The organism is Acerihabitans arboris (assembly GCF_010131535.1).
In the GTDB taxonomy this organism is placed as follows: domain Bacteria; phylum Pseudomonadota; class Gammaproteobacteria; order Enterobacterales; family Enterobacteriaceae; genus Acerihabitans; species Acerihabitans arboris.
The window spans coordinates 1-57453 of the sequence record NZ_WUBS01000005.1; the positions used below are offsets into that span (position 1 = coordinate 1).

Annotated in this window: 55 protein-coding genes, 6 tRNA genes and 1 riboswitch (1 of these 62 only partly in view); of the genes, 20 read left to right on the forward strand and 41 right to left on the reverse strand. The window is 57.4% G+C overall.

From position 1 onward, the window contains the following. The coding region (tnpC, locus tag GRH90_RS07870) for an IS66 family transposase (RefSeq protein ID WP_162365401.1) at positions 1–1156 on the forward strand (1156 nt) is incomplete at its 5' end. A gap of 235 nt (positions 1157–1391) precedes the next feature. Beyond that, entirely contained in the window at positions 1392–1880 is a 489-nt protein-coding gene (locus tag GRH90_RS07875) for a hypothetical protein (protein ID WP_162365402.1), read from the forward strand. Between the two features lie 460 nt (positions 1881–2340). Here GRH90_RS07875 and GRH90_RS07880 read toward each other — a convergent pair whose 3' ends face one another. The 4 genes from GRH90_RS07880 to GRH90_RS07895 all read right to left on the reverse strand — a co-directional run bounded on the left by GRH90_RS07880 (position 2341) and on the right by GRH90_RS07895 (position 8823). Further along, the gene (locus GRH90_RS07880) at positions 2341–5433 is read right to left on the reverse strand and encodes an efflux RND transporter permease subunit (RefSeq protein ID WP_162365403.1); all 3093 of its coding nucleotides are present in this window, start codon (positions 5431–5433) and stop codon (positions 2341–2343) included. Between the two features lie 10 nt (positions 5434–5443). Then, on the reverse strand, positions 5444–6580 hold the full coding sequence (locus GRH90_RS07885; protein WP_162365404.1) for an efflux RND transporter periplasmic adaptor subunit: 1137 nt from the start codon (positions 6578–6580) through the stop codon (positions 5444–5446). A gap of 260 nt (positions 6581–6840) precedes the next feature. Beyond that, positions 6841–8301 (reverse strand): alpha/beta hydrolase, encoded by a 1461-nt coding sequence (locus GRH90_RS07890; protein WP_162365405.1) that lies wholly within the window; start codon positions 8299–8301, stop codon positions 6841–6843. Between the two features lie 54 nt (positions 8302–8355). Beyond that, positions 8356–8823 (reverse strand): outer membrane lipoprotein, encoded by a 468-nt coding sequence (locus tag GRH90_RS07895; protein ID WP_162365406.1) that lies wholly within the window; start codon positions 8821–8823, stop codon positions 8356–8358. Positions 8824–9331: 508 nt separating this feature from the next. On the opposite strand from GRH90_RS07895, the gene GRH90_RS07900 reads away from it, so the two are divergent. Continuing rightward, entirely contained in the window at positions 9332–9946 is a 615-nt protein-coding gene (locus tag GRH90_RS07900) for a TetR/AcrR family transcriptional regulator (RefSeq protein ID WP_162365407.1), read from the forward strand. Between the two features lie 13 nt (positions 9947–9959). Here the strand turns inward: GRH90_RS07900 and GRH90_RS07905 are convergent, their stop codons facing one another. From GRH90_RS07905 to GRH90_RS07915, 3 genes are all read right to left on the reverse strand, one after another. Then, positions 9960–10709: an SDR family oxidoreductase gene (locus tag GRH90_RS07905; protein ID WP_162365408.1), complete on the reverse strand. Its 750-nt coding sequence runs from the start codon at positions 10707–10709 to the stop codon at positions 9960–9962. 204 nt (positions 10710–10913) lie between these two features. Then, positions 10914–11498 carry a trypsin-like peptidase domain-containing protein gene (locus GRH90_RS07910; RefSeq protein WP_162365409.1) on the reverse strand — a complete coding sequence of 195 codons (585 nt, stop codon included), beginning with the start codon at positions 11496–11498 and terminating at the stop codon, positions 10914–10916. Between the two features lie 426 nt (positions 11499–11924). Then, positions 11925–12131: a hypothetical protein gene (locus GRH90_RS07915; RefSeq protein ID WP_162365410.1), complete on the reverse strand. Its 207-nt coding sequence runs from the start codon at positions 12129–12131 to the stop codon at positions 11925–11927. Positions 12132–12200: 69 nt separating this feature from the next. Between GRH90_RS07915 and GRH90_RS07920 the strand changes: the two genes are divergently transcribed. The 8 genes from GRH90_RS07920 (at position 12201) to cspE (GRH90_RS07955) (ending at position 19752) form a co-directional block, all read left to right on the forward strand. Beyond that, on the forward strand, positions 12201–13040 hold the full coding sequence (locus tag GRH90_RS07920) for an N-acetylmuramoyl-L-alanine amidase (RefSeq protein ID WP_162365411.1): 840 nt from the start codon (positions 12201–12203) through the stop codon (positions 13038–13040). Between the two features lie 230 nt (positions 13041–13270). Beyond that, positions 13271–13570: a hypothetical protein gene (locus GRH90_RS07925; RefSeq protein ID WP_162365412.1), complete on the forward strand. Its 300-nt coding sequence runs from the start codon at positions 13271–13273 to the stop codon at positions 13568–13570. Positions 13571–14066: 496 nt separating this feature from the next. After that, positions 14067–14279 (forward strand): transcription antiterminator/RNA stability regulator CspE, encoded by a 213-nt coding sequence (gene cspE / locus GRH90_RS07930; protein ID WP_131864725.1) that lies wholly within the window; start codon positions 14067–14069, stop codon positions 14277–14279. Positions 14280–14561: 282 nt separating this feature from the next. Next, positions 14562–15056: a hypothetical protein gene (locus GRH90_RS07935; RefSeq protein ID WP_162365413.1), complete on the forward strand. Its 495-nt coding sequence runs from the start codon at positions 14562–14564 to the stop codon at positions 15054–15056. A 329-nt stretch (positions 15057–15385) separates the two neighbouring features. After that, on the forward strand, positions 15386–16540 hold the full coding sequence (gene hpxO / locus GRH90_RS07940) for an FAD-dependent urate hydroxylase HpxO (RefSeq protein ID WP_162365414.1): 1155 nt from the start codon (positions 15386–15388) through the stop codon (positions 16538–16540). Between the two features lie 485 nt (positions 16541–17025). After that, positions 17026–17949: a kdo(2)-lipid IV(A) palmitoleoyltransferase gene (gene lpxP / locus GRH90_RS07945; protein ID WP_162365415.1), complete on the forward strand. Its 924-nt coding sequence runs from the start codon at positions 17026–17028 to the stop codon at positions 17947–17949. Positions 17950–18634: 685 nt separating this feature from the next. Beyond that, a complete protein-coding gene (locus tag GRH90_RS07950; RefSeq protein WP_162365416.1) occupies positions 18635–19402 on the forward strand; it encodes a DUF481 domain-containing protein in 768 nt (255 codons plus the stop codon). Positions 19403–19542: 140 nt separating this feature from the next. Further along, on the forward strand, positions 19543–19752 hold the full coding sequence (gene cspE, locus GRH90_RS07955; protein WP_025244663.1) for a transcription antiterminator/RNA stability regulator CspE: 210 nt from the start codon (positions 19543–19545) through the stop codon (positions 19750–19752). A 140-nt stretch (positions 19753–19892) separates the two neighbouring features. Here cspE (GRH90_RS07955) and crcB read toward each other — a convergent pair whose 3' ends face one another. Then, positions 19893–20285 (reverse strand): fluoride efflux transporter CrcB, encoded by a 393-nt coding sequence (gene crcB, locus GRH90_RS07960; protein ID WP_162365417.1) that lies wholly within the window; start codon positions 20283–20285, stop codon positions 19893–19895. A 75-nt stretch (positions 20286–20360) separates the two neighbouring features. Beyond that, a riboswitch (Fluoride riboswitch) is annotated at positions 20361–20423 on the reverse strand. Positions 20424–20439: 16 nt separating this feature from the next. Beyond that, positions 20440–21792, reverse strand: a complete 1353-nt coding sequence (locus tag GRH90_RS07965) for an aminotransferase class I/II-fold pyridoxal phosphate-dependent enzyme (RefSeq protein WP_162365418.1) — start codon at positions 21790–21792, stop codon at positions 20440–20442. Between the two features lie 143 nt (positions 21793–21935). Between GRH90_RS07965 and GRH90_RS07970 the strand changes: the two genes are divergently transcribed. The 6 genes from GRH90_RS07970 (at position 21936) to tatE (ending at position 26716) form a co-directional block, all read left to right on the forward strand. Further along, complete coding sequence (locus tag GRH90_RS07970) at positions 21936–22892, forward strand: substrate-binding domain-containing protein (RefSeq protein WP_162365419.1); 957 nt, start codon at positions 21936–21938, stop codon at positions 22890–22892. Positions 22893–22910: 18 nt separating this feature from the next. Further along, positions 22911–23705, forward strand: a complete 795-nt coding sequence (locus tag GRH90_RS07975; RefSeq protein WP_162365420.1) for a deaminated glutathione amidase — start codon at positions 22911–22913, stop codon at positions 23703–23705. Between the two features lie 58 nt (positions 23706–23763). After that, complete coding sequence (locus GRH90_RS07980; protein WP_178113081.1) at positions 23764–24651, forward strand: ABC transporter substrate-binding protein; 888 nt, start codon at positions 23764–23766, stop codon at positions 24649–24651. Then, positions 24648–25586, forward strand: coding sequence for an amino acid ABC transporter permease (locus GRH90_RS07985; protein WP_162365422.1), 939 nt, complete (start codon positions 24648–24650; stop codon positions 25584–25586). Before GRH90_RS07980 ends, GRH90_RS07985 begins: the two co-directional genes overlap by 4 nt. Then, the gene (locus GRH90_RS07990) at positions 25586–26359 is read left to right on the forward strand and encodes an amino acid ABC transporter ATP-binding protein (RefSeq protein ID WP_162365423.1); all 774 of its coding nucleotides are present in this window, start codon (positions 25586–25588) and stop codon (positions 26357–26359) included. The genes GRH90_RS07985 and GRH90_RS07990 overlap by 1 nt, the downstream gene beginning before the upstream one ends. A gap of 150 nt (positions 26360–26509) precedes the next feature. Further along, positions 26510–26716, forward strand: a complete 207-nt coding sequence (gene tatE, locus GRH90_RS07995) for a twin-arginine translocase subunit TatE (RefSeq protein WP_162365424.1) — start codon at positions 26510–26512, stop codon at positions 26714–26716. Between the two features lie 117 nt (positions 26717–26833). Here tatE and lipA read toward each other — a convergent pair whose 3' ends face one another. The 13 genes from lipA to leuS form a co-directional block, all read right to left on the reverse strand. After that, positions 26834–27799: a lipoyl synthase gene (gene lipA, locus GRH90_RS08000; RefSeq protein WP_162365425.1), complete on the reverse strand. Its 966-nt coding sequence runs from the start codon at positions 27797–27799 to the stop codon at positions 26834–26836. A 137-nt stretch (positions 27800–27936) separates the two neighbouring features. Next, entirely contained in the window at positions 27937–28620 is a 684-nt protein-coding gene (gene lipB, locus GRH90_RS08005) for a lipoyl(octanoyl) transferase LipB (RefSeq protein ID WP_162365426.1), read from the reverse strand. Between the two features lie 14 nt (positions 28621–28634). Continuing rightward, positions 28635–28898: a DUF493 family protein YbeD gene (gene ybeD / locus GRH90_RS08010; protein WP_162365427.1), complete on the reverse strand. Its 264-nt coding sequence runs from the start codon at positions 28896–28898 to the stop codon at positions 28635–28637. A 125-nt stretch (positions 28899–29023) separates the two neighbouring features. Next, positions 29024–30235 carry a D-alanyl-D-alanine carboxypeptidase DacA gene (gene dacA / locus GRH90_RS08015; protein WP_162365428.1) on the reverse strand — a complete coding sequence of 404 codons (1212 nt, stop codon included), beginning with the start codon at positions 30233–30235 and terminating at the stop codon, positions 29024–29026. 136 nt (positions 30236–30371) lie between these two features. Next, positions 30372–31526, reverse strand: coding sequence for an endolytic peptidoglycan transglycosylase RlpA (gene rlpA / locus GRH90_RS08020; protein WP_162365429.1), 1155 nt, complete (start codon positions 31524–31526; stop codon positions 30372–30374). Positions 31527–31535: 9 nt separating this feature from the next. Next, entirely contained in the window at positions 31536–32648 is a 1113-nt protein-coding gene (mrdB, locus tag GRH90_RS08025; protein ID WP_162365430.1) for a peptidoglycan glycosyltransferase MrdB, read from the reverse strand. Positions 32649–32652: 4 nt separating this feature from the next. Further along, positions 32653–34557, reverse strand: a complete 1905-nt coding sequence (gene mrdA / locus GRH90_RS08030) for a peptidoglycan DD-transpeptidase MrdA (RefSeq protein WP_162365431.1) — start codon at positions 34555–34557, stop codon at positions 32653–32655. Positions 34558–34594: 37 nt separating this feature from the next. After that, positions 34595–35065, reverse strand: coding sequence for a 23S rRNA (pseudouridine(1915)-N(3))-methyltransferase RlmH (gene rlmH / locus GRH90_RS08035; protein ID WP_162365432.1), 471 nt, complete (start codon positions 35063–35065; stop codon positions 34595–34597). Positions 35066–35068: 3 nt separating this feature from the next. Next, positions 35069–35386, reverse strand: coding sequence for a ribosome silencing factor (rsfS, locus tag GRH90_RS08040; RefSeq protein WP_162365433.1), 318 nt, complete (start codon positions 35384–35386; stop codon positions 35069–35071). A gap of 211 nt (positions 35387–35597) precedes the next feature. Further along, positions 35598–36275, reverse strand: a complete 678-nt coding sequence (gene nadD / locus GRH90_RS08045) for a nicotinate-nucleotide adenylyltransferase (RefSeq protein WP_162365434.1) — start codon at positions 36273–36275, stop codon at positions 35598–35600. Next, positions 36268–37299: a DNA polymerase III subunit delta gene (gene holA, locus GRH90_RS08050; RefSeq protein WP_162365435.1), complete on the reverse strand. Its 1032-nt coding sequence runs from the start codon at positions 37297–37299 to the stop codon at positions 36268–36270. Before holA ends, nadD begins: the two co-directional genes overlap by 8 nt. Next, complete coding sequence (lptE, locus tag GRH90_RS08055) at positions 37296–37949, reverse strand: LPS assembly lipoprotein LptE (RefSeq protein WP_162365436.1); 654 nt, start codon at positions 37947–37949, stop codon at positions 37296–37298. Before lptE ends, holA begins: the two co-directional genes overlap by 4 nt. A gap of 14 nt (positions 37950–37963) precedes the next feature. After that, the gene (gene leuS / locus GRH90_RS08060; RefSeq protein WP_162365437.1) at positions 37964–40546 is read right to left on the reverse strand and encodes a leucine--tRNA ligase; all 2583 of its coding nucleotides are present in this window, start codon (positions 40544–40546) and stop codon (positions 37964–37966) included. A gap of 291 nt (positions 40547–40837) precedes the next feature. Between leuS and GRH90_RS08065 the strand changes: the two genes are divergently transcribed. Next, positions 40838–41317, forward strand: a complete 480-nt coding sequence (locus tag GRH90_RS08065) for a zinc ribbon-containing protein (RefSeq protein WP_162365662.1) — start codon at positions 40838–40840, stop codon at positions 41315–41317. A 48-nt stretch (positions 41318–41365) separates the two neighbouring features. Here the strand turns inward: GRH90_RS08065 and GRH90_RS08070 are convergent, their stop codons facing one another. The 10 genes from GRH90_RS08070 to miaB all read right to left on the reverse strand — a co-directional run bounded on the left by GRH90_RS08070 (position 41366) and on the right by miaB (position 51421). Beyond that, positions 41366–42091 carry an amino acid ABC transporter ATP-binding protein gene (locus GRH90_RS08070; RefSeq protein ID WP_162365438.1) on the reverse strand — a complete coding sequence of 242 codons (726 nt, stop codon included), beginning with the start codon at positions 42089–42091 and terminating at the stop codon, positions 41366–41368. After that, a complete protein-coding gene (gene gltK / locus GRH90_RS08075) occupies positions 42091–42765 on the reverse strand; it encodes a glutamate/aspartate ABC transporter permease GltK (RefSeq protein WP_162365663.1) in 675 nt (224 codons plus the stop codon). Before gltK ends, GRH90_RS08070 begins: the two co-directional genes overlap by 1 nt. After that, entirely contained in the window at positions 42765–43505 is a 741-nt protein-coding gene (locus GRH90_RS08080) for an amino acid ABC transporter permease (RefSeq protein WP_162365439.1), read from the reverse strand. The genes gltK and GRH90_RS08080 overlap by 1 nt, the downstream gene beginning before the upstream one ends. A 151-nt stretch (positions 43506–43656) precedes the next feature. Continuing rightward, complete coding sequence (locus tag GRH90_RS08085) at positions 43657–44553, reverse strand: amino acid ABC transporter substrate-binding protein (protein WP_162365440.1); 897 nt, start codon at positions 44551–44553, stop codon at positions 43657–43659. Between the two features lie 354 nt (positions 44554–44907). Beyond that, positions 44908–45498, reverse strand: a complete 591-nt coding sequence (locus GRH90_RS08090; RefSeq protein ID WP_162365441.1) for an MSMEG_1061 family FMN-dependent PPOX-type flavoprotein — start codon at positions 45496–45498, stop codon at positions 44908–44910. A 237-nt stretch (positions 45499–45735) separates the two neighbouring features. After that, positions 45736–47277: an apolipoprotein N-acyltransferase gene (lnt, locus tag GRH90_RS08095; protein WP_162365442.1), complete on the reverse strand. Its 1542-nt coding sequence runs from the start codon at positions 47275–47277 to the stop codon at positions 45736–45738. Between the two features lie 7 nt (positions 47278–47284). Next, positions 47285–48163: a CNNM family magnesium/cobalt transport protein CorC gene (gene corC, locus GRH90_RS08100; protein ID WP_162365443.1), complete on the reverse strand. Its 879-nt coding sequence runs from the start codon at positions 48161–48163 to the stop codon at positions 47285–47287. 73 nt (positions 48164–48236) lie between these two features. Then, the gene (ybeY, locus tag GRH90_RS08105) at positions 48237–48707 is read right to left on the reverse strand and encodes an rRNA maturation RNase YbeY (protein ID WP_162365444.1); all 471 of its coding nucleotides are present in this window, start codon (positions 48705–48707) and stop codon (positions 48237–48239) included. Continuing rightward, entirely contained in the window at positions 48704–49795 is a 1092-nt protein-coding gene (locus tag GRH90_RS08110) for a PhoH family protein (RefSeq protein ID WP_162365445.1), read from the reverse strand. The genes ybeY and GRH90_RS08110 overlap by 4 nt, the downstream gene beginning before the upstream one ends. Before the next feature lie 201 nt (positions 49796–49996). Continuing rightward, positions 49997–51421 carry a tRNA (N6-isopentenyl adenosine(37)-C2)-methylthiotransferase MiaB gene (gene miaB / locus GRH90_RS08115; protein ID WP_162365446.1) on the reverse strand — a complete coding sequence of 475 codons (1425 nt, stop codon included), beginning with the start codon at positions 51419–51421 and terminating at the stop codon, positions 49997–49999. Positions 51422–51603: 182 nt separating this feature from the next. Here miaB and ubiF point away from each other — a divergent pair, with 182 nt between their 5' ends. After that, the gene (gene ubiF / locus GRH90_RS08120; RefSeq protein WP_162365447.1) at positions 51604–52785 is read left to right on the forward strand and encodes a 3-demethoxyubiquinol 3-hydroxylase; all 1182 of its coding nucleotides are present in this window, start codon (positions 51604–51606) and stop codon (positions 52783–52785) included. Between the two features lie 126 nt (positions 52786–52911). Here the strand turns inward: ubiF and GRH90_RS08125 are convergent, their stop codons facing one another. The 8 genes from GRH90_RS08125 to asnB form a co-directional block, all read right to left on the reverse strand. Next, positions 52912–53475, reverse strand: a complete 564-nt coding sequence (locus tag GRH90_RS08125) for a PH domain-containing protein (RefSeq protein ID WP_246235944.1) — start codon at positions 53473–53475, stop codon at positions 52912–52914. Positions 53476–53983: 508 nt separating this feature from the next. Further along, positions 53984–54057 (reverse strand) — tRNA-Gln (locus GRH90_RS08130). A 6-nt stretch (positions 54058–54063) separates the two neighbouring features. Beyond that, positions 54064–54140: transfer RNA gene (locus tag GRH90_RS08135), tRNA-Met, on the reverse strand. A gap of 59 nt (positions 54141–54199) precedes the next feature. Further along, positions 54200–54274 (reverse strand) — tRNA-Gln (locus GRH90_RS08140). An 82-nt stretch (positions 54275–54356) separates the two neighbouring features. Continuing rightward, a tRNA-Gln gene (locus GRH90_RS08145) sits at positions 54357–54431 on the reverse strand. A 20-nt stretch (positions 54432–54451) separates the two neighbouring features. Then, a tRNA-Leu gene (locus tag GRH90_RS08150) sits at positions 54452–54536 on the reverse strand. Positions 54537–54542: 6 nt separating this feature from the next. Next, positions 54543–54619: transfer RNA gene (locus tag GRH90_RS08155), tRNA-Met, on the reverse strand. A gap of 220 nt (positions 54620–54839) precedes the next feature. Then, on the reverse strand, positions 54840–56501 hold the full coding sequence (gene asnB / locus GRH90_RS08160; protein WP_162365449.1) for an asparagine synthase B: 1662 nt from the start codon (positions 56499–56501) through the stop codon (positions 54840–54842). Positions 56502–56591: 90 nt separating this feature from the next. Between asnB and GRH90_RS26510 the strand changes: the two genes are divergently transcribed. Continuing rightward, the gene (locus tag GRH90_RS26510) at positions 56592–56723 is read left to right on the forward strand and encodes a hypothetical protein (RefSeq protein WP_281352739.1); all 132 of its coding nucleotides are present in this window, start codon (positions 56592–56594) and stop codon (positions 56721–56723) included. Here the strand turns inward: GRH90_RS26510 and nagC are convergent, their stop codons facing one another. Beyond that, a protein-coding gene (nagC, locus tag GRH90_RS08165; RefSeq protein WP_162365450.1) for a DNA-binding transcriptional regulator NagC crosses the window boundary here: on the reverse strand, positions 56724–57453 show its 3' portion. It continues 494 nt past the right edge of the window; the window shows 730 of its 1224 coding nt (coding positions 495–1224); the start codon falls outside the window, past its right edge; the stop codon is at positions 56724–56726.

The following is a 57453-nucleotide window of genomic DNA, read 5'->3' on the forward strand; positions in this document are numbered from 1 at the left end:
GCCGCTGGGCGAGGATGTCAGCGAACAGCTTGAGCTTATCAAAAGCGCCTTCAAGGTGATAAAAACCCGGCGCAAAAAGAAAGCCTGCGCTCGCTGCGATGTCATCGTCCAGGCGCCGGCGCCGTCGCGTCCCATCGAGCGCGGGATCGCCGGACCGGGCCTGCTGGCGCGCGTGATGACGGCGAAATACGCCGAGCACTCGCCGCTGTATCGCCTGTCGGAAATCTTTGCCCGCCAGGGCGTAACACTGAGCCGGGCCACCCTGGCCGGTTGGGTGGGCCTGTGCAGCAACCTGCTGGCGCCGCTGGCCGACGCGGTATGCGACTATGTGATGAACACGGGTAAAGTGCACGTCGACGACACGCCGGTGGACGTGCTGCAACCGGGCAAAGGCAAGCCGAAAACTGGCCGGCTGTGGGTCTATGTGCGTGACGACCGCAATGCCGGTTCGGTGCTGCCGCCCGCGGTGTGGTTCGCCTACAGCCCGGATCGCAAGGGTGTTCACCCGCAAACGCATCTGACCGGGTTCAGCGGACTGTTGCAGGCGGATGCGTATGCGGGCTTCAATCCACTGTATGAAGAAGGCCATATCCGCGAGGTCGGCTGCATGGCCCACGCCCGGCGTAAGATCCATGACATCCATGTGCGGCATCCGTCACCGACCACCACCGAGGCCCTGCACCGGATCGGTGAACTGTATGCGATCGAAGCCGACATCCGGGGGCGTCCGGCCGAAGAACGACAACAGGTGCGCGAAACGCGATCCCGACCGGTACTCATCAGCCTGGAGTGCTGGATCCGGGAAAAACTCACCACGTTATCGCGACAGGCCGATACGGCCAAGGCGTTCAACTATCTGATGAATCACTGGCCGGCACTGTGTTACTACGCCAGCGATGGCTGGGCGGAGATCGATAACAATATCGCGGAAAACGCGCTGCGGGTGGTGAGCCTGGGCCGAAAAAATTATCTGTTCTTCGGCTCGGATAGCGGTGGCGAACGTGCAGCGCTGATGTATACGCTAATCGGCAGTTGCAAACTGAACGGCGTGGAGCCAGAGGCGTACCTACGCCATGTGCTGGCGATTATCGCGGATCATCCCATCAATAAGATCAAAGATCTCCTGCCGTGGAACCTCAAAATCCCTGTTGAATAAGCGTCAATACGGCCCAGAGTTGACGCTTACTTTGGTTTTGACCCCATATATCCATACACTTTGACCCGCTATAGGCCAGGAATGTCCACGATCCCAGGGGCAGTCCACTCTTCTTCGCCCGTTGTGAACGAACACCTGTTGCCAGTGGTAGTAAACGTTAAGGGATACTACACTTAATGCGGCTGGTTTAAGAAAATGACCATATCAACATCACCCTTGCTTCTCGGGAAGTCCAATGAGCGAATATAATCAAATCCAAAAAGCGTATGAAGAATATATCCAGTCCAGAACGGATTATTGGAGCAGTCTGCAATTGGCTTTAGCCAATTTCGTTCCAAATTTTATAGCCTATTTAGGCACAGACTCCAACATTTTCATGCTGCCTGATGGGACGGAAGGAAGTTATATTGCAATAGGTGATGGCATAAATAAGGATTTTATTGTTAAAAATGTCTCTGAACTCAGTAAATCGAAAGAGCTTTCCATTCCGTTCACCATTAGAATGGCATTAGAAGATACAACCAATAAAGATAATAATTCTTATTATTACTTTGTATGTAAATTTCAGAAGCGCAATAATAAGTATTTTTTCTTTTTCACCGATCAATCCATAGGTGAAGTGAATGTCGATGTCGTCCCTGATGGACAAGACGAATTCAGGCCAGTATATAAAAAGGTTGTTGATAATCTGCTCAATAAATTGCATACGAGTACATTAATTTAATTTTTTATAAAATAAAAATTATGCCTGGGGATGGGGATTTTATTACCGAAAAAAATAACACCGTGGCCATTGTTTTCAGACGTCATTTGGTTGCTTGAAAAAATGGCCTGGTATGCCTTTGGTCCACCACCGGCTCAATGACCTAAGCCTGTTTCATTCTCCATGTTTCATACCGTTTTATAACTTCGCAAAATTATAGCCGCCAGAAACCGCCTTAAGCCGATAACGATGATCTCCTGCGCATCGGACGGCCAGGGGGCACCTAAGCATAAAAGCAATAATTAATAATCATAGTCATATAAAGTTTTTCCGCTACACCTCTTCACAAACCCGTCTCGACCTCAATAATGTTACGCTGCGGTTTACCCTGCTGGTGGTGGTATTTTTGCCCTGGGTGATTATTTCCCGGCTGCTGTTGCTCAATAACTCTACTTCCCGGCTTATCTCCCTGTAATAACAACTACTTTTTGACCCATTCGCGCAGCCGTTGGATATGCAGATAAAGCGCGGGAATGATAATGATGCCGACGCCGGTGGCCATCAGCATGCCGCTAAATACCGTTACCCCGATAATCCGGCGGCTCATGGCGCCGGCGCCGGTGGCAAATACCAGCGGCATCACGCCAAAGATCAGGGAAATGGCCGTCATCATCACCGCGCGAAAGCGTTGCTTCGCCCCGTCTTGGGCCGCTTCGAGGATGCTGGCGCCTTCCTCCCGCCGGGATTTGGCGAATTCGACGATCAGTATGGCGTTCTTGGCCGCCAACCCGATCAGCAGCACCAGGCCGATTTGTGCGTAGACATCGTTGGCGAATCCCATGACCATAAGTCCGGCCACCGCGCCGGCAATGGCAAACAGCACCGACAGCATAACCACCAGCGGGATACTCCAGCTTTCATACTGTGCCACCAGGAACAGGTAGGCAAAAATAAACGCGGCGGCATAAATCATTACCGCCTGTCCGCCGGCCTGCCGTTCCTGCCAGGACATGCCGCTCCAGGCATACCCATAACCCTCGGGCAGCCGTTGGCGCAGAATTTTTTCCATGGTGTCCATCGCCTGGCCTGAGCTTATCCCTTCCGCCGCCGAACCGCTGACCGTTACCGCGGGGAACTGGTTAAAATTGGCGATAAACGGCGCGCCCAGGTTCGGGGTCAGCCGGACCAGGTTCGCCAGCCTGACCAGGGCGCCGTTATCGCTGCGCACCCCGATCTGCCCTATCTGTTCCTGCCGCTGGCGAAAAGCCATATCATTTTGCAGTTGCACGTTAAACATGCGGCCATCATGGGGGAAATCCCCTAGGTTAACGCCGCCCATCGCCGTTTGCAGCGTGGCAAAGATACGGCTGACCGGAACCTGCAGCAGCGCCGCCCGATCGCGGTCAATAGCCAGGCCGATTTCCGGTACCGATGCGCTGAAGGTGGTGAACACCCGGCGTAACCGCGGATCTTGGTTTGCCGCTACGATCGCGGCGCCCGCCACTTGCGACAGCGCCTGGGACGATTGTCCCGCCAGCGCCTGGATACGCAAATCGAAGCCGGCGGCGCTGCCCAGGCCGCTGATGGCCGGCGGGTTAAACGCTATGATCATCGCCGCTGGAATAGTGGACAGCCGGGACTGGATGTCCGGCAGGACCCGGTCGACATGCTCCCGCTCACCCCAGGGTTTAAGCAATACAAAAGCGAAGGCGGTATTGGGCGCGCTGCCGCCGCTGAGCAGGCTGTAGCCGGTGATCTTTATCACATCCGCAACCGCCGGGTTGGCGCGAATCAGCCGGTATGCCTGGTCCATCACCCGCTGCGTGCGGGAGAGCGAGGCGCCGTCAGGCAACTGCACGTTAACAAAGAAAAACCCTTGATCCTCATCAGGCAGAAAGGCGGTGGGCAACCGGCTGTAGCCGAAGCCGGTGAGGGCTACCACCGTCAGCAAAATCACCACGCTGGTCACGGCATGCCGGCCGGTGAGCCGGGCGATCCGGACATAGCCGTCCCTGATCTTGTCCAGGCCGCGGTTAAAACCCCCCAAAATTCCGGCGGCGGGCAGGTCGCGCCGTGTCAGCAGCACGGCGCACAGAGCCGGGGTAAGGGTAAGGGCGTTGATGCTCGACAGAACGATCGCGGCGGACAGCGTAATGGCAAATTGCCGGTATAGCTCGCCGGTAATGCCGGACAGGACGGCAATGGGCACAAACACCGCCAGCAGTACCAGCGTGGTGGCGATTATCGGACCGGCAATTTGTGTCATTGCAATACCGGTGGCCGCCGGCGTCGTCAGGATTTTGTCCTGCGACATCAGGCGTTCCACGTTCTCCACCACCACGATGGCGTCATCCACCACCACCGTTAGCGCCAGGATAATCGCGAACAGGCTGAGCGTATTGGCGGAATAGCCGGAAATAAACAGCACGGCAAAAGTGCCGAGCAGGGAGACGGGAATGGTCAGCGCCACGATAAACGTTGCCCGCAGGCTTTGTAAAAATAAAAATACCACCACCAGCACGACGATAAGCGTCAGGACCAGCGCGATAACGATCTCGTCCAGGGTGGCGGTTACCGTGACGGTGGAGTCGTATTTGATTTCATAGACCAGATCCGGCGGAAACGATTGCGCCAGGCGCGCCATCTCCGCCCGCACCGCGCCGGCCACGTTCAGGGCATTGGCGCCGGGGGCGGGATATACGCCCATAAAGGCCGCGTCGGTAAGATTAAGGGCTGAATTGACCTGGTAGTTCTGCGCGCCCAGATCCACCCGCGCCACATCGCTCAGCCGCACCATGCCGCCCTGCGGGTTGGTGCGGATAATGACCCGGGCAAACTGATCCTCCCCCAGCAGGCGTCCCTGGCCGCTGATGGTCAAGGTTCGTTGCTGCTCGGCGGCAATGGGCGGCGAGCCGATCTGCCCCGCCGCGGCCTGGATATTCTGATCGCGCAGGGCCTGGATGATATCCTGCACGCTGACATTAAGCGATTCCATACGATTGGGATCCAGCCAGATACGCATACTGTAGTCACGCGCGCCGAAAATCTGCACATCCCCGACGCCGTCGATGCGGGCGATGGCATCACGGATCCGCAGAGTGGTAAAGTTACTGACGAACAGATTGTCATGGGTGCGTTTGGGAGAAAAAATATTCACGCCCAACAGGATATTCGATGAGCGCTTGCGTACCGATACGCCGTTATTGTTCACCTCGGCGGGCAGCTGCGCGCTGACCTGGGAAATCCGGTTTTGCACCTCTACCGCCGCCATATCGGGATCGGTACCGCTGGCGAAGGTGATATTGAGCTGGTAACCGCCGCTGTTGGCGCTATTGGATTCCATATACAGCATGTGGCTGACGCCGTTGACCTGGGCCTCGATGGGCGATGCCACCGCTTCGGCCACATCCCTGGCGCTGGCGCCGGGATAAACGGCGCTAACCGATACCACCGGCGGCGCGATAGTGGGAAATTGTTCCACCGGTATCACTTTTAAGGCGGTAAGTCCGACGAGGGTTGTCACTACCGCGATGACAATGGCGAACTTCGGGCGACTGATAAAAAAATGCAGCATGGCGCCCCCCTTATCTTGCGATGTCTGCGGCGGGAGCCGCAACGGTGGAACTGACTTCCATGCCGGGCTTCACGCGCTGCAGTCCCTCGACGATCACCCGATCGCCGGCGATCAAACCCTGCTTGATTTGATATTCCTGCTCAAACTGATCGCCCGGTATCACCCGGCGGAGCTCCACCCGCTCCTGGTCGTCGACCAACAGGACAAAAAAGCCCTCCCGGTCCTGCTGCAGCGCGGCGATGGGCGCCATGACGACCGGCCCGGCGCGCCCGGCCACCAGGGCGACGTTAACCACGCCGCCGGGCAGCAGCAAATGGCGGGGATTGGCAAAGCGTGCCCGGACCGTGATGGTGCCGGTCTGGCTGTCAATCTGGTTATCCACCGATTCAAATACCCCTTGCTCCGTATACTCCTGGCCGTTGGCCAATTGCAGGTGGGGGGTATAGCCGCTGGCGGACAAATCCCCGGCGTCGCCGGTCTGCCGGTAGGCGACGGTAATATAGTCCCGCTCATTGACCGCAATCGCCACCCTGATGGGATCCAGCTGAACGATATGTGCCAGCGAACCGCTCGCCGGGTTGATCAGGCTGCCGGTATTAAAATTACTGTGGCCGATGCGTCCACTAATCGGCGCGTTGATACGGGTAAAGCCGAGCTGTAGCTGTTGCGTGCGCAGATTGGCCTCCGCCTGGGCCAGCGCCGCATTGGCGGTATCCCGCTGCGCCAGCGCCGCGTCAACTTCCGCGCGGCTGACGGTTCGCTGATCCCCCAGGCGTTGTATCCGCGCCAGGTTGACCTGGGCATGGCGGGCGCCGGCATCAGCGCTATCCACCTGCGCCTGGGCCTGGGCTACCGAGGCCTGGTGCAGGGCGGGATCGATCTCAAATAACGCCTCGCCCGCTTTCACCAACTGCCCGTCGGCAAAATCCCTGCGGGCGATAAAGCCCTCGGTACGGGTGATCACATCCACCGACTGGATTGCCTCGACGCGGCCCAGGTAATAATGGGCGCGCTGCGGTATCCGCTGCTCGATAATGGCGACGGTGACCGCCGGCGGCGGCGCGGCCGAAAGCGGCCGTGCCGTCGTGGCCAGCAACAGAAGCGCGGCGATATTAAGCAGTAAAACAAATCGTTTATTTGCCATCATATTCACACCCGTTAATGCTTAAATTATATTATTGTTTATTGATCTGCCGTTCACCTTTACTCACGCCGCGACATCGACAAAAATAGGATTATCTCTTTTGAGAAAATAACGTTTCCGAATTTTATTTATACGTAGAATGATTTTCCATTTTAACGCGGTACGGGATTAAGCAAGATTTTCAATGCATTTGTTGTTTTTTTACCGATACGCTAAGCAAAATTAAATACGGCCGGTTATTGCCAATAACCGGCCGCGCGATTTCAGGGTGTGTCCTGGTCGATCTTGGCGTTGATCCTTTTTAACATATAGGGATAAAACGGATTGGACGCGAGACGCATCAATGAGTCCAACCCTACCACCAGCACCGCCCGTTCCCCACGGGCGGCGAACGCGCCCAGGCTGATGCCGTACTGGTTTTTCGGCTGCGGGTAGCGGCCGTAAAGCGAGTCGCTCATCGGGAAGGGCAGCGCCACATGCGAGAGGGAAAAAATATCCGCCGGGTATTGGATGCCCAGCAGCTCGGCCGTCTCTTCGGTCTGGCCGGCTAGCGTGGTGCGCGCCAGCGTATCCAGGCTATCGGGCGCGACATTGGTGACGATAGTCGTGTTATAGCGGCGCGGCGGCGGCGGCAACAGGCGCGAGAGCGCCAGGTAAGAGGATGTCCTGAGCAAGGGGCCAAAGCTTTCGGCCTGGTTGAGATCAAACAGCACCACTTCGCTGCCGTTGGCCGGCAGGTGTTCAAACAGCGCGGTGATTACCGCGCGGGTACTGACGGTTGAGTCCATCACCGACTGGAAGGTCAGTATGGGCGGCAGGTGGTCCAGCCGTTTATTGGCGGCGTCCCGGGCGATTTGCCGTTGTAATGCCCGCGTGAGTTCGAAGGATTGCCGGCCCCCGTTCACCGGGAATGAGTTGTATTTAAACGGGTTGAATTCGGGCACGATGCCCAGCCAGGCCGCCTTGGCAAAGGCGGGGAAGAGGGCGGGCCAACCGGCGATGCCGGCGAAACGGGCAAAGCTGGTCACGCCTATCATGGGGGATATCAAGATGACTCGCGTCGGTTTAGCCAATTGCGGATTGTCCAGCGCATCGAGCGTATATTTCATCGCCAGCGCGCCGCCGTTGGAGAATCCGACGATATGCAGCGGGCCGCCGCCGCCGCGCAGCCTGGCCTCACGCACCGCCAGGCGGGTGGCCGCCATCCAGTCCTCCCATTTCACGTCGGTCAACGCGCCGGGCACCGTACCATGAGCGGGCATGCGGATGCCGACGGCCACAAAGCCGCGCTGGCGGTAATTTTCCGCGATATGACGCAGGCTATAAGGCGTGTCTGTCAGGCCATGGAGCAAAACGACCGCCCCTTTGGGCGTTCCCGCCGGCATCAATATATACGAGTGGTTCCAGTTAGCGGCAAATCTATCAGGAAAAATCGGACTGCCGGAAAAATAGCGGTTTAACGGCGTCTGCTGGCTGGCTTCAAGTTTATCAGTGACATTCTCCCGCACGGATTGGAACAGTTTCTGCTCGGCCGCGAGATAATCGGCCCAGGTTGCCTTATCAATCTCATCCGCATGCATATCCCGCGGCACAAACGTGTGCCACAGCTGGAGGTCCGGGCCGCGTTCGGTTTCAACCACCCTGACGGCAAAAGCGGCGAGAGCCAAAATGACCGCAACCACCAACAAACGAATCGCCCATCTGCGCATCGCTCTCAAAACCATGGTGATAAACTCCTTATAATACAACATTCCCCCGGCATCAGGGCAACGGCTGGATTAGCGCGGTGAAACTGTCACCCTGCCGCCGCCCGATGCGATGGCTACGCGTTGTCCGACAAAAAACTGGCTGGTGCCCTGCGCCTGCGCGACGATTATCGTCGAACCGTCGTCACGGCGAACCTCAAGCTCTACGCCGGGGCTGCGGTTCGCGGCGCTTTGTATTCCCGAGCCCGCCGCCGCGCCGCCCACGGCGCCCGCGGCGGTGGCCAGGCTGCGCCCGGATCCGCCGCCGATGGTATTGCCCAAAAAACCGCCGATGACGCCGCCGCCTATAGAGCCGGCGGCATTTTCACCGGTGCCGCCCTGAATTGTTATCGGCCGAACGGAAATCAAGGTGCCGTAGGTGACGGTGTGAACCTGCCTGGCCTGCGCGGCGGTGAAGGTATCTCCGGATGAGGTGCGGTTGCTGGCGCAGCCGCTTAAGATCGCTATGGCAATAGCACTGATAATAGATGCTCTGATCATAATGAACCCCTGTTATTCTTGATGTTGTACTGAATAGGCCGGTTTATGCGCGGGTCTATATTCATATTAAATATTATTAATCAATGCATCAGTTATAGTGTTAATCCACAATAGAAGTTCATTTTTATAAGCTGTTCTAATGCGTTCGCGCCGCTCGCCACGGCATATTTCCACGGGGCGGGGATACGGCAAAAAGCTGCGCATTCGGCCATGTCATGACGATTAGGATACTGGCTTGCCTAGAGTAATATTAACCAACAAATATGATCCTATGATTATCACCGTCGGCGAGGAATATTGTTGATTCTCACTATATAAACATTATTTATTACGTGGTTGTGAGATATTGATCATAATAAGCTCGTGAGATCTTGCCCTATTTATCGCGCCTGCCGGTATCCGGCGTTGAGGATGGCGGAGATGCCCCACGGGCCGATGCCGGAATGGAGACGCAAAGGGATCATTTCCATCTTGCCGCCGCGCTGGCGATAATTTAAAATCGATCGTTATGAAAACTTCAAAATCTCCTGCTGGCAAGCCGCGCGGCCGTCCGCGTTCTTTTGATCGCGATGCGGTGCTGGATCGGGCCATGCGTCTGTTTTGGCTGCGCGGGTATGAGTCCACCTCCATGGCCGAACTGCTAAAGGTTATGCAGGTCACCACGCCCAGCGTCTACAGCGCGTTTGGCGACAAAGAGCATTTGTTCCTGGAAGCCATCAGGCGTTACGTCGACGGTCCGGCCCGCTACCAGGCCGAGGCGTTTAAGGAAAAGACCGCCAGGGCGGCGGTGGAGCGCATGCTGGACCAGGCGGTGGAGAGCATCGCCGATGCCGGCACGCCGCCGGGGTGCATGCTGGCTTTATCAATCATCAACTGTTCCGCCGCCTCCGAGCCGGTCCAGAAGATTGTCACCGAAGCCCGGCGGGAGGCGGAGCAGGCCTTGCGCCGGCGGATCGAGCAGGGTATCGCCGAGGGCGACGTTCCGGCCCGGACCGATGCCGCCGCGCTTGCCGGCTTTTTTGCCACGGTGCTGTACGGCCTGTCAATCAAGGCTAAAGAGGGGGTTTCGGCGCGTGAGGCCCGCGCCGTGGCTGATACCGCCATGCGGGTATGGCCGGCGTAGCCGGGCATGGCGGTTAGATCTGCGCCTGGCCGCCGTCGACAAACAATTCAGCGCCATTGACAAAACTTGCCGCATCCGAAGCCAGGAACACCGCCACTTTGCCGATTTCATCCGGGTCTCCCACCCTTCCCAGCGGGACCAGCGCCGCCAAACCGTCAAGCAAGGCCTGCTGCTGATCCGGTGACGTCAGGCCGAGCAGGCCCGGGGTTTTAACCGGACCGGGGCTTAAGACATTGACACGGATATCCTGGCCTTCGAGATCCAGGATCCAGCTACGGGCGAAGTTACGCACCGCGGCTTTGGTCGCGCTGTAGACGCTGAAGTTCTTTCCGCCGGTGACGGATGTGGTCGAACCGGTAAGGATCACCGACGCGCCTTTTGCCAGCAAGGGCAGGGCTTTTTGCACGGTGAACAGCACCCCTTTGACGTTGGTGTCGAAGGTGCGATCGTAATGCTCCTCGGTGATGGCGGCAAGCCCGAGCAGTTCACCGCCTCCGGCGTTGGCGACCACGATATCAAGATGTCCCTTATGCTCCCTGATGCCGGCAAAAAGTTTATCCAGCTCGCCCAGATCGGCAACGTCGGCCTGGATTCCCACCGCCTGCGAACCCAGTTCGGCCAATGCGTTATCAAGCTGCGCCTGCCGGCGCGCGGTGATAAAGACAAAAGCGCCTTCGTTGACGAACTGCCTGGCGATGCCCAGGCCAATGCCGGTGCTGCCGCCGGTGACCAATGCAATTTTACCCTGAAGTGCCTGACTCATGATTTCACCTTGGTTGAAAAATTAAGGGAAAAAACCGGTTATCGTTCTGGAGAACGGGAACCGCTAATTTCGTAATTAACGTTACGAAATTAATTGGTCGCAAGGCGGGCGTCAAGGATTTTCATATCAAACGTTATGATATTAGCGGGTATGCATTGCCGAAGGGCGGGTTAACCTGCTGGCGGCTAACCCGGTGTTATATTTTTAGCTCTTGATTTCCTTGGTGACCCAGCCGGCAATTTCCTGGTAAGGGACAAACATGGTTTGGTTACGTTTTGGATGCGTGGCGGTAAACACCCCGATCACCGCGCCGTCCTGCGCATAAACCGGACCCCCGCTCATGCCCGGCACGCCGCCGGCGTCGCTCAGGCCGACCAGGCAGCTGGTGCCGGGTTTATCCCACCAGCCGAACTCTTTCAACACGCCGGTCGACGAGGTCGGCATGGCGGTATAGGCGTTATAACCATACAGGCTGAGCTTCTCGCCCTTGTCCGCCGTTTCAAGCTTGGGCAGCGCGCGGCCGGTGTTGTCATGATAGATAATGGCCACATCGCAAAGCGGATTGTAAGCCTTCACCTTGACCATCATCATTTTTGCCACATGCCCGGCGGTCAGGCTGTATTTAGCGGTAAGGGGAAAACTGGAGCCGATGGCGCCCGCCAGGACGGGGATCCCGACAAAATGGAAATCCGCTTTATTTTCGGCGGTCTGATCAACTTTGTAATGGCCGACACCGGTACAGGCCGATAACAGCACTGGAAATAAAGTAAATAGAATGTTAATTTTCATCGTCGCCGCTTCATCGTTGTGCTGGTAATTAATTTGATCGGCCAATTGATCAAGCCCGGCTAATACGTCACGCCAGTATGGTTAACGGCGGTGCTTAAAAATTCTTTAGCCGATAAACATGATTTATTGATTATTTAACTTCGGTCATAGGAAAAAACGAGGATCAAACGGGTTTAATTAATAGTGGTTGTTACTTAAGCCAAATTATTTTCATCGAAATTTAATGTTAATTTTTTAACATCACTGGATGGAAATATTAAACATTTTTTGATTCATATTATTGTTTAATATGGCTATTTGTTTAATTTTTGCGATATGCCAAAAGGTGGGTAAATTATTGAAAAACCCGCGGGTAATCTCTTTTATGACAAACGTTGCGCCAGGGGAGAGCGCGTTTCGTAAATAATTTAGCGGCTTTGAGAACAACTAAGTGAAATTTCCATGGCACAAGAAAACAGTGAATACCCGATGATTCAGGTTAAATAAACCGCGGCGCATGCTGATTAAAGTCAAATTTTCACTTAAGTTAAATTTTTCGCCTAATATATTTTTCTCAGCGGCTATATCATAAAGGCGACTTATTTCAGGCGATGTTTGTTCAGTAACGAAGCGGCTGGCGGCGCTATCCACCATATCAATCCTTATTGAGGTTGTGTTGACCGAGGGAACGTTAAGATCTCTTTTTCACCAAGGGAAATTTTGATGAAAAGGATATCTTTAGCGAGTAAATCGTTGGCGTTGGCAATATTGCTGGCCGGCTGTGCCGACACGTCCCGGTTAACCGACCGCGGCGGCTATCGGGTCGATACCTCGGTATCGTCGTTGAACCAAAACGCCAGGGTGCGTTACCTGGTTATGCATTATACCGCCGTCAATGACCGCAGGTCGCTGGAATTGCTGACCCGGGGCGCGGGAAGCGCACATTATCTGGCGCCGTCCGTACCCCGGGTGGTCAACGGCAAGCCCGTGGTGCTGCGGTTGGTGCCGGAGGAAAAACGCGCCTGGCACGCCGGTATCAGCGAGTGGAATGGGCGCAGCAACCTGAACGATACCTCGGTCGGCATCGAGATCGTGAATCCCGGGTTTACCGTGGAGGCCGGCGGCAGGCGCTGGCACCCCTTCTCCCCGAATCAAATAGAGCTGGTGGCGCTGCTGGCGGAAGATATTATCCGCCGTCACCAGATAAGCCCTGATAACGTGGTGGCGCATAGTGATATCGCGCCATTGAGGAAATCCGATCCAGGCCCGTTATTTCCCTGGGAACAGCTGGCCGGGCGCGGCATCGGCGCATGGCCCGACCGGCCTGTGGTGGATAAATACCTGGCGGGCAGGGCGCCGGACGCGCCGGTACCGGTTCTCAACCTGCAGCGCGCATTGGCCAAATACGGTTATAGCCTGCCGCAGCATGGCGGAGTTGATGACGAAACCACCCGGGTGGTCAGCGCGTTCCAGATGCATTTTCGCCCCGGTGATATCTCCGGCCGGGCGGACGCCGAAACGGAGGCCATCGCCATGGCGTTACTGGAAAAATACCGCACTTGATCAAACCGGCATTCGCCCTTGCCCGCTGCGGCGGGGGATGAATTACCCACATCTGGCCGTTCCCAATGACGGCCGATCCTTCACGTTTGCCCCTTTGGGAGGGGACCGGCCACCGCACAGGCATAAATCTGCGCGATACTTACACAATCACTCACACAAGGAGCGTGTAATCAGGTAAAATAGAAAATCGTTTCAGGCGAAAAATGTAAAATGCGGAGGTTATACCTGTCATGAATTCCAGTAATCAGCAATCAACCGAAACCAGCACCAAACCCATCACCACGACGCTATCAGGCGTGATTACCAAGTCGCCAAGCCGAATCAAAGGCAATACCGGGCGCCCCATGGTCAAAGCGACCATTCTTGCCGAAAGCGACAAGCGTAGTTCCTATCCTCTCACCGTGGTCGGGTTCGACATCATGGCGTTGGAACTGATGGCGCATTTACGCGGTGAACGTCTGACCATCACCGGCCGGATGGAGTGGAACGGCGGGTATTCCATCGTCGCGGATCAAATTATTGCAGTCTGAAGTGATGACCTCTTCGGGGGCTCTCCTTCAGGTCTGGTAGTAAGTTCTGTTGCCTCTACTGCGTTCGGTTATCCTGCAGCAACCTTCAGGCTTTTACCCACAAAAAATGTTCACCGCCACAGCGAAAGAGGCCGTTTGCCCGCGTTCGTCACGATTTATCCGGGCGTGCGATAAATTATTTTTAGCTTTACCATGAATAATTTACACGGCTTCGTTTCCGCTTCTTAGCATAAGTGCGTTGTTTTGCAACACAATGCCGGTGAAAAAATAATAATGAAAAAAAGCCTTGCTATCACCATCGCCCTATGTGTAAATAGCGTCATCGGTTTGTAGTACAGACCTATTTATGAATGTCATTTTAGTAAAGTTGTTCCGGTAAAGACGATATATCAAGATACCGTATCTCCGAGGAATTTCCTTCTCTAGTGCTCCCATAAGTAAATCCTGACAAGCAGACCACAATCGCCTTATGGCGGCCTATTAAAAGGAAACAACAATGTCTAACAAAATGACCGGTTCAGTAAAATGGTTTGACGCTGGTAAAGGTTTTGGTTTCATCACCCCTGCTGACGGTAGCAAAGACGTGTTCGTTCACTTCTCTGCAATCCAGAGCAATGATTTCAAAACCCTGGACGAAGGCCAACAGGTCGAGTTCAACATCGAACAAGGCCAGAAAGGCCCGTCTGCAACTAACGTAGTCGCGCTGTAATATACAGCTGAGGCTGAGGATAGGCTTCTTGCGATAGCGACGATGGCTTAGGCCGGAGCAGTCAAGAGACCTTGATGCAACCCAAAGATTCTGAACCCCGGCTCTGCCGGGGTTTTTTTATGTCCGTTCGCCAGCCGTGTCCCTCCGGGCGCGCGCCGCCCCGCCAGTATCCTGTTACCCATTACTCCCCGGTGAAATACTACCTGTCTCCACCCAATATGCCTTTAACTATTAGCAGGTTTTAATGCTAAAATTCTGCTTCGACTTAATAAGGATATGGGTATGACGAAAAATATTGTCTGGGGTCTGCTGGTTTCGACCCTGTGCGGGTGCGCCGGTTACGCTGATTATCCCGAGGCCGCCAAGACCCCCGCGCCGAAGGACGTGTCCGGCGTGTGGATGACCAGCGGGCCGCAAAAGCCACTGGCCGATCCGGCAGCCATAGCCACCTTAATCGTGAGCCGGTCGGGTGATACGCTTGATTGCCGTCAGTGGCAGCGCACTATCGAGCGCAGGGGCAAGCTGACCTGGCGCGGTGAGACGCTCTACAACGTCAATATCAAAAACGAATACAACAAAATCACCGTAACCGACGGCGTCATGAAATATAACCGTTTGACGTTGCTGCGGGTGGAAAAGCCTACCGTTGAATGCCAGGCGTTCGCGGCCTATGAAAATGGTGATTATATTTTTGCCGATCGGCTGGCGCCTGAACCGCAGGCGACTAAATCACATAAAAAGGCCAGCGGTGTGGAGCGAAGAGAAAAAACCAAATAACCGCGCTCGGTCCAATCCCCCACGACGCTTAGCCGCCGGCGTCATGGGGCGTGTGGCGGAACAGCCTGGAACAGTGCCAGCAATAGTATCTGGAATAGTGCCTGGGATAGTGCCTGGAATAGTGCCGGGATAGCGCTCCGCAAAATAGCCCCAGAGCGCCTGGATAGCGCCACCCCAGCGTAAAACCACGGCACCGCCAGGGTGCAAGCAGTGGCCCATAAAAAAATAACTCGCCTTTATTTCCATAAACCTTCCAGTAAATCAGTCGATTAAAATCATGGCACCTAATTTGCTTCATTAAATAATGTCTCGTTAAAAAGGATATTTGGATGAAAGCGATCGTTATTGGTGCAGGCATGGGCGGCGCCAGCGCGGGCATAGCGCTGAGAAACTTTGGCTGGCAAACCGAGATATATGAAGCGGTGGCGCAAGTCAAACCCGTAGGCGCGGCGATTTCCATCTGGCCAAACGGCGTGAAGTGCCTGAATTTCCTGGGCTTACAGCGGCAAATCAAGGCGATCGGGGGTGACATGGCCTCCATGGCGTACCAGGATTATCAGAGTGGGCAAATACTCACCCGCTTTCCCCTACGCCCCTTAGTCGATCGCGTAGGTGAATTTCCTTATCCCACGGCCCGCGCCGAGCTGCAATCCATGTTATTGGATGAGTTTGGCCGTGGGCGCGTCTTTCTCAACAAGCGCCTGATCCAGCTTGAGGACAATGGTTCCCAGGTGACGGCAGGGTTCGCCGACGGCAGCACCGCCACCGGCGATCTGCTTATCGGCGCGGATGGTACCCACTCGATGGTCAGGCGCCATGTGCTGGGCCATGATGTGAAGCGACGCTACGCGGGATACGTCAACTGGAACGGCCTGGTGGAAATTGATGAGGCCATCGCGCCGGCAAATCAATGGACAACGTTTGTCGGCCAAGGCAAACGGGTGTCGCTAATGCCGGTGGCGGGCCGGCGCTTTTATTATTTTTTTGACGTGCCGCTGCCAACGGGACTGAAGCAGTCGCGCGATACGTCACGGAAGGATTTAAAACGCTATTTTACCGGCTGGTGCGCACCGGTGCAGCGGCTGATCGAGCAACTCGATCCCATGGCCACCAATCGGGTGGAAATCCATGATATCGAGCCTTTCAGTACGCTGGTACGCGGCCGGGTCGCGCTATTGGGCGATGCCGCCCACAGCACCACGCCGGATATCGGGCAGGGCGGCTGTGCCGCGATGGAGGATGCCGTGGTGCTGTCCCTGTCCCTGCGCGCGCACTCGCTCGGGGTGGAAGATGCGCTACGCCGTTACCAGGAAAGCCGGGTAGAACGGGTGACGTCGCTGGTACTAAAAGCCCGCAAGCGGTGCGATGTCACCCATGGCAAGGATCCCCTGGCTACCCGGCAGTGGTATCACAGCCTGGAACATGAAACCGGTGAACATATTCTCAACGGCATGGCCGAAACCATTTTGGGCGGCCCGCTCTGAATACAGGAACTCGTTTCCGGCCGTGTTGTGTGGACCGCCGTAAATACATTAGCCCGGTCCCGGTCCGTTGGGGCGGAGCCGTGGGAAAACGACGTATCGAAACGTCGGTTTTTCGTCATGAATCGTTATGGATTATGTCTCGCCCGTCGGCGCATGAGGATGAAAGACTTGTCGTTTTACGTAAATCCGCCGTCGGCTTATGGTAATATACGCGCATAATCGCTAGTCTGGCTTCCCTTGAAAGGGAGCGTTTTTTTCCTCTTTTTCCGGCCGGATGCCAGATAATCCTGTAATCAGGCATTCGGATTTACCTGCCGCTTGTCGTGATGCTCAAGGACGCCGTAAAAACCGTTCTTCGCTTCCCTCAAGAAAAGAATAATTACACCTTCTCGCTGATAAATACCGATGGCGAGTGTCTTAATACATAGGTTTAACATCATGGATGGCCCTGCGTGCCGTCCCAACAATTTTATGAAGATCAGATGATGGCTCACCCCCAAAAATTTTCGCTTTCGCTTTTACACCCGCGTTATTGGCTGACCTGGTTCGGCCTGGGCGTGCTGTTCCTGCTGGTGCAATTACCTTACCCGGTGCTGTACACGCTGGGCGGATGGCTTGGCCGTCTATCGATGCCGTTCCTTAAACGCCGGGCCGGGATCACCCGCCGTAACCTGGAGCTTTGCTTTCCCGATATGGATAAGCGAAAGCTGGAGCGGACCATTGTCAATAACTTCGCCTCCGCGGGCATGGGATTGATGGAAACCGGCATGGCGTGGTTTTGGCCGGACTCCCGGGTTAGGCGCTGGTTCGACGTTTATGGCCTGCAAAACCTGCAGCAGGCGAATGCCCATAACCAGGGGGTAATGGCCATAGGCATTCATTTCATGTCGCTGGAGTTGGGCGGGCGCGTCATGGGAATGTGCCAGCCGATGATGGCCATGTATCGGCCCCATAATAATAAAGTCATGGAGCTGGTGCAGACCTGGGGCCGGATGCGGTCCAATAAGGCGATGCTGGATCGTAAGGATTTACGCAGTATGGTCCAGGCCCTGAAGCAGGGCGAGACGGTCTGGTTTGCCCCCGATCAGGATTATGGCCCGCGCGGCAGTATCTTTGCCCCGTTCTTTGCGGTGGACCAGGCGGCGACCACCCGCGGCACCTATACGCTGGCCCGGTTGGCAAAACCCAAATTGGTCACGGTGGTATTGATCCGCAAGAAAAACGGCAAGGGCTACCGTCTGCTGATCCAGCCGCAGTTGGAGAACTTCCCGGTGGATGATGAAATGGCCGCCGCCTGCTACATGAACAAAATCGTCGAGCATGAAATTATGCGGGCGCCGGATCAATATCTCTGGATGCACCGCCGTTTCAAGACGCGTCCCTTGGGCGAACTGTCCCTCTATGCATAGCCGCGCTGCCCCGCCGGTGCCAAGGCCCTTTGGGTTTGCGGCGCATCGCGCATTGCCACGGGCAACCGGCTGCCGCCCATGGCCTTCGCCGGCCTGGGCCGGCGCGGGTAATCGGTTGAAATAGCGCCATATCACCTTCTTTATCCCCCCATTAGGCCATGCTTTTTATCTTATAATGCTGCCTTAAATTTTATATGTTCAGGGATCCGTGAAAATGCGTATAACGCGATATAGGGCCTGGGCAATGGTATTCCTATTCAGCGCGCTATTTTGGATTGTTATTGTAAGTTTAATTTATTTGTTGTTTTAATGTTAAATATTGTGCCGCAGAGGCGGTAAATGTTACGCTAAAACGGTAATTGAATAAAATAATCAATAATGACAGTGAGATAAAATTTTTTAGGATTAATCCTAAAATATGATTACTGTCGACGGTAGGCATTGTGGCTGCGAAATAGGGGTAAAATTAATAAAATTCATCATACAAGTATATTGAAAAGTATCAATTTTTTATGCCCGTCCTGGTCGAGGGAAGGTGAGCCGGGATCAAAATAAAAGGGGCGCATTAACTTTTGTTACCAATATTACAAAAAATTACCAGTACACCTCCCGCGTCGATTCGTTACACTATCAGCCTTTCGTATTCGCTGGTTTAAAAACCCCAAAAACATTTGATAGGTAAATTATGTTACGCAACGGTCGCTCTCGGGCAGTATGGCTTATGACTATCCTGGGAATGTCCCTGGCTAGTTTTTCGACTTTTGCTGATACCGATATTTTTACCGCGCTGGACGATCCTTCCACTGCGAAAAAAAGTTTCGATGGCAATGTTCAGGCCGGCTACAACGCGCAGTCCGGCAACTCCACCAGTTCCGCACTGGCGGCAAGCAGCACCATGACCTGGTTCAAATCTGATAATGCCTACAGCCTGTGGGCAGAAGCGGCAAATAACTCAACCGACGATGAACGATCTTCGGAAAAATACCAGGCCGGCGCCCGCGCGCGTCATAATATGGATGCGGATAACTTCCTGTTCACCCAAGGCAGCTGGCTAAGCGACCGCTTCAACGGTTATCGCTCACGCGATACGCTCACCGCCGGTTATGGTCGCCAGGTCCTGAACGGGCCAATAAGCCATCTGCGGTTGGAAGCGGGTCCTGGCGTAAGGCATGATGAGTTCCAGGGCGGTGGTAATCAAACCAAGGCGTTGGCCTATGGCGCGGCATCATTTACCTATCAGCTGACCGACAGCACCCAGTTTATCCAGGGCGTCTCCTTACTGGGTAACGACGATATCACCGCGAACTCCGAAACCGGCCTGAGCGTGGCCATTAACACCCACTTCGCGTTAAAGATGACCTATGACGTCACCTATAACAGCTCCACGCCGGACAGCGCGCCAAAGCACACCGATACCAAGACGGCGGTATCCTTGGTATACAATATGCAATAGTTGTTTGACGACGGTTAAAATCTTATTTTAGTATTTTTTGTCACGTTTTAGCGATCTTAAGCTGGACAAAGAGCTTGCCAATTGCTGTACTACTACCCGACACAGAGTTTGTGTCTATCATTTATTGAAAGGTAAGTTTGATGTCTAAGATTAAAGGTAACGTTAAGTGGTTCAATGAATCTAAAGGATTCGGTTTCATTACTCCTGAAGATGGCAGCAAAGACGTATTCGTACATTTCTCCGCCATTCAGAGTAATGGTTTCAAAACGCTGGCCGAAGGTCAACGCGTTGAATTTGAAATCACTAACGGCGCCAAAGGCCCTTCGGCTGCTGACGTTACAGCTATCTAAAATAGCCAGTTTTCTGAAAAACCCGCGAAGCGCGGGTTTTTTTATGCCTGAAAAACACCCCCTGGCCCATGGCGCGTCAGGCCCGCGATCGCCGAACGCCACCTGGTCGTGTTAAAGGGATAGCGTGCCGATGGGGCCGGCTATAATGGCACCGGCGGGCCGAACAGATTCACCAGCCCCACCGCCAGCAACGTCATCCCCAGAGAACCGACCAGGTTCAACAGGATGTTTACCCCCGCCCAAAGCATTTGACCCGACATCATCAGGGTAACCGCTTCTGCGGAAAAGGTGGAAAACGTGGTCAGGCCGCCGCAAAAACCCGTGGTGATAAACAGCTTCCAGAACGGATCGATATGCGTGGTGCGGATAAACAACGCCAGGCAAAGGCCGATGATAAAGGCGCCAATCAGGTTGACCGCCAGCGTGCCGGCCGGAAAGGGCAAACCGCTGTTGCTGAGCTTAAGGCTGAGTGACCAGCGCAGCACGCTGCCGATCCCTCCGCCAATAAAGACGGCTGATAAAAGGGTAAACATAAAGACCTTTCAGTTAATTTATGGAATGAAAAACTCAGCAGGGCGAGCATGACGCTACGTTCCCCTAATGAGCAGGATAACGTAGACATCATCAGCCGAAACGGCGGTTAAAGGAGGCATGTCATCTCCTGACGTGATTATACATCACATTCGCTTACTGAACAGCGCTGTCGTCGTCATGCCGGCAGGCCAGCTGCAGCGCATCCGCTACCAGCTCGACCCGATCGGCTTCCAGCAGGGACGTGGACACCCGGATAAATTGGCTGGGACCGATGCTGTGGCGCTTGCCCGGCATGACCGCGATACCATGCGCCGCAAGCGTTACCAGGGCATATTGTTCCGACGGCACCGGGATCTGGATGCTAAGCCCGTCCCGGTCCGGCAAGGTTATTCCCCGCTGCGCCAGCGCCCGCACCAGCGCCCGGCGCCGCTGGGCATAACAACGCCTGGCGGCGACAATGGCCTGCTGGGTGGTGGTGTCTTCCATCATCCAGGCCACCGCTTCCTGCAATATGCGGCTGGTCCAGCTGGCGCCGAAGTTACGTACCGACTGGATACGCCGGATAATATCGCCGGAACTGGAGATCACCGCCAGCCGTAAATCCGGCCCATAGGCTTTGGAAAACGACCGCACGTGCACGGTACGCTGTGGGAATACCCGGCCCAGGCTATGAACCTGATGTTCGGAAAGCTCGCCGATGCCGTCGTCTTCAATCACCAGGGTCTGGCCGTCACGCAGCAAACGCGCCATTTCGTCGGCTCGCCGCGCGCTCACCGTGTGGCCGGTGGTGGAGTGGGTGCGCGGCTGATAGATAAAGACCGCCGGATTATGTTTCAGCGCCGCCCGCAGGCCGTCCGCCGTCGGGCCTTCGTCGTCGCAGGGAACGGCGATGATATTCGCGCCGACATTATCCAGCATATCCAGCAATCGCGTGGCGGTAGGGTCTTCAATGGCCACCGGTGTGCCGGGCAGGATTAGGGTTTGCAGGGTTTGATACATGGCGTCGAAACCGCCGTCTGCCGCCAGGAATGCCTCGGCGGCGTAAGGCCAGCGCGGCTCGATGGCCTGCCGCAATACCTGGCTTATCGGCTCGCGCCGATAGCTGTTCAGGTTGACCGCCCGCCCTCCCTGCGCGAGCGCCTGGCGCAGGGAGGGCAGGTAGGCCGGATCCGGCGCGGCCAGGGTCAGATCGGCGATAATATTGTCGCCAAAATTGCCGATGGCCTCGAACCGCACCGGCCGCGGCGTCACGATATTGCCGCAAACCCACACGCCGTTGCGCCCGGTGCCGGTGATGACTTTTTGCCGGCGCAGCTGTCCCCAGGCGGCGGATACCGTCGCCGGGCTGACATCAAGAAGCCTCGCCAGGTCGCGCACCGCCGGTAGCCGCGCGCCGACGGGAATGGCGCCGCTGCCGATAAGCGCCGCGGTTTCAAGCGCAATGCCTTTAATCGTACGATCGGGGATGCGTTCGGCCAGCCAGCCGGCATCAAGGGCGTTATCCATAAGAATTTACTTTGTACAGTAACAAAGTATGGATTGTACATTGAACAAAGTGGTTTTAGTATCGAAATTAATCAATCGGAACCAATATGGTTTACAACTGTTAATGTCCGGTAAATGAACTCGCGCCGGGACGGGAGAAAAACGTGGCATATACTATCAGGCTGGCGGTCAGGGATTGGGACTACTTCACTCCCCTGGCATTGGGCGATCTCAAACCGCGGGGTTTTTCCCTGGAAATCCATCGTGTCGGCACGCTGGTGGATAACCTGGCCACCAGCGCCGATTACGATGCGGGCGAAGTCTCGTTCAGCCGCTATGCCCAGGCGGTGGCCCGGGGCGATAATTCACTGCTGGCTATCCCGCACTTCCTGATGCGCGGGTTCCGCCAGCGCTGCATCATCACCACCAAAAGCAGCCCGCTGACCCGGCTTGGGCAGTTGAAGGGCAAGCGTATCGGCTTGACCGGCTGGCAGGATTCCGGCAATACCTGGACCCGTACCCTGCTGCGCCGCGAAGGAGTGGGCATAAACGACGCCGCCTGGTTTGTCGGCCGTTTGACCGACGATCACCCGGTGGTCGATCGCCTGGCGGGATTCGGCCGCCCGGGGCATATCGAGGCCGTGCCGGGAGAGCAGCCCCTGCTGACGCTGCTGCGGGCGGGAGAACTGGACGCGATATTCACTCCGTTTATGCCGAACGGCTTCTTTGCCCCCGAGTCCGACCTGCGCCAGCTGCAGGCGGATTTTCGCCAGGCGGAGCTCGACTATTTCAAGGCGGTGGGATACATCCCGGGGATACATGTGCTGGGCATCAAGCCGGCGCTGGCGGCGGCCCATCCCGAATTGCCCCAGGCGTTAAGCAATATCATTACCCAGTCGGCCGGCATATGGTACGACAAGCGGGTGAGGTATGCCGATACCACGCCGTGGCTGATGGACGATCTGGCGCGCACCGCGCGCGATCTGCCGCCGGACTGGAATGACAACGGTTTTGACGCCAACCGCAGGATGGTGGCGGATTTTGCCGGTGAACTCTTTGAGCAGGGACTGACGTCGCGCTGCCTTACCCCGGCGGAGCTCTTTCCCAACGTATCAACATAATCAGCAGGAGGATGGATGATGAAAGTCGCATTAGGACAATTTGCAGTAAGCCGGGAATGGGAAGGCAATCTGGCGACCTGTCTCGACCTGATGGCGCGCGCCCAAGCGGGCGGCGCCGATTTGCTGGTGCTGCCGGAAGGCATCCTGGCGCGGGACATTGCCGATCCGGATCTGGTGCTGAAATCCGCCCAGCCGCTGGACGGTCCCTTCGTCAGCCGGCTGTGCGCCGCCAGCCATGGCACGCAGCTGACCACCATGATGAGCGTGCATACGCCCACCGGCGACGGGCGTGCGTTTAATGTGCTGATCGCCGTCCGTAATGGTGAAATCATCGCCCGCTATCGCAAACTACATCTTTACGACGCGTTTGCCGTGCAGGAGTCGAAAAACGTGACGCCGGGCACGGCGGTGCCGCCGCTGGTGGACGTGGCGGGCATGAAAGTGGGCCTGATGACCTGTTATGACGTGCGTTTCCCCGAGCTGGCGCGCCGGCTGGCGCTGGACGGCGCCCAGGTGCTGGTGCTGCCGGCCGCCTGGGTCAAGGGACCCTTGAAGGAGATGCACTGGGCGGTGCTGGTGACCGCCCGGGCGTTGGAGAATACCTGTTATATGGTGGCGGTGGGGGAGTGCGGCGAACGCAATATCGGCAACAGTATGGTGGTGGATCCGCTGGGCGTGGCTATTGCCCATGCCGCCGAAGCCCCGGCGCTGGTCTTCGCCGAGCTGGATGCCGGGCGGGTTGCCCATGCGCGACGGGTGTTGCCGGTACTGGAAAACCGCTGTTTCGCCGCGCCGCAGCTGCGTGAGCGTTAAGCCGCGCACCGTAATCATGAATAGGTTAACAAAATCAGGGGGAAACGTGATGAATGTAATGAAAAAGCGGCTTATGGCCATGATTTGCCTGGCGCTGTCCGGCGGCGCGCTGGCGGATGACGCGCTGCCGGTCCAGACCCTGGACGCCGCGCTACACGCTAAGCTGCCGCAGGATATCCAGCAGTCGGGCAAGATTATATCCGTGAATAACGGCTCGTTCCCTCCTTATGAAATCGCCACCAGCACCCATTCGCTTGATGGCGCCAGCGCCGATTTGGCCCGGGCGCTGGGGACATTGCTGGGCGTGAAGATCGAGCACGCCTCGGTCAGCGGCCTGTCGGGCGTCCTGAGCGGCATCAACTCCGGGCGCTATCAGATGGCGATCGGCCCGATTGGCGATTTCCCTGACCGTGAACAAAAAAATGATTTTATTGATTTTGTACGGGAATTCGTGGTGTTCGCGGTGCCTAAAGGCAATCCGGCCGGCATCAACGGCCTGGACGATACCTGCGGCAAGCGCATCGCGGTGATGGCTGCGGGTTCGGCCGAGCAGGTGATACGTAAGCAATCCACCGCCTGTACCGCGGCGGGCAAGGCGGCAGTGACCGTTGCCTCCTTTACCGATCAGCCGACCTCGGTGCTGGCGGTGCGTTCCGGCCGCGTCGACGCTTTTTTCTCTTCCCAGGCGCCCCTGACCTATTTTGTGGCGCAAACCAACGGCCAGCTGGAATTAAGCGGCCAGGGCAAGGCCAATGGGTTTGGCGATCTGTTCCAGGGATCGGTGGTGCCGAAGGATTCGCCGTTCGGCGCGGTGGTGCTGGAAGCCTATCAAAAATTGTTTGATAACGGCACCTACGCGGCCATCATGAAAAAATGGCGCCTGCAGGACAATATGCTAAAGGCGCCGGGGCGCAACCTGGCCGGTAACACGGGTGTGAAGCCATGACCGTGCGCTTGACTGATCCAACGGAGACGCCGCCGCCGGATAGCGAGCGCGACGTGCGTTACGCGCGTCCGCCGGGTCGGCTGGGCCACCTGATTTTATGGATCCTGGTGTTATTGATTGCCGCCGACGTTATCTGGGTCGTCGCCAACAATAAAAACTTTGAATGGCACGTGGTGAAGGTTTGGTTTACCGAGGCGTCGGTGCTGCGGGGGCTGGGCGTTACCCTCGGCCTGACGGTTATCTCCATGGTGCTCGGGGTGGCGCTGGGGCTGCTGCTGGCCGTGGCCAGACTGTCCGATCACCGGCTGATGGGCGGCCTGGCGGGCCTGTATATCTGGTTCTTCCGCGGCACGCCGCTGCTGGTGCAGCTGATTTTCTGGTACAACATGTCGACGCTGTTCCCGCACGTCACCCTGGGCCTGCCGTTTGTCGGCCCGGTGTACGCCAGCTGGAACACCAACGATCTGATAACGCCGCTGACCGCCGCCATTGCCGGGCTGGCGCTTAACGAGGCCGCCTATATGGCGGAGATTATCCGCGCCGGCCTGCTGTCGGTGGATACCGGCCAGGTGGAAACCACCCAGGCGTTCGGCATGAGCCGCAGCCGGGCGTTGCGGCGCATTATCATTCCCCAGGCCATGCGGTCGATCATTCCCCCCACCGGCAATCAGCTGATCAGCATGATTAAGGCCACGTCGCTGGTGAGCGTGATCGCCATGGGCGATTTGCTCTATTCGGTTCAGTCGGTCTATAACCGCACGTTTGAAGTGGTGCCGATGCTGATGGTGGCGGTGATCTGGTACCTGATTATCACCTCGGTGCTGAACGTGGCGCAGTCGGCCATTGAACGCTATTACGCCCGCGGCACCCGCCGCAGCGAGACGGTGAACCGGCGGCGCCATGCCCCGGCTGACACTGCGGCAGGAGAAAAATAATGACGCAAACCTCAGTTTTGCTGGTACGCGCCCGCGACGTGCGCAAGAGTTATGGCGAGCACGAGGTGCTTAAGGGCATCAACCTGGAGGTCCATACCGGCGAAGTGGTGGTGATCCTCGGGCCGTCCGGGTCGGGTAAATCCACTTTTCTGCGGTGTATTAACCATTTGGAGGATATGAACCAGGGCTCGATTATCGTCGGCGATCATCAGGTGGGTTATGAGTTGCGCAAAGGCGTGCTGCACAAACTCTCCGCCCGGGCCATTGCCCGCCAGCGCCAGGAGATCGGCATGGTGTTCCAGCAATTTAACCTTTATCCCCATATGACGGTGCTGCAAAATATTATCGAGGCGCCGATCGGGGTGCATAAACAAAGCCGGCGGGAAGCGGTGAGTTATGCCCGCGAGCTGTTGCAAACCGTCGGCCTGAGTGAAAAAGCCGATGCCTATCCGCGCCATCTTTCCGGCGGCCAGCAGCAGCGGGTGGCGATCGCCAGGGCGTTGGCCATCCGGCCCAAGCTGATGTTGTTCGACGAGCCGACGTCGGCGCTGGACCCGGAACTGGTGGGCGAGGTGTTGTCCACCATGCGCAGCCTGGCGGATCGGGGATTGACGATGATCGTGGTGACCCATGAAATCGGCTTTGCCAGGGAGGCGGCGGATCGGGTGGTGTTTATGGATCAGGGCGTGGTGGTGGAGCAGGGTTCGCCGCATGAAGTCCTGGTCAATCCACGGCATCCCCGTACCCGCGCTTTCCTCAGCCGGTTCCTGTAGCCAGGCCGCGGCGGGGGCTGGATTAGCGCGCCGGTATGTAAATCTGTTACAGATATCTCTTGTAATGCAGGGGCAATAGCGGTAAAAAGCGATTAACATGTATGAATCGCTGGTTTTATCAGCAAGCGTTAATCAAGCAAGAAGGTGAGTATGGAAGGTTTAAGCATTACTAAATTGTTAGTCATCGGCGCCTTGATTGTGCTGCTGTTCGGCACCAACAAACTGCGCAGCCTCGGCGGTGACCTGGGCGCGGCTATCAAAGGGTTCAAAAAGGCGATGGGCAGCGACGATGCGACCGCGCAGAAAACCCCGGCCGATGAACCTGTAGTCCCGCAGGTCACGGAACGTAAAGAGTAAGCCGCTTCGGCTAACGAACCTGGTTCCCGGATAAAAGGATGATCACCACCGTGACCATCCTTTTTGCCGTGCGCGCAACAGGCCGCGCGGCCTGAATGTAACCGTGTATGTCGCCGGTTATTTTACCTCTATGCCCTTCGCCTGCAGGTCCGCATGGTAGGACGAACGCACGAATGGCCCGCATGCCGCATGGGTAAAGCCCATCGCCATGGCTTCCGCTTTCATCTCGTCGAATTCCTGCGGGCTAACGTAACGCTTCACCGCCAGGTGATGACGGCTGGGTTGCAAATACTGGCCCAGGGTCAGCATGGTCACGCCGTGGCGGCGCAAATCGCGCATGACATCCACGATTTCCGCATTGGTCTCGCCCAGGCCCACCATCAGGCCGGATTTAGTCGGCAGGTCGGGATTGGCTTCCTTGAAGCGCTCGAGCAGCTTCAACGACCAGCCATAGTCGGCGCCCGGGCGCACTTGGCGGTAAAGCCGGGGCACATTTTCCAGGTTATGGTTAAACACATCCGGCGGCGCGGCGTTGATAATCTCCAGCGCGCGGTCCATACGGCCGCGGAAATCCGGCACCAGGGTTTCAATCTTGATGGTCGGATTCTTCGCCCGGATGGCGGTGATGCAATCGGCAAAATGCTGGGCGCCGCCGTCGCGCAGATCGTCGCGATCCACCGAGGTGACCACCACATAACGCAGTCCCATATCGGCGATGGTCTGGCCCAGTTTTTCCGGCTCATTGGCGTCTGGCTGGGTAGGGCGGCCATGGGCCACGTCGCAGAACGGGCAGCGACGCGTGCAAATCGCGCCGAGGATCATAAAGGTGGCGGTGCCGTGGTTAAAACACTCGGACAGGTTCGGGCAGGAAGCCTCTTCACAGACGGAATGCAGGCCGTTTTTACGCATGGCGGCCTTGATACCCTGGATACGCGTGGAGTCCGACGGCAGTTTGATCTTCATCCATTCCGGTTTGCGCAGCATCTCCTGACGCTCAACCGCCACGGTTTTAATCGGGATTAAGGCCATTTTATCGGCGTCACGGTATTTAACGCCGCGTTCCATCTGTATCGGTTTACTCATAATCTCGCAGGTCCCGTCCCGAATTTGGCAGGGGAAGGCCAACACCTTCACCCTGTTACGTGATTGTTCAAATTTATTTGATAAAACATCAAAAATTATAACATGTTTAACCGGCCGCTTTCAGCCCAAAAAAGCGATTATTGCGAAATCGCGGGCGGCTCCGGCGGATAGTCATCTGCGCGCCAGGGCAGGGTGCGGGTCGGTGGATTGCCGAGCCGCCGCAGGAATACCGCCGTCAGCACCGGCGCCACGTCATCCGCCCGGGTGCCCGGGACCCGTTCGCTCATCTGGGTCATGCGCAGGCCGGCGTAACCGCAGGGATTGATGCGCAGGAAGGGTGACAGGTCCATGGCGATATTCAGCGCCAGACCGTGGAAGGAACAGCCCTTGCGGATGCGCAGACCCAGCGAGCAGATTTTATCGTCGCCTACATAAACCCCGGGCGCGTCGGCGCGAGCGCGCGCTTCAATGGCAAAACGGCCCAGCGTTTCCACCACCGTCTCCTCCAGCAGGGTTACCAACTGGCGCACGCCCAGCTTGCGGCGTTTGAGGTTAAGCAGGACGTAAAGGATTTGCTGGCCGGGACCGTGAAACGTCACCTGGCCGCCGCGATCGCTTTGGATAACCGGAATGGCGCCCGGCGTCAGGATATGCTCGGCTTTGCCGGCCTGTCCCTGAGTAAAGACCTGCGGATGCTGGACCAGCCAGATTTCATCCGCGGTCGTCTCATCGCGGCGATCGGTGAATATGTGCATGGCCCGCGATACCGGTTCATAAGGCTGCAGGCCGAGCTGACGAATAATAATGGCATCCTGTGACACAGGCGACTCCGGGTTTACAGAACCATGCGGACCAGTTCGATGTTGCCCAATTCCTCATAAAGCGCTTCAACCTGCTCGATATGGGTGGCGGTAATGGTGATGGATACCGCGTGGTAGTTGCCTTTGCTGCTGGGCTTTACCTGCGGGGTATAATCGCCGGGCGCGTGGCGCTGTACCACTTCGACGACCTGATCGACAAGCTCCGGACGGGCGGTGCCCATCACTTTGTAGGTGAACGAGCAGGGAAACTCGAGCAGTTCATTCAGTTTGGTTTTCATTGGCGCTCCGGATGTATTATTGCCCTGGCAGGATAAAAACGCCGGGTTCAAATTAATACTCCCGCCTGGGCGGGAGTATATCCATTATATGGGGGCGGATTTGCCGCTGACAAGCCGTGGTGGCGTTAAGCGAACCAATGATGGAACATCAGCTTGATATAATCCACGATGCGGCTGAAGATATTGCCTTCCTGTACCTGTTCCAGGACCACCAGCGGATGCTGATCAATGGTCTTGCCGTCCAGCTGGAAATTGATGGAACCCACCTGCTGGCCTTTGGCCAGCGGCGCATGCAATTCCTTCTGGGCTAAAGTATAGCTGGCTTTCAAATCTTTCATGCGGCCGCGGGGAATGGTCAGGTAAGCGTCGGTATCCACGCCCAGCTTGACGTTGTCGGTATCGCCGAACCATACCGGCTCGGCGGCAAATTCCTTGCCCGCTTTCAGCGGCGCCACGGTTTCAAAGAAACGGAAGCCCCAGGTCAGCAGCTTGCGGGTTTCGCTTTCCCGCCCCTTGGCCGAGTGGCCGCCCATCACCGCCGAAATCAGGCGCATCGGGCCGTCGGTGGCCGAGGCAACCAGATTATAGCCGGCGGAATCGGTATGGCCGGTCTTGATGCCGTCCACGTTCAGGTTGGTATCCCACAGCAGTCCGTTACGGTTCATCTGCCGGATGTTATTAAAGGTAAACTCTTTTTCTTTATAGGTGGCGTATTCGTCCGGCACGTCGCGGATCAGGGCCTTGCCTATCAGCGCCATATCGCGCGCGGAGCTGTACTGGCCGGGCGCGTCAAGGCCATGCACGGTTTCGAACTGGGTATTTTGCAGCCCCAGCGCTTTCACGTAGTTGTTCATCAGGCCGACAAAGGCGTCCTGGCTGCCGGCGACATAATCGGCCATGGCCACGCAGGCGTCGTTACCGGACTGGAGGATGATGCCGCGGTTAAGCTGCGCCACCGGCACGCGATCGCCGGGTTTCAGGAACATCAGCGACGATCCCTTGAACACCGGATTGCCGGTTGCCCAGGCATCTTTATTCACGGTGATGATATCGTTAGGAGTGATTTTTCCCGACTTAATCGCCTGGCCGATGACATAACTGGTCATCATTTTGGTCAGGCTGGCCGGATCGCGGCGGGTATCGGCATTCTGTTCCGCCAGGACCTTGCCGGAATTGTAGTCGATCAGGATATAGGTTTCGGCATCGATTTGCGGCACGCCGGGAATCATGGTCTTGAGATTCATGTCGTCGGCGTGGCTATAGGAAAGAGGGATCAGCGCAATAAGGGTGCTTAAGGCTAAGCGCCTGAATAAAAGATGGCTCATTACTTTATTCATGTCGGGACAACATCATCCGTGGGAGTAAGTTAAAATCGTGCCACACTATAGCAGAACTAAAAAAGCCCGGCATCAGGCAATCCGTTACCTGATGGGGATAACCTTTTAATAATGTTTCAGCCGGCGCGATCGTCGGTTATTGTCCGTCCGCCGCCGTGGTGATAAAGGACTGCTGTTGCGCTTCGCTGGCGAGGCGCTGCTGCAGCCCGGCGGCCTGTTGCCGGGAGCTGAACGGCCCCAGTTGCACGCGGTATAGCGCGCCGTTGGCGGTGACCTTGCCGGGCACGCCGAACTTTTGGCTCAGGTTTTGCTGCCACGTAACCGCGCGCTGTCGATCGCCGATAGCGCCGACCTGCACCACATAGCGTCCGCCGGCCGAAGCCGCCACCGGCGCGGCGACCGCCGCCGCGGTATGCGACGCTGCCGCGCTGCCTGATGAGTACGGCGGCGGCTGAGAAACCACCGGTGGGGCGACCGCCGGTTCGGACTGGCTGGATTCAATCACGCCGGCCGGCAGGGCGGAAGGGGCGCCGAGAAAACCGCCGCCCTGGCTTGGGCCGCTGGCGGCGGGTGCGCCGGCATCCTCATCGTCCGCCGCCGCATTGGCCTGCACCGGATTGGCCACCGGAAGAACCGGGGCGTTATCGGCCGCCGGGGCGGACTGCAGCTCCGGCGTGCCCATCGCGCCGGTGCCCAGGGTCGGCCGCGCCGGCAGCGCATAGTTCTGTTTCGCCACCACGGTGCCGACGGTGCCGGGGCCGGACAGCGTGCCGTCCGGCGCAACCTGGATAAAGTCGACCCGCACCTTGCTGTTATTGGAAATGTTCAGCCGGTCGCCCGCCGCGCGCGACAGATCGATAATCCGGCCGGGGGTGTAGGGACCGCGGTCATTGACCCGCACCACCAGCTGGCGGCCGTTGCTAACATTGGTGACCCGCACATAGCTTGGGATAGGCAGGGTCGGATGCGCGGCGGTCAGGGCGCCGGCGTCGAACTGTTCGCCGGTGGCGGTGACGCTGCTGCCGCTGGATTCGGCGTCATACCATGAAGCCAGGCCGGTTTCGCTGTAGTTCTGCGGATTTTTGATAATATGGTAGGTTTTGCCGTTGACTTCATAGTCCTGGCCGGTGCCCGGATTGTAAGGCTCGTAGCGCGGCTCCACGCCGCTGATTTCCACTACCGGCCCGTTATAGGCCGCGGCGGGCGCCTGCTGTTGCTGCGTAGGTTCCGTGGTGCTACAGGCCGTGAGCAACAACCCTATCACGCCGATCCAGTGCCATTCCTTACGCATTGCTCACCTCTATAAGTTTTTAGACAACATTTTCCGATGCGTATGTATCGACATGACGATACCAAACCCCGCCATCAGCACGATCAATGCCGAGCCGCCGTAGCTCACCAGCGGCAGCGGAACGCCGACCACCGGTAAGATACCACTTACCATGCCGATATTCACGAAGACGTAAACGAACAGGATCAGCATTAAGCCCCCGGCCATCACCCGGCCGAAAGTGGTCTGCGCCCTGGCGGCGATGACCAGGCCGCGCATGATTACGCACAGGTATAACCCTAAAAGCACCAGGACGCCAATCAGGCCCAGCTCTTCGCCCAATACGGCGAAAATAAAGTCGGTATGCCGCTCGGGCAGGAACTCCAGCTGCGACTGGGTGCCGTGCAGCCAGCCCTTGCCGCTCAGGCCGCCGGAGCCGATGGCGATTTTGGACTGGATAATATGATAACCGGCGCCCAGCGGATCGGTCTCCGGGTCGAGCAGCATCATCACGCGATCGCGTTGGTAATCATGCATCAGGAAGAACCACAGGATCGGGATAAAGGCCGCCACCAGCAGCGCCGCCACCCCAATCAGCTTCCAGCTCATGCCGGACAGGAACAGCACGAACAATCCCGAGGCGGCGATAAGGATGGCGGTGCCGAGGTCGGGCTGCGCCGCCACCAGCAGCGTGGGCAGGAAGATCAGCACCAGGGCGATGGCGGTATTTTTCAGCGAGGGGGGACAGCTGTCGCGGTTGATAAAGCGCGCCACCATCAGCGGCACCGCAATCTTGGCAATCTCCGAAGGCTGGAAACGCACAAAACCCAAATCCAGCCAGCGCTGGGCGCCTTTACTGATTTGGCCGAACGCGTCCACCGCCACCAGCAGTATCACGCTGATAATGTATAAATAGGGCGCCCAGGCCTCGTAGACCCGGGGCGGCACCTGGGCCAACACCAGCATCACCAGCAGTCCCATGAAGATCTGGCCGATTTTGCGTTCCATCATGCCGACATCCTGGCCGCTGGCGCTCCACATGACCATGGCGCTGTAGGCCAGCAGCAGCGTGATCAGGAACAGGAAAGGCACATCAATATGGAGCTTATTCCAGAACGCCCCGTTCTGCTGGTTGTCGGTCATGGGTTTAATCACCTTCAGTGCCGGGTGGAGCAGGCTGCTCGTCCGGTAAGTCCGTCGTATTGTCGCCCAGCATGATATGGTCCAGGATCTGGCGGGTAATGGTCCCCACCGCCGGGCCGATGCCGCCGTTTTCCAGGATCACCACCACCGCCACCGTCGGTTTGTCGTAGGGGGCGAACGCGGTCATCAGCTTGTGATCGCGCAAATGCTCGGCAATCTTATGGGCATTATACACTTCGTTGGCCTTCAGGCCGTAGACCTGCGCGGTGCCCGATTTGGCCGCGATTTTATACGGCGCGTCGGCAAAACTTTTGCGCGCGGTGCCGTTGGGCCGGTTGGCGACGCCAAACATACCGTCTTTGGCAATCTCCCAATAGCCGGAGTGCGGATCGCCGATTTGGGTATGTTCCGGCTGCTTATAAGGCACCATCTGGCCGTTTTCCCGGGTGCTGTAAAGCAGGTGCGGGATGCGCACCGCGCCGTCGTTGATGAGCGACATCAAGGCCTTGGACATTTGCACCGGCGTGGCGGTCCAATAACCCTGGCCGATGCCGACCGGGATGGTATCGCCCAGGTACCAGGGCTTTTTGAAACGCTTAAGCTTCCACTCGCGGGTCGGCATGATGCCCGCGCGCTCTTCCGACAGGTCGATGCCGGTGTAGGAGCCGTAGCCGAATTTCGACATCCACTCCGACAGCCGATCGATGCCTAAATCATAAGCAACCTGGTAGAAGAAGGTATCCGCCGACTCCTCCAGCGCCTTGGTGACGTTAAGCCGGCCGTGGCCCCATTTTTTCCAGTCGCGGTAGCGTTTATCCGATCCGGGCAATTGCCACCAGCCCGGATCAAACAATGAATAATTGTGGTTAATGGTGCCCAGGGTCAGGGCCGATACCGCGATGTAGGGTTTGACGGTGGAGGCCGGCGGGTACACCCCTTGGGTGGCGCGGTTAATCAGCGGACGGTTTTCGTCCTGCAGCAGGTTGCGGTAATCCTTGCTGGTGATGCCGTCGACAAACAGGTTGGGATCGTAGCTGGGGTTGGAGACCAGCGCGCGGATGCCGCCGTCGCGCGGGTCGGCCACCACCACCGCCGCGCGGCTGCCCGCCAGCAGTTTTTCGATATAGGTCTGCAGGTGCAGGTCCAGGGTCAGGTAGATATCCTTCCCGGCCTGGGGCGGCTGTTCATGCAGCTGGCGGATCACGCGGCCGCGGTTGTTGACCTCCACCTCTTCATAACCGGTCTTGCCGTGCAGGGTATCCTCGTAAAAACGCTCGATGCCCAGCTTGCCGATATCGTTGGTGGCGGCATAGTTGGCCAGGATGCCGTCCTTGTCCAGCCGTTCCACGTCTTTATCATTGATTTTGGAAACGTAGCCGATGACATGCGTCAGCGCCGAGCCATAAGGGTAAAAGCGCCGCTGGTAGCCTTTGATTTCCACGCCCGGGAAATTGAACTGGTTAACCGCGAAGCGGGCCTGCTGCACCTCGGTCAGGCCGACCTTGAGCGGCAGCGAGGTAAAGCGGTGCGAACGGATGCGCTCTTTTTTAAAGTTGGCGATATCGTCGTCGGTCAGATCGACAATCGGCCTGAGCGCGTCGATGGTCCCCTGCAGGTCATCGATTTTCTCCGGCATCAGCTCCAACTGGTAAATAGTGCGGTTCAGCGCCAGCGGGATGCCGTTACGATCGTAAATAATGCCGCGGCTGGGCGCGATAGGCACCAGCTTGATGCGGTTTTCGTTGGATCGGGTGCGGTAGTCTTCAAAACGGGTGATTTGCAGGTGATAGAGATTGGCGATCAGTATCCCGCTCAATACCAGGATACCTAAAAATGCCACCAGCGCCCGGCGAACGAACAGTGCCGACTCTGCTGAATAGTCGCGAAAGGGGTTATGATCTATTTTCATTCCGCGGGGTTATTTCACTCTGTACATCTTCACCGGCTTATTCCCGGTGATATGGATGGTTGGTGGTAATGCTCCAGGCACGATACAGGCTCTCCGCGACTAACACCCGAACTAAAGGATGAGGCAAGGTTAACGGCGATAACGACCAGCTTTGCTCCGCGGCCGCTTTGCATGCCGGCGCCAGCCCCTCGGGACCGCCGATCAGCAGGCTGACATCCCGGCCGTCCTGCTTCCAGCGTTCCAGTTGTTGCGCCAGCATCGGCGTTTCCCAAGGCGTGCCCGGGATATCCAGCGTCACGATGCGGTTTCCTTTGCCTACGGCCGCCAGCATCAGTTCGCCTTCCTTTTCCAGGATGCGGCCGATGTCCGCATTTTTGCCCCGCTTGCCGGCCGGGATTTCATTCAGTTCGAACGGCATGTCCTTGGGGAAGCGGCGCATGTAATCGGTAAAGCCGGTCTGCACCCAATCCGGCATTTTGGTGCCCACCGCGATCAGCTGAAGTCTCACCGGTCAGCTCCAGAGCTTTTCCAGCTCGTAGAGATTGCGGCTTTCCGCCTGCATGACGTGCACAATGACGTCGCCCAGATCGACGACGATCCAATCGGCGACCTTCTCGCCTTCGACGCCCAGTGGCATCAGGCCGGCGGTGCGCGATTCCTGGACGACATGATCGGCAATGGACATCACATGACGGCTGGACGTACCGGTGCAGATGACCATGCAATCGGTAATGCTGGATTTACCCCGTACATCGATGGAAATAATATCCTGGCCTTTCAAATCATCAATTTTATCAATGACGAAATCTTTGAGCGTGTTACCTTGCAAAGGTTCCCCCTTCGGTGTGCTTTGCATGCGATGTCGCGATGGACACCGCAAATGTAGAGGTTGGCTGCCTGACGGATGTGCCAGAACGGACTGACCGGAATCTTACGGCCAGCACGCCCGCGCCGAGACCTGCAGGCCAAACGCGGCAAGCGGGAGAAAGCGTAAGTTACAGCCGAAGAATTAAGCCGCGCAGTATAGCATGGGCCGCGCGCTAGCGATATAAGCCCTGTTCGTCAATATAACGTTGCACCGACGGCGACAGCATATCGTTGCAGCGTAGTCCGGCGTGGCGGCGTTCGCGAATCAATGAGGCTGAAATTGACAGCTCCGGCGTCGGCGCCAGGTAGATAAGCCCGGCGGGCCGCCGGTGCAGCTGGCGGACATCCTGGGTTAACCGGGACTCGAGCCAGGCTTGCAATGCCGGTGTCGCCATCTTACCGCCATATCCCGGCCGGGCGCAAACCAGCAGATGACAGGTGTCGAGCAGTTCGAGACCCCGATGCCACTGCGGCAGCGTCAGCAGGGAATCCTGCCCGATGATAAAACCCAGCGGCGCGTCCACGCCGCGCTCCCGGCGCAGGGTCTCGAAGGTTTCCACCGTCCAGGAAGGATTATCGCGCCGCAGCTCGCGGTCGTCGATATCAAACAGGTTGCCCGCCATATCGGCTATCGCCAGCTGCACCATGGTCAGGCGCTGCTGCGCGCTGGCCTCCGGCTGCGGCCGATGGGGGGGCACGTTATTGGGCAGCAGGGTGATGCGTTCAAGGCCCACCAGCCTGGCAAGGGCAACGGCCGGTTTGATATGGCCGTAATGTATGGGGTCGAAGGTGCCGCCGAAAATAGCGGCCAGTGGGCCGGCTGGCGCCGCGGTGTCGACGGTGTCAGACATTCAGCAGGGTCTCGGGGAGTGATTTGCCGCACAGCAGCATTGAGAGGGCGTCAAGATCGGTCCAGACCGGATAGCCGTAATCCTGCTTAAGGGCGATTTCCATACTGGTCATCAAAGCCACCGCCTGGCGCAGCTGACGGGATGACAGGCGTTGCAGCGCCTGGGTAAGCAGCGCGCGGCGGTTTTGCCACACCTTGTGCCGATCGAACAGGGCGCGCAGCGGCGTCTGGCTCATTTCCCGGTGCAACGCCAGCAGGGTTAATACCTCCCGTTGCAGGCTGCGCAGCAGGATGACCGGCTCGCTGGCCTCATGGCGCAACTGCCGGAGGATATGCCCGGCCCGTTTGCTCTTGCCGGCCAGCAGCGCGTCAATCCAGTGAAACGGGGTAAAATGCGCCGCGTCGTTGACCGCGGTCTCCACCCGCGGCAGGGTCAGGCTGCCGTCGGGATACACCAGCGACAGCCGCTCCAGCGCCTGCGACAGCGCCAGCAGGTTGCCCTCGTAGCAATAGCACAGCAGCTGGTTGGCCGCATTGTCCAGCGTCAGGTGCATGGATTTGGCGCGCGCCGCCACCCAGCGGGGCAATTGCGCCTGCTCGGGGGTAGCGCAGGTGATGAATACCGCGTCCTGGCCCAACGCCTTGAACCAGGCGCTGTTTTCCTGGGCGCGGGTGATGCGGGCGCCGCGCAGCATCAGCAGCACATCCGGATGAAGCAGGGTGGAGAGCAATAATAATTTTTCGCCAATCAGGGCGTTGGCGCCGTTTTCCGGCAGGATTAACAGCAGGGTCTGGCGGCTGGCGAACAGGCTCATCGCCTGGCAAAGGCTGAAAATATCATCCCAGTCGGTGGTGGCGTCGAGCGTAATGCTGAAATGTTCGCTGAACCGATGCGATTGCGCCTGATGGCGAATCGCATCCTGGCTTTCCTGCAGCAACAGCGGATCGTTCCCGAACAGCAAATAGCAGGGGCGCAGCGTTTCCTTTAGCTGCGCGCCCAGCTGTTCAGGATAGAGCCTGATCATTGCTCTTCCTGGGCCGCGGTTGGGGTTGCAATGACTTCGGGATCCGCCGCGACGCTGGTTTTTGCCGCGGTCATCCCTTTGGCGTCAACCGCGCCGTTGGCCTGCGCCGTTTTTTTCAGCTGGGCATCCACGGCGTCGTTGGCTTCCACCGCGGCATGGACCGCCAGCAGTTTGCGCACCAACTGCTGCGCGGCCTGCTCACGCAGTTCCTGGCGGATAATGTCGCTTTCATTGTCCTTGGCCAGCGCGGTCAGCGGGTTGTCGAAGAACGAACGGAATACCCGGATACTGATGGGATACAGATCCTTGCCCGGCGTCAGCACCTGGGCCTGCACATCCAGCACCATCTGGTATTCGGCGGTTTTACCGTCCTGGAACACCGAAACCGTCGAACGCCCTTCGGACGAGCCGGTGATGCGCAGCGACGGCAGCTTTTTGGCGCGCGGATCTTTGTCCCGGACGATGGTGACGTCGCTGAGCCGCAGCTGCGCGCGCACGGCCCTGGTCAGCGGTCCGTAGGGATCGTAGCTGTTAAGGGTTAAGGTTTTTAATTCATTTGGCACTTTTGTGGTGCCGCGCAGATGAAAACCGCAGCCCGCGGTGACCAGCACCGCGAACCCCAGCAACAACGCTATAGTACGATGTCGCACAACGCCTCCTTGTCTTAACCTACTACCAGGTTAAGCAGTTTGCCAGGTACATAAATCACTTTACGCACCGTGAACCCTTCCAGGTGTTTTGCCACCAGATGTTCCTGGACGGCACGTCCACGCACCAGCGCCTCGTCGGCGTCGGCGGGAACGGTAATTCTTCCGCGCAGTTTACCATTGACCTGGATAACCACCAGCTTCGCCTCTTCAACCATAGCCGTTTCATCGGCAACCGGCCACGGGGCGCCGTCAATATCGCCTCCGCCGCCCAGCGCCTGCCACAAAGCAAAGCTGGCGTGCGGAGTAAATGGATACAGCATCCGCACCACCGCCAGCAGCGCTTCCTGCAGCAGGGCGCGGTCTTGCGCGGTTTCCTGCGGCGCCCGCGCCAATTTGTTCATCAGCTCCATGATGGCGGCGATGGCGGTGTTGAAGGTCTGGCGCCGGCCGATATCGTCGTTCACCTTGGCGATGGTCTTGTGCAGTTCGCGCCGCAGAAGCTTTTGCGCCTCGTCCAGCGCGGCTACATCAAGCTGGCCGACCGCCCCCAGCGCCTGGTGGTCGAACACCAGTTTCCACACGCGTTTCAAAAAGCGGTTGGCGCCTTCGACGCCCGATTCCTGCCACTCCAGCGTCATTTCCGCCGGCGAGGCGAACATCATAAACAAACGCACGGTATCGGCGCCGTATTTTTCCACCATCACCTGGGGATCGATGCCGTTGTTTTTCGATTTGGACATCTTGCTCATGCCGGCATAAATCAGTTCGCGGCCATCCTTATCCGTGGCTTTGATGATGCGGCCTTTTTCATCGCGCTCCACCTCGACATCCACCGGCGAGATCCAGACCTGTTCGCCACCGTTGCCCAGGTAATAGAACGCGTCCGCCAGCACCATGCCCTGGCACAGCAGGCGTTTGGCCGGTTCGTCGGAACTGACCAGGCCGGCGTCGCGCAGCAGCTTATGGTAAAAGCGGAAATACATCAGGTGCATGATGGCATGTTCGATGCCGCCCACGTACTGATCCACCGGCAGCCAGTAATTGGCGGCGGCGGGATCCAGCATGCCGGTATCGAAATGCGGGCAGGTATAGCGCGCGTAGTACCAGCTTGATTCCATAAAGGTATCGAAGGTATCGGTTTCGCGCAGCGCCGGCCGGCCGTTGACGGTGGTTTTCGCCCATTCGGGATCGGCCTTGATCGGGCTGGAGATGCCGTCCATGACCACATCTTCCGGCAGCAGCACCGGCAGCCGATCGTCCGGGGTCGGGATCACGCTGCCGTCTTCCAGGGTGATCATCGGAATTGGCGCCCCCCAGTAGCGCTGGCGTGAAACGCCCCAGTCGCGCAGGCGGTAATTGACTTTGCGCTCGCCGACGCCCGCCGCCACCAGCTTATCGGCAATGGCGTTAAAGCCGGCGGCGTGATCAAGACCGTCGAATTCACCGGAGTTGAACAGCGCGCCCTTTTCGGTCATGGCCTGCTGGCTTAAATCCGGCTCGGCTCCGTCGACGGCCAGGATCACCGGCTTGATCGCCAGGCGGTATTTAGTGGCGAACTCCCAGTCGCGCTGATCGTGGCCGGGCACCGCCATTACCGCGCCGGTGCCGTATTCCATCAGCACAAAGTTGGCCACCCATATCGGCACCGATTCGCCGCTTAACGGATGAATGGCGAACAGGCCGGTATCCATGCCCTTTTTCTCCATGGTCGCCATCTCGGCTTCGGCCACCTTGGTATTACGGCATTCGGCGATAAAGTCGGCCAGGGCCGGATTGGCGGCCGCGGCCTGTAGCGACAGCGGATGCCCGGCGGCCACCGCCAGATAGGTCACGCCCATAAAGGTATCGGGGCGGGTGGTATAGACCGACAGCGTTTCCTCGCTGTGCGCCACCTGGAAACGGATTTCCACCCCTTCGGAGCGGCCAATCCAGTTGCGCTGCATGGTTTTCACCTGCTCGGGCCAGCTTTCAAGCGTATCCAGGCCGTAGAGCAGCTCATCGGCATAGGCGGTGATTTTCACGAACCACTGCGGGATTTCCTTGCGCTCGACCTTGGTGCCGCAGCGCCAGCAGCCGCCGTCGATCACCTGTTCGTTGGCCAGCACCGTCTGGTCGTGCGGGCACCAATTCACCGCCGAGGTTTTTTTATAGACCAGGCCTTTCTCATACAGCCGGGCAAAGAACCATTGTTCCCAGCGATAATATTCCGGCCGGCAGGTGGTGACCTCACGGTCCCAGTCATAACCGAAACCCAGCAGTTTGAGCTGGGTTTTCATATAAGCGATATTGTCGTAGGTCCAGGGCGCCGGCGCGGTATTGTTTTTTACCGCCGCGCCTTCCGCCGGCAGGCCGAAGGCGTCCCAGCCGATGGGCTGCAGCACGTTCTTGCCCTGCATGCGCTGGTAGCGCGCGATAACATCGCCGATGGTGTAGTTGCGCACATGGCCCATATGCAGGCGACCGGAGGGATAAGGCAGCATGGAAAGGCAGTAGTATTTTTGCTTGCCCGCATCCTCGGTAACCTTGAAGGTTTGGTGTTCATGCCAGTGAAGCTGGACGTGGGATTCTATCTCTTCCGGGCGATATTGCTCTTGCATGGCAGCCAGTGGTCCTATAGTGAAAATACAGCTACGCTCGCGTTGTCTACCGAGCGTTGATAACAAAAGATCCGCATAGCATAGCTGATAAGCAACGGCGGCAACAACACCCTGCGCGACCCGAACGCGTATTTCTGCCACATTAGGCCGTATCCGGACGATTTATTGCGCTGCGCCATGCTTTATGCCGAATGAGTTTACCGTTATAGACTAAAATTATCAGCATGATACCCATTTAGTTCCGGCCAGAAGGCCATTTTGGGTGATGCTGGCGGATATCAGGAGATGACGATGGATAAGGTGGCGCAGTATTATCGCGAATTGCTGGCCTCGCTAAGCCAACAGCTTGAGCAGGGGGAGAGGAACATCGATACGCTGGTGGAGGATGCGCGGCAACGTTTGCTGGCCACCGGCGATCTGACGCCGGCTGAAGTGGAGAATGTGACCCGGGCGGTGCGTCGCGATCTGGAGGAGTTTGCCCGCAGTTATGATGAAAGCCGCGCGCAGGATACCGACAGCGTGTTTACCCGGATGATCAAGGAGAGCCTGTGGCAGGAGCTGGCGGATATTACCGATAAAACCCAGTTGGAATGGCAGGAAGTGTTTAAAGACGTCAACCATCACGGGGTTTACAGCAGCGGCGAGGTGGTGGGCCTGGGCAACCTGGTCTGCGAACGGTGCCACCATTCGCTGGCGTTTTATACTCCGGAAACGTTGCCGCTGTGTCCGGAGTGCGGCTTCGATCAGTTCCAGCGCCGGCCGTTCCAATAGCGGCCGGGGCCTGCCCCGCAGGTTCCGGGGCAGGCCTCGAGCGGGCGCTTAGTGCAAAATTTTCGCCAGGAAGTCGCGGGCGCGATCGGTCTGCGGATGCTGGAAGAACGCCTCTTTATGGGTATCCTCGACGATCTTGCCTTCATCCATAAAGATCACCCGGTTGGCCACCTTACGGGCAAAGCCCATTTCATGGGTCACCACCATCATGGTCATGCCTTCCTGCGCCAGTTCGACCATCACATCCAGCACTTCATTGATCATTTCCGGGTCCAGCGCCGAGGTCGGCTCATCGAACAGCATCGCCACCGGATCCATGCACAGGGCGCGGGCAATCGCCACCCGCTGCTGCTGGCCGCCGGAAAGCTGGCCGGGGAATTTATTGGCCTGCGCCGACAGGCCAACCCGTTCCAGCAGCTTCAGGCCTTTCTCGCGCGACGCGTCCTTGTTGCGCTTGAGCACCTTAACCTGCGCCAGGGTAAGATTATCGATGATCGACAGGTGCGGAAACAGTTCAAAATGCTGAAACACCATGCCTACCTTGGCGCGCAGCTGGGCCAGGTTGGTGCGCTTGTCGTTGACGGCGATATCATTGACCATGATTTGGCCGCGCTGGATCGGCTCTAGTCCGTTGACGGTTTTGATCAGCGTGGATTTACCCGAGCCGGACGGGCCGCAGACCACCACGACCTCGCCGGTTTGCACTTCGGTCGAGCAATCGTTCAGTACCTGAAAATGGCCGTACCATTTAGAAATATTTTTCAGGGAAATCATCAAACCGTCCTTTTCTTCAAATAATTTACCAGCAGGGAAGCGCTGAGGCTGATAACAAAATATACGGCGCCGGCAAACAGGATCATTTCCACCTGGGTACCGTCGCGTTCGCCCACCGACGACGCGGTGCGGAAAAAATCGGCCAGGCTTAACACATACACCAGCGACGTATCCTGGAACAGGACAATGCCCTGGGTCAGCAGCAGCGGCACCATGGCGCGAAAGGCCTGGGGAAGCACCACCAACTGCATGGATTGCCACGGCGTCATGCCGAGCGCCAGCGCCGCCGAGGCCTGGCCGCGCGAAATGCTGATAATGCCGGCGCGGATAATCTCGGAGTAATAGGCGGCCTCAAACAGCGAGAAGGCCACCATGGCCGAAATCAGCCGGATATCGGTTTTCGGGGAAAGCCCCAGCACCTTTTGCAGAAAGCTGGGCACCACCAGGTAAAACCACAGCAGCACCATCAACAGCGGCACCGAGCGGAACAGGTTAACGTACAGTTTGGCAAACCAACTGACCGGCCACAGCGGCGACAGGCGCATCACTGCCAGCACGGTGCCCCAGATAATGCCGAAAAAAACGGCGGTAAAGGTGATTTTCAGCGTCATCGCCATGCCTTGCAGCATATAAGGCAGGCTGGGAATGATGGTACTCCAGTCAAATTGGTACATCATTTACCTCCTATATGACCGGGCAAGCGTACTTTTCTCTCCACCAAATGCATGGCAAACATCACCACCGCGTTAATGATCAGGTAGCCGACGGTTATCGCGGTAAAGGACTCATACGCATGCGCGGAATAATCCAGCAGCTTGCCGGCCTGCGCCGCCATGTCCACCAGGCCGATGGTTGACGCCACCGCGGAGTTTTTCACCAGGTTAAGCATTTCCGAGGTCATCGGCGGCACGATCACGCGATAGGCGTTCGGCAACAGCACGTAACGGTAGGTTTGCGGCAGCGTCAGGCCCATCGCCAGCCCGGCGGCCTTCTGGCCTGAGGGCAGGGACTGGATGCCGGCGCGCACCTGCTCGCAAACGCGGGCGGCGGTAAACAACCCCAGGCAGATCATCGAGCAGACAAAAAACTGGATATTCGGATCCAGGCCGGACTTAAACCACATGCCGATATTCACCGGCAACAGTTCCGGCACCACCAGGTACCAGATGAAAAATTGAACAATCAAAGGAATGTTACGGAATAACTCGACGTAACAGGTTCCTAAAGCGGAAAGGAAACGATTTGGAACGGTACGCAGGATGCCGAACAGCGAACCGACCAGCAACGCGATAATCCAGGCGCAAAACGAGACGGCGACGGTAACTTTAAACCCCGCCCAAAGCCAGCCGAGGTAGGTGGTGTTGCCAAATGGGGCAGCTGCAAAAAAAATACCCCAGTTCCAATCTATTGACATAAAAAACTCCGGTAAAAAAGGGTAGCATCGCTACCCTGAAGATTGATGAAGACCTTGATGTCCGTGCCGCGGGGAACGACCGCGTCGCGTCTGTCTGTCCTGGCCTCCCGCAATCGAGAGGGCGGGGAGTCACCCGCCCTTATTGTCGTTATTAGTTTACGGCTTTGTCGTTAGGGGCCTTGAACAGCGCTTTGACGTCATCGGACATATCGAAATTCATATTCAGGTTTTTCGGCGGGATCGGCTGTTTAAACCAGGTGTCGTACCATTTAGCCGCCTGACCGGAGGTCTGGATGGAGACAATAGTGTCATCCACCAGTTTTTTGAACTGCGGATCGTCTTTACGCATCATGCAGCCATAGGCTTCTTTTGACTGCGGAGTGCCGACGATATCCCATTGCCCGGGGTTTTTGGATTTGGCGCGTTCACCGGCCAGCAGGGCATCGTCCAGCATAAAGGCTTCGGCGCGGCCGGTTTCCAGCGTGCGGAACGAATCGCCATGATCCTTGGTGGAGATGATGCGCATCTTCATTTGTTTTTCGTCGTTCAGCTTGTTGAGCAACACTTCGGACGTGGTGCCCGCCGTTACCACGACGGTTTTGCCGGCCAGGTCGGCGAAGTCTTTAATCGGGCTGCCTTTTTTCACCGCGATACGGGTGCCGATCACAAACAGGGTATTGGAGAAATCGACCTGTTTCTGGCGCTCAAGGTTGTTGGTGGTTGAGCCGCATTCAAAATCATAGGTGCCGTTTTGCAGCAGCGGGATACGATTTTGCGATGAGATCGGCAGATATTTAATCTGCAGGGAAGGGGCGTCAATTTTCTTTTTGATGGCTTCCACGATGGCATCGGAATAGGCCTGGGAGTAGCCCACTACTTTTTGCTGGTTGTCATAATAGGAAAACGGAACCGAAGATTCCCGATGGCCAACCACGATCACGCCGTTGTCTTTGATTTTCTTCAGGGTGCCCGTCAGGTCTTCCGCATGGGCCATGCTGCCGGCCATACCCAGTACCAGTAATGATAAAGCCAATTTGCGCATTTGCATTTTCCAACTCCTTTGCTGTCACTACGGCGCTCAAGGGTAAGCGCGCCGCAATCATGAGTATCACGTTAAGCTTTGGATCCAGCCTAAAGCGTAAATATCAAAACGGATTACCGTTAAAAAATAGCCGAATGTAAATGTTTTGAAATGAAAAAGTTTTCGTTTTGTGAGTTCCTGCGCACCAAAACGTGGCGCAGCACGCTTACTTGCACAATGTAAGTGCGACTGACGCACCATGACGGCGCGCCTGCGGCGGAAATTACTCACCAAAAAACAGTTTTTAACCACATTCGCAACGTTATACAGCAAAAATCATGCCAGACAAATTATTTGCTCCCGAACGGCGCAGCGCCGGATTCAGGCTTTTTGCGCCGCGGAAGCGGACAGGGCGACGTGCGCTTTGAAGACTTCCAGCGCGCCGGGCAGCAGGGCCGGGTCGGCGTGTTTATCATTATTCCACAGGTCGGCGAAGCTGATTGCCCGCCCGCAGTGGATAAACACTTCATCCACTTCGATAATGATCACGCTTTTCGCCGGTTGTCCGTTTTGCGCAAAACGCAGGCATAGCGCCGGGTCGACGGAAATCCGCGCGCGGCCGTTGACCCGAAATCCCTCTTTCCAGCCGGGGATCAGGAACAGCATGCCGACAAACGGATTTTGCAGGATATTGCCCAGGCCATCGAGACGATTGTTGCCGGAGCGATCCGGCAGCAGCAGTGTCTTATCGTCCTCCACGTGGACAAATCCCGGCTCCCCGCCCTTGGGCGAGCAGTCGATACCGCGCGCGCCCTGGGTGCCGAGGATCATAAAAGGCGCCAGGGCAATCAGCCGACGGGCAAAGATATCGAGGCGATCGATTTGCTTTTGCACCACCGCTTTATTGGGTTGGGCATAGTGCTCGCGCAGCTGGGCGGCATCGGTAAGCAGATAACGGGAGTCGGGGTTCATACAGAGGCTCTTTGGTCAAAATGTCACGAAGATGTTACATGTGGCAAGATAACAGCAAAGAGATGGATTAACAATAATTAGCACGCGCATCACAGCCCGCCAACGGCGAGCAGCCCGCTACCATCAGACGTGTCACAGGGCGAACGGGCCGATGGGGTCGACGCGGCCATGGTTTTTCCGGCCGCCCGAGCCCCATGGCGCGATGGACCCGCTGACCGGGTATCCAAAGCAGAGGTGTTAAAGGGCGCGCCGTCCCGCCCGCCGGCCGAACACCACGGCGGCAAATCCCAGCAGCAGCGTCAGCAGCCACAGCGGCCAGTCGCCGAAGCGCGCATAAGGCGTCAGCCCCGTAGCCGGCGTCACCCGCGCGCTTAACACGTCGCGGGTAAACTGCGGCAGTATCGCGTCGATGGCGCCGTCGGCGCCGATCACCGCGGTAATACCGTTATTGGTACTGCGCAGCAGCGGCCGTCCCAGCTCCAGCGATCGCATGCGCGCCATCTGGAAATGCTGCCACGGGCCGATGGAATGGCCGAACCACGCATCATTGGAAATGGTCAGCAGGAAATCGGTGTCCGGCCGGAAGTTATCGCGGACCTGCGAGCCGAGGATAATCTCGTAGCAGATGGCCGCGGTCAGCTTCATGCCGGCGGCGCTCAGCTGCGGCTGGATATAATTGCCGCGGCTGAACGACGACATCGGCAGGTTAAACAGCGGCGCCAGCGGACGCAGCAGGCTCTCCAGCGGCACAAACTCGCCGAACGGCACCAAATGATGCTTGGCGTAACGGTTGGGGCTGGGGTAACGGTAGGGCGTCTGCTCCCCCAACACCAGGATGCTGTTGAAATAACTATAACCGGACGAGCCGCGCCGGGTATCGATAATGCCGGTAACCAGGCTGGTATGCTCCTCTCGCAGCAGCCGATCCAGCTCGTTAAGGAACGGCGTCTGGGAGGTTTCGTCATCCGGGATAGCCGATTCCGGCCAAATCACCATCTGCGCCTTGCCAAGAAAAGGCCGGGTATGGCTCAGGTACACATCCAGCGTCGGCTGCACCTGGTCGGCCTCCCATTTCAGCGACTGGGCAATATTGCCCTGCACCATGGCCACGTCCACCGCCCTGGCATCCTGCGGGGCATACCAGTGCAGGCTCTTCAGCGGCCAGGGCAGCAGCAGCACCGCCAGCGCGCAGATACCCGCCAGGGGAGCGCGCAGCGCCACCGCGGCCACGGCCAGCCCGCTGACGGCCATCAGGAAAAAGGTGATGGATTCGACGCCGAACATCGGCGCCAATCCCTTAAGGGGACCGTCGATTTGCGTATAGCCGAACTGCAGCCAGGGCAGGCCGGTCATCACCCAGCCGCGCAGGAATTCCGTCACCTGCCACAGCACCGGCGCGCCCAGCGCCAGCCGCCACAGCGAAGTGCGCGGCCAGATGCGCGCCAACACGCCGCTAAACAGCATGGGATAGAGCGCCAGGTATGCCGCCAGCAGCGCCACCAGGGCGATGTTCACCGGCCCGGGCAGCCCGCCGAACTGGGCGATGCTGACATAGATCCAGTTCATGCCGGTGCCGAACAGACCGAAGCCCCAGAAAAAGCCGAGCCACGCGGACTGCCGGACCGTTCGGTTAAGGGTAACCGCCAGTAAACCGGCCAGCGACGCTATCGCCGCCGGCCAAATATCATAAGGTGAAAACGCCAGGGTACCGCAGGCGCCGGTCAATAGTGCCAGCAGCGCGCGTACCCACTGGCGTTCAAGTCGCAATGCGCTCGCCATGTAAGGTTTATTCTTCCATTATCGGTTGAGGTGAGTCGTCGGGGATTTTAACATGGACCTGGATGATACGCCGACTGTCGGCCATGGCGACCTTAAAAATATAACCATCTATTTCAATGGTTTCACCACGCGCCGGCAGATGGCCGAAGGCTTGCATCACCAGCCCGCCGATGGTGTCCACTTCTTCATCGCTGAAATGGGTGCCGAAGGCCTCGTTAAAATCCTCGATCGGCGCCAGCGCGCGGATGGTAAAGGTATGGCGGTTCAGCTGGCGGATGTCCCGATCTTCCTCGTCATCGTACTCATCCTCGATTTCGCCGACGATAAGCTCCAGGATGTCCTCTATGGTGACCAGGCCGGATACGCCGCCGAACTCATCGATCACAATGGCCATATGGTAGCGCTGGGACCGGAACTCCTTCAGCATCCGATCGACGCGTTTGCTTTCCGGCACCACCACGGCGGGGCGCAAGACTTTATCCATACTGAACGGCTGCGAATTGCTGAGCATGAACGGCAGCAGATCCTTGGCCATCAGGATCCCTTCGATATGATCCTTGTCTTCGCTTATTACCGGGAAACGGGAATGCGCGGATTCGATGATCACGTCCAGGCACTCTTCCAGCGATTGGTTGTTTTTCAGGGTCACAATCTGTGAACGGGGGATCATGATATCCCGGACGCGTTGCTCGGCGATATCCATCACGCCTTCGAGCATATCGCGGGTGTCGGGATCAATCAGCTCGTTTTGTTCGGAATCACGGATGAGTTCCAGCAAATCATTACGATTTTTCGGTTCGCCGTGAAACAGCTGATTAAGGATAAGGGTAAAAAAGCCCTTCTTGGGACTGGGGCTGTCGTTGCTTTGCGAATGGTCGTCGCTCATGGCGTTCAGTTAGTTTCACTCGTAGTGGGTAAGATAGTGTAAACCGGCCCCGTTCCGGGACCGGCGTCGTTTATCAGTCGTTTTTTTCGCTTAAATAGGGATCGGGATAGCCCATGGCCTGCATGATGTCGGCCTCCAGCGCCTCCATCTCCTCGGCTTCGTCATCCTGGATATGATCATACCCTAGCAGATGAAGACAGCCGTGGACAACCATATGCGCCCAGTGCGCGTCCAGAGGCACGTCCTGCTCGGCGGCTTCGCGTTCCACCACCTGGCGGCAGATGATTAAATCCCCGAGCAGCGGCAGTTCAACCTGCGGCGGGGCTTCAAAAGGAAATGACAGCACATTGGTGGGCTTGTCCATGCCGCGATAGGTGAGGTTCAGCTCATGGCTTTCCGCCTCGTCCACCAGGCGGATGGTGACTTCGGCCTCGGTCTGGAACTGCGGCAGCACCGCTTCCAGCCAGCGCATAAAGGTGGGTTCGCCGGGCAAGCCGGCCGTATCGGCGCAGGCCACCTGCAAATCAAGGATCACGCCGTTCATTTGGCCGGCTCCTGGTCATCGCCGGCGGCCGGCTGGGTATTTTGCAGGTGATAATGGGCTTGCGCTTCGCGCCGGCGCTGTTCACCCTGCGCGTCTTTACGCTTCTGGTCGGCGGCTTCCCAGGCTTCGTAGGCGACCACGATGCGGGCCACCACCGGGTGGCGCACCACGTCCTCGCTATGGAAGAAGTTAAAGCTGATTTCCTCCACCTCGGCCAGCACTTCGATAGCGTGGCGCAGGCCGGATTTCGCGTTGCGCGGCAGGTCGATTTGGGTGATATCGCCGGTAATGACCGCTTTGGAGTTAAAACCGATGCGTGTCAGGAACATCTTCATCTGCTCGATGGTGGTGTTCTGGCTTTCATCGAGGATGATAAACGCGTCGTTCAGGGTGCGCCCGCGCATGTAGGCCAGCGGCGCGACCTCAATCACGTTGCGTTCAATCAGCTTCTCGACCCGCTCGAAGCCCAGCATCTCGAACAGCGCGTCATATAACGGACGCAGGTAGGGGTCGACCTTCTGGCTGAGATCGCCGGGCAGGAAGCCGAGCTTTTCACCGGCTTCCACCGCCGGACGGGTCAGCATGATCCGGCGAATCTCCTGGCGCTCCAGCGCATCCACCGCCGCGGCTACCGCGAGGTAGGTTTTACCGGTGCCGGCCGGGCCGACGCCAAAGGTAATATCATGATCGAGAATATGGGCAATGTACTGCGCCTGGTTCGGCGTGCGGGGTTTGATGATGCCCCTTTTGGTCTGGATATTCACCGCTTTGCCAAAGTCCGGCACGCTTTCGGCGGTCTGTTCCAGCACCCGGCTCTCTTTGATGGCCAGGTGGATTTTTTCCGGCTCGATATCGGCCACGACGCCGCGCACAGGGGCCGTATCCACATACAGCGTCAGCAGGATGTTTGCGGCGGCGTCGACGCACAGCGGTTTGCCGACCAGTTTGAAGGCGTTGTCGCGACGATTGATCTCAATGCCCAACCGGCGCTCAAGTTGTTTGATATTGTCATCGAACGGCCCGCACAGGCTCATTAAACGGTTGTTGTCCGCAGGCTCCAGTATGATTTCTTTAGTGTCGACGTTCAAACTTTTCCTCTGGGCCTTTCAGGCCATGTTAGGGAGTAGTGATGATTTTTGACCAGTTTCATAAATGAAGTAAACCGGCGCCAGCGTCAAGGGCAGGCAACGCTAATTTAATATTGGGGCACGATAAGTGAAAAGCAACCGGGAAATAATCTGAACAGCCGGGCGGCGGGGGAGGCCGCCCGGTCTCGGGCGCGGTGGGGATCACGGCTGGAAGGTCCCGACGCCCAGTTCATTCTCTTTGCGGGTGCGGGCGATCACCGAGGCCGGGCTTTCGCTGACGCGCAGCCCCATCTGGTCTTCGGTGCGCACCACCACGCCGCGCAGGGAGTTCGGGTTGACATCGACGATCTCGACATCGACAAACTTGCCGATCATGTCCGGCGTGCCTTCGAAGTTCACCACGCGGTTGTTTTCGGTGCGGCCCGCCAGCTCCATCACGCTTTTGCGCGAGGTGCCTTCCACCAGGATGCGCTGGATAGTGCCCATCATCTGGCGGCTGAACTGCATCGCCTGCAGGATGATGCGCTGCTGCAATATACCCAGCCGCTGTTTTTTCTCGTCCTCGCCGACGTCGTCCACCATATCGGCCGCCGGCGTGCCGGGGCGCGCGGAATAGATAAAACTGTAGCTGGTATCAAAATTGACGTCGGCGATCAGCTTCATGGTCTGCTCAAAATCAGCCTGGGTTTCCCCGGGAAAACCGATGATAAAATCGGAGCTGACCTGGATGCCGGGACGCGCTTTGTGCAGCTTGCGGATGATGGATTTATATTCCAGCGCCGTATGGGCGCGTTTCATCATGGTCAGGATGCGATCCGAGCCGCTTTGCACCGGCAAATGCACAAAACTGACCAGCTCCGGCGTATCGCGGTAGACCTCGATGATATCGTCGGTAAATTCGATCGGGTGGCTGGTGGTAAAACGCACGCGGTCGATGCCGTCGATGGCCGCCACCAGGCGCAGCAGCTCGGCAAAGGTACAGATATCGCCGTCGTAGCTGGCGCCGCGATAGGCGTTGACGTTCTGGCCCAGCAGGTTGACTTCGCGCACGCCCTGCGACGCCAGTTGGGCTATCTCGAACAGGATGTCGTCGCACGGACGGCTGACTTCTTCGCCGCGGGTATAGGGCACCACGCAGAACGAACAGTATTTATTACAGCCTTCCATAATGGAGACAAACGCGCTTGGCCCCTCGGCGCGGGGTTCCGGCAGCCGGTCGAATTTTTCTATTTCAGGGAAGCTGATATCCACTACCGGGCTGCGCGTGCCGCGCACGTGATTGATCATCTCCGGCAAGCGGTGCAGGGTCTGCGGTCCAAAAATGATATCGACATAATGGGCGCGTTCGCGAATATGCGCGCCTTCCTGTGAGGCCACGCAGCCGCCGACGCCGATGATCAAATCCGGATTGGCTTCTTTCAGCGCCCGCCAGCGGCCCAGTTGATGGAATACCTTTTCCTGTGCTTTTTCGCGAATAGAACAGGTATTAAGCAGCAACACGTCCGCTTCTTCGGCGTTGTCCGTCAACTGGTAGCCATGGGTGCTATCCAGCAAGTCGGCCATCTTGGATGAATCGTACTCATTCATCTGACAGCCCCAGGTTTTGATATGCAATTTTTTTGTCATCGGCCAGCTATTACCATATGCACTATTTTAGGTAGTCAAAAAGCCCTTAGGCTCATGCAGGGCGCGTATTGTAATCCTTTGGCGTTGTCGTGACCAGAGGGCTGAGCCTCCGCCACTCTTTCATAATGAAAAATTGCGGTACACTAAGCAAATGTTTAATCATTGACACAAGCATAGCCGAGATGAACACAAACGAAACAGCCTATGATGCGGTGGTGGCGGGGGGCGGCATGGTCGGCGCCCTGGCGGCGTTAATGTTGGCGCAGGCCGGTATGCAGGTGCTGGTGCTGGATCACGTCCCCCTGGCGGAACCGCGGGGGGATGCCCCGCCGGATTTGCGCGTCTCGGCCATCAGCTGCGCATCGGTGGCGCTGCTGCGCCAGGTGGGCGCGTGGGATCGTATCGACCCCCATGTGCGCGTACCCTATCGTCGCCTGGAAACCTGGGAGTGGCAACAGTCCCTGGTCTCCTTCGACGCCGCGGAACTGCATCTGCCTGAACTGGGATTTATGGTGGAGAATATCCGCCTGCAGCGGGCGTTATGGCAGGCGTTTGCCGACTGCGACCGGCTGACGCTGCGAGTCCCGGCCGCCCTGGCGAACATGCGCCATGACGGCGGCAGCTGGCGGCTGGAACTGGATAATGGCGAGAGTATCGGCGCCCGGCTGCTGATCGGCGCCGACGGGGCGCGGTCAACGGTGCGGCAATGGGCGGGCATCGGCACCGTCGGTTGGCAATACCGCCAGTCCTGCATGCTGATAACGGTGGCATGCCCGTACGGCCAGCAGGATGTGACCTGGCAGGAATTCACCCCCGGCGGTCCCCGGGCGTTTTTACCGCTTTACGATAACTGGGCAACGCTGGTGTGGTATGACGGCGCGGCGCGCATCCGCCAGCTGCAGGCGCTGCCGCCGGCCGCCCTGGAGCGCGAGGTACTGGCGGCTTTTCCCTCCCGCCTGGGCGCCGTGAAGGTGCACGGGTCGGGCGCCTTTCCCCTGGTGCGCAGCCATGCCAGGGAGTATGTGCGGCCCGGGCTGGCATTGATCGGCGATGCGGCGCATACCATAAATCCGCTGGCGGGACAGGGCGTCAACCTGGGCTTTCGCGACGCCGAGGCGCTGGCCTCGGTGGTCATCGGCGCGCGCGACCATGATGAGCCCTGGGACGAGCTGCGCATCCTGAAGCGCTACCAGCATCGCCGCTACGGCGATAACCTGCTGATGCAAAGCGGCATGGATGTGTTTTATACCGCCTTCAGCAATAACCTGCCGCCGGTCCGGCTGGCGCGTAACCTCGGCCTGATCCTGGCCCAGCGCGCCGGACCACTGAAAGCGCGGGCGCTGAAGTATGCCCTGGGACTGTGATGTTTGAATAGGGATTATCGCTGAAATGTAAAAAGAGCAAGATATTGCTCTTTTTTTGGCTTTTAGGCTTATCTTGAGCGAGATATTGCTCATGTTGCGCGCCGGCCCGGCCGGCGCCTGCGGGCGCTACATCGCCAGGATCTTTTCTTTTTGCGCGCTGAATTCCTGATCGCTCAATATACCGCGTTCTTTCAGCGCCGCCAGTTTTTCCAATTGGGTAATCACGTCATACTGCGGACGGGCGCTCGATTCCTGCTGCATGGCCAGCTGTTTACTGTGATTTTCCCGGGCGATGTTCACCATATTGGTAAAAGGGGTGACCGCGCCTTTCATCACGTTCTCGATAGTGTAGTTTTGGCTGGCGGTGCTCAGGGTAATGCTGCCGATCATCATCTTGGTGCGCCCGCCCACGGAGATCACGCTCGCCAGGTCCAGGGTAACCTGCTTGAGGCCATAGACCATGCCTTTATCCAGGAAAATAATCCGGTAGTTGGTCAGGGTAATCAGCCAGGTATTGCCGCCCATCAGGCCGGAGACCACCGCCAGCGGGGTTTCACCGTCGGCCAGGATCGCAGGCAAGTAGTAAAACTCTTTTTTAGTGCCGAAGGGCATATCGCCGACCAGCTTGGCCAGACGCTTGTATTCTATTTTTAACTCTTCGATACTTGCTGTTTTAACGTTAATCATCATTGATTCCCAATGAATAATGGTCAAATTATCAATTAATCGTGCCCAAATTACCTCATGTGACGCACAATCAAAGGCCAGAACAGCTCCCTGAAACCTGCCTATTTAAACGGCTAGTACGGATAACGATCTCTTTGTTGACGGCAGCATGCCGCTTTCCACGTCAAACCGACGAGGATTGTGTCCTCAACAATATAACCGATACCATGATCTGGGATTGCTTGCACGGCGTTTAGTTGCAAAAAAATTAGGATAATCCTGATTTTTTAGCGATGCGCTATCATACCTTCAGGGTAAGCCGTACAGCCAGGATAATAGCGAACAACCGTCAATGACCCAAAAATGACGCGGATTGCCCGGGAACCGGGAAAAAATGAATAACGGCGGATTGCCTGGGAGTGAACGGGTATTATCCCCAATGGGCGGATGGCATGATGATATCGCGCATAAGAAAACGGGGCGATGTCTTTCGACAATCGCCCCGCTTACCGCTGCTTGCGCAGTCTTTGTATGGCTGGGGTACCAGGATTCGAACCTGGGGTGGCGGAATCAGAATCCGCTGCCTTACCGCTTGGCGATACCCCAAAAATGTGGTGGCTACGACGGGAATCGAACCTGTGACCCCAGCATTATGAGTGCTGTGCTCTAACCAGCTGAGCTACGTAGCCGAATTATACTTAAAAATTCGGGACTTACAATACTTTTTAAAAAGTTTTTCAACTTTTTTTGGCTGGGATACCAGGATTCGAACCTGGGGGTGGCGGGATCAAAACCCGCTGCCTTACCGCTTGGCTATATCCCAATTATCCAAACGTTTTGCAACTGTAAACTCAATCATACTTCTTTTTTAAACTTCGCCCGCACGTTGCCAACGGCGAAGTTAATGGCTGGGGTACCAGGATTCGAACCTGGGAGTGGCGGGATCAAAACCCGCTGCCTTACCGCTTGGCTATACCCCATCCGCTGCGTAACCGAGTGATGGTGCGGGAGGCGAGACTTGAACTCGCACACCTTGCGGCGCCAGAACCTAAATCTGGTGCGTCTACCAATTTCGCCACTCCCGCAAAGTATGGTGGCTACGACGGGATTCGAACCTGTGACCCCAGCATTATGAGTGCTGTGCTCTAACCAGCTGAGCTACGTAGCCATCTTTCCGCGTGACCTTCATTCGGCGTTGCGGGGCGCATTATGCGTAGTTGCAGAAATTCAGTCAACACCTTTTTTCGGGAATCCGGCTTTGCGCATGCTGTTTGTCTGGCTTATGAGCAACCTGATGATAAAAACCGCATAAGGCCCGATTTTGCCCATTCAGACAAACAAAAACCGGGCCGTTAAGGCCCGGTTCAAACTACAGCCAACGCCCGCGCTTAGTAAGCGGACTGGTGCACGCCCACGGCGCGTCCCGATGGATCGTCCATATTTTTGAAGGACTCGTCCCATTCGATGGCTTTAGCCGATGAACAGGCCACCGACGGACCGCCAGGCACGCATTCCGCCGCGCTTGGCAGCGGGAACAGCTCTTCGAATATTTCACGGTAGAAATACGCCTCTTTCGAGCTCGGCGTATTGTACGGGAAACGGAAATGCGCGTTGGCCAGCTGCCGATCGGTAATCTGCTTGCCGGCAACTTCTTTCAGCGTATCGATCCAACTGTAGCCCACGCCGTCGGAGAACTGCTCTTTCTGCCGCCAGGCAATGCTTTCCGGCAGATAGGACGCAAAGCATTCGCGCAGCACGTGCTTTTCAATTTTACCGTTGCCGCACATCTTATCCTGCGGATTGATGCGCATTGCCACGTCAAGGAAGTTTTTATCCAGGAACGGCACGCGGGCTTCCACTCCCCAGGCGGACATCGCCTTATTGGCGCGGGCGCAGTCATACATATGCAGCGCCTGCAGCTTACGCACCAGCTCTTCGTGAAACTCTTTGGCGTTCGGCGCCTTGTGGAAATAAAGATACCCGCCGAACACTTCGTCGGCGCCTTCGCCGGACAGCACCATCTTGATGCCCATCGCCTTGATTTTACGCGACATCAGGTACATCGGCGTCGAGGCGCGAATGGTGGTAACGTCATAGGTCTCGATGTGGTAAATCACATCGCGGATGGCGTCCAGGCCTTCCTGCACGGTGAAATGCACCTCATGATGCACGGTGCCAAGGTGAGTAGCCACTTCCTTGGCGGCGCGCAGGTCCGGTGATCCTTCCAGGCCGACGGCAAAAGAATGCAGCTGTGGCCACCAGGCTTCGCTGCGCGCGCCGTCTTCAACCCGACGGGCGGCGTATTTTTTGGTAATGGCGGAGATAACCGACGAATCCAGGCCGCCGGACAGCAGCACGCCGTAAGGCACGTCCGACATCAGGTGGCTTTTGACCGACTCTTCCAGCGCGTCGCGCAGCGCCGCCTTGTCGGTGGTGTTGTCTTTGACATTGTCATAAGAGAACCAGTCGCGGGTGTAGTATTCACGGATTTCACCGTCCCGGCTCCACAGATAGCTGCCGGGAGGAAATTCCTTGATGCTGCGGCAAACCGGTACCAGCGCCTTCATTTCCGAGGCGACGTACATCGTGCCGTTTTCATCGTAACCCATATACAACGGGATAATGCCCATATGATCGCGGCCAATCAGGTAGGCGTCTTTCTCGGTATCATAGAGGATAAAGGCGAACATGCCGCGCAGGTCGTCGAGGAAAGCCGGTCCCTTTTCCTGGTACAGGGCCAGGATTACTTCGCAATCGGAACCGGTCTGGAACGCATAGCGATCGCCCAGTTCCTGGCGCAGCGCCTGGTGGTTATAGATTTCGCCGTTTACCGCCAGCACATGGGTATGGGCGGCGTTATATAAAGGCTGAGCGCCGGTATTGACGTCGACGATGGACAGCCGTTCATGGGCCAGGATGGCCTGGTCGCTGGCAAACACCCCGGACCAGTCGGGACCGCGATGACGCATCAGGCGCGACATTTCCAGCGCGGTTTTACGCAGTTCGGTCGGATCCGATTTCAGATCCAATACTCCAAAAATTGAACACATGCTTTTCTTCCTTACGCCGGTCTTTGGGCTAATGCTTAGCTGTTGACATCGATTTAGCACTAAAATGGCACCATTTTTCAAGATCAATCAATGAAAAAAGCCATGCTGCTGGCAATAATGCATTTTAATGCCGTTAATTATGCTGAATCAGCAATAAAAAGGAAAAAACGGCCGATGATTTTGACCGATCGTGAATGGCGTAAAACTGGGATTGGCCGATAATCAATTGGCTTCCAGCAGGCGTTGCAGCAAAACCCCGTTCAGCATCGCGCGCTTGACCAGCGCAAAGGCGCCGATGGCCGAACCGTGATCCAAGGCGGAAATGACCACCGGCAGGTTTTGGCGAAAGCCAATCAGCACCTGATTGTCGATACAGCGCTGTACCGCCGGCAGCAGCACCTTATGCGCCTCGGTGATTTCGCCGGCCAGCACCACTTTTTGCGGGTTGAACAGGTTGATGGCAATCGCCACCGCTTTGCCGAGATGATGGCCCACCTGTTCGATGACTTCGCACGCCAGCGTATCGCCGCGGTTGGCGGCTTTGCAGATGGCGCCGATCTGGCAATTATCTAACGTCAGCCTGCTGGGATAACCCTGGCCGAGCAGGTGGCGCACCCGCTTTTCAATGGCGCCGTTGGCGGCAATGGTCTCAAGGCAGCCAAAATTACCGCAATGGCAGCGCTCGCCCAAAGGGTCGACCTGGATATGGCCGATTTCACCCACGTTGCCGTTGCTGCCGAGGAATATCTGGCCGTTGACCAGGATCCCGGCCCCGGTGCCGCGGTGCAAACGAACCAAAATGGAATCCGCGCACTCCTGGGTCGCACCAAAATAGTGCTCGGCCAACGCCAGGCTGCGAATGTCATGGCCGACAAACGCGGTAAGATGAAAGCGTTGCTGTAAATTTTCCACCAGCGGCCAGGCGCTCACGCTGATATGCGGCATATAGCGC

Bases quoted from the DNA above. Each gene is read 5' to 3' on its own strand.
- GRH90_RS07935 (WP_162365413.1), top strand. From the start codon at position 14,562: ATGACGAAAAATATTGTCTGGGGTCTGCTGGTTTCGACCCTGTGCGGG.
- GRH90_RS07895 (WP_162365406.1), bottom strand. From the start codon at position 8,823: ATGATCAGAGCATCTATTATCAGTGCTATTGCCATAGCGATCTTAAGC.
- mrdB (WP_162365430.1), bottom strand. From the start codon at position 32,648: ATGACCGACAACCAGCAGAACGGGGCGTTCTGGAATAAGCTCCATATT.
- GRH90_RS08080 (WP_162365439.1), bottom strand. From the start codon at position 43,505: ATGTCAATAGATTGGAACTGGGGTATTTTTTTTGCAGCTGCCCCATTT.
- leuS (WP_162365437.1), bottom strand. From the start codon at position 40,546: ATGCAAGAGCAATATCGCCCGGAAGAGATAGAATCCCACGTCCAGCTT.
- nadD (WP_162365434.1), bottom strand. From the start codon at position 36,275: ATGTCTGACACCGTCGACACCGCGGCGCCAGCCGGCCCACTGGCCGCT.
- tatE (WP_162365424.1), top strand. From the start codon at position 26,510: ATGGAAGGTTTAAGCATTACTAAATTGTTAGTCATCGGCGCCTTGATT.
- GRH90_RS07975 (WP_162365420.1), top strand. From the start codon at position 22,911: ATGAAAGTCGCATTAGGACAATTTGCAGTAAGCCGGGAATGGGAAGGC.
- asnB (WP_162365449.1), bottom strand. From the start codon at position 56,501: ATGTGTTCAATTTTTGGAGTATTGGATCTGAAATCGGATCCGACCGAA.
- GRH90_RS07965 (WP_162365418.1), bottom strand. From the start codon at position 21,792: ATGGATAACGCCCTTGATGCCGGCTGGCTGGCCGAACGCATCCCCGAT.
- gltK (WP_162365663.1), bottom strand. From the start codon at position 42,765: ATGTACCAATTTGACTGGAGTACCATCATTCCCAGCCTGCCTTATATG.
- hpxO (WP_162365414.1), top strand. From the start codon at position 15,386: ATGAAAGCGATCGTTATTGGTGCAGGCATGGGCGGCGCCAGCGCGGGC.
- GRH90_RS08070 (WP_162365438.1), bottom strand. From the start codon at position 42,091: ATGATTTCCCTGAAAAATATTTCTAAATGGTACGGCCATTTTCAGGTA.
- holA (WP_162365435.1), bottom strand. From the start codon at position 37,299: ATGATCAGGCTCTATCCTGAACAGCTGGGCGCGCAGCTAAAGGAAACG.
- corC (WP_162365443.1), bottom strand. From the start codon at position 48,163: ATGAGCGACGACCATTCGCAAAGCAACGACAGCCCCAGTCCCAAGAAG.
- ubiF (WP_162365447.1), top strand. From the start codon at position 51,604: ATGAACACAAACGAAACAGCCTATGATGCGGTGGTGGCGGGGGGCGGC.
- GRH90_RS07910 (WP_162365409.1), bottom strand. From the start codon at position 11,498: ATGAAAATTAACATTCTATTTACTTTATTTCCAGTGCTGTTATCGGCC.
- GRH90_RS07925 (WP_162365412.1), top strand. From the start codon at position 13,271: ATGAATTCCAGTAATCAGCAATCAACCGAAACCAGCACCAAACCCATC.
- GRH90_RS07875 (WP_162365402.1), top strand. From the start codon at position 1,392: ATGAGCGAATATAATCAAATCCAAAAAGCGTATGAAGAATATATCCAG.
- crcB (WP_162365417.1), bottom strand. From the start codon at position 20,285: ATGTTTACCCTTTTATCAGCCGTCTTTATTGGCGGAGGGATCGGCAGC.
- GRH90_RS07900 (WP_162365407.1), top strand. From the start codon at position 9,332: ATGAAAACTTCAAAATCTCCTGCTGGCAAGCCGCGCGGCCGTCCGCGT.
- GRH90_RS26510 (WP_281352739.1), top strand. From the start codon at position 56,592: ATGAAAAAAGCCATGCTGCTGGCAATAATGCATTTTAATGCCGTTAAT.
- GRH90_RS08125 (WP_246235944.1), bottom strand. From the start codon at position 53,475: ATGATGATTAACGTTAAAACAGCAAGTATCGAAGAGTTAAAAATAGAA.
- ybeD (WP_162365427.1), bottom strand. From the start codon at position 28,898: ATGAAAACCAAACTGAATGAACTGCTCGAGTTTCCCTGCTCGTTCACC.
- dacA (WP_162365428.1), bottom strand. From the start codon at position 30,235: ATGAATAAAGTAATGAGCCATCTTTTATTCAGGCGCTTAGCCTTAAGC.
- GRH90_RS07890 (WP_162365405.1), bottom strand. From the start codon at position 8,301: ATGGTTTTGAGAGCGATGCGCAGATGGGCGATTCGTTTGTTGGTGGTT.
- GRH90_RS07990 (WP_162365423.1), top strand. From the start codon at position 25,586: ATGACGCAAACCTCAGTTTTGCTGGTACGCGCCCGCGACGTGCGCAAG.
- GRH90_RS08090 (WP_162365441.1), bottom strand. From the start codon at position 45,498: ATGAACCCCGACTCCCGTTATCTGCTTACCGATGCCGCCCAGCTGCGC.
- GRH90_RS08065 (WP_162365662.1), top strand. From the start codon at position 40,838: ATGGATAAGGTGGCGCAGTATTATCGCGAATTGCTGGCCTCGCTAAGC.
- lnt (WP_162365442.1), bottom strand. From the start codon at position 47,277: ATGGCGAGCGCATTGCGACTTGAACGCCAGTGGGTACGCGCGCTGCTG.
- GRH90_RS07920 (WP_162365411.1), top strand. From the start codon at position 12,201: ATGAAAAGGATATCTTTAGCGAGTAAATCGTTGGCGTTGGCAATATTG.
- cspE (WP_025244663.1), top strand. From the start codon at position 19,543: ATGTCTAAGATTAAAGGTAACGTTAAGTGGTTCAATGAATCTAAAGGA.
- GRH90_RS07885 (WP_162365404.1), bottom strand. From the start codon at position 6,580: ATGATGGCAAATAAACGATTTGTTTTACTGCTTAATATCGCCGCGCTT.
- GRH90_RS07905 (WP_162365408.1), bottom strand. From the start codon at position 10,709: ATGAGTCAGGCACTTCAGGGTAAAATTGCATTGGTCACCGGCGGCAGC.
- rlpA (WP_162365429.1), bottom strand. From the start codon at position 31,526: ATGCGTAAGGAATGGCACTGGATCGGCGTGATAGGGTTGTTGCTCACG.
- GRH90_RS07950 (WP_162365416.1), top strand. From the start codon at position 18,635: ATGTTACGCAACGGTCGCTCTCGGGCAGTATGGCTTATGACTATCCTG.
- GRH90_RS07980 (WP_178113081.1), top strand. From the start codon at position 23,764: ATGAAAAAGCGGCTTATGGCCATGATTTGCCTGGCGCTGTCCGGCGGC.
- ybeY (WP_162365444.1), bottom strand. From the start codon at position 48,707: ATGAACGGCGTGATCCTTGATTTGCAGGTGGCCTGCGCCGATACGGCC.
- miaB (WP_162365446.1), bottom strand. From the start codon at position 51,421: ATGACAAAAAAATTGCATATCAAAACCTGGGGCTGTCAGATGAATGAG.
- cspE (WP_131864725.1), top strand. From the start codon at position 14,067: ATGTCTAACAAAATGACCGGTTCAGTAAAATGGTTTGACGCTGGTAAA.
- lipA (WP_162365425.1), bottom strand. From the start codon at position 27,799: ATGAGTAAACCGATACAGATGGAACGCGGCGTTAAATACCGTGACGCC.
- GRH90_RS07985 (WP_162365422.1), top strand. From the start codon at position 24,648: ATGACCGTGCGCTTGACTGATCCAACGGAGACGCCGCCGCCGGATAGC.
- mrdA (WP_162365431.1), bottom strand. From the start codon at position 34,557: ATGAAAATAGATCATAACCCCTTTCGCGACTATTCAGCAGAGTCGGCA.
- GRH90_RS07915 (WP_162365410.1), bottom strand. From the start codon at position 12,131: ATGGTGGATAGCGCCGCCAGCCGCTTCGTTACTGAACAAACATCGCCT.
- lpxP (WP_162365415.1), top strand. From the start codon at position 17,026: ATGGCTCACCCCCAAAAATTTTCGCTTTCGCTTTTACACCCGCGTTAT.
- GRH90_RS07880 (WP_162365403.1), bottom strand. From the start codon at position 5,433: ATGCTGCATTTTTTTATCAGTCGCCCGAAGTTCGCCATTGTCATCGCG.
- GRH90_RS08085 (WP_162365440.1), bottom strand. From the start codon at position 44,553: ATGCAAATGCGCAAATTGGCTTTATCATTACTGGTACTGGGTATGGCC.